Consider the following 56586-nt stretch of genomic DNA (forward strand, 5'->3'; position numbering starts at 1 on the left):
GAGGCCGGCGGCAGCGACTACCAGCGCGAGCGCACCCAGTGGGACAGCGGCGCCAACCTGGTCTGTGCATCGCCGGGCGTGGTTTATGCATACGATCGCAACACCTACACCAACACGCTGCTGCGCAAGCAGGGCATCGAGGTGGTGACGATCGTCGGGGCCGAACTGGGCCGCGGACGCGGAGGCGGCCATTGCATGACCTGCCCGATCATTCGCGATCCAGTCGACTTCTGACGCAAGATCAAAGAGGAAGCCAGCTCGTGCACGTGAAATCCGCTGCCCATCGATTCGGAAACTGGTCCTGGACGACGACGCTGCTGGCGGTCGCGGCCCTGGTGTCGCTGTCGGCCTGCAGGCGGGCCGAAGAGGCGCCGGCGCCCGAGGTCCGTCCCGTCCGCGTCATGACGATCGAGCAGCGCACGGTCGGCGACACCGTGTCGTTGACCGGGCGCATACAAGCCCAGAGCGAAGTCAACCAGTCCTTCCGCATCGACGGCCGGCTGATCGAGCGCAACGTCGACATCGGCGACCGGGTCAGGCCCGGCCAGCTGCTGGCGCGCCTCGACCAGATGAACGAGGACAGCAGCCTGCAGTCCGCGCGGGCCCAATTGGCGGCCGCGCAGGCTCAGGGCATCGAGGCCCGCAATACCTTCAACCGGATGCGCGACCTGCTGGCCGAGAACGCGGTCTCGCGGGCCTCGTTCGAGCAGGCCGAGGCGATGCTCAAGGTCACGCAGTCGCAGGTCAATTCGGCCCAGTCGCTGGTCGACATCGCGCAGAACCGCCTGAGCTACACCCGGCTGCTGTCCGACGTGGCCGGGGTGGTCACGGCGCGCGGCGCCGAGCCCGGCGAGGTGGTGCCGGCCGGCCGCATGATCGTGCAGGTGGCACGCGAAGGCGCCATCGACGCGGTCTTCGACGTCCCGGCCCAGATCAAGGACATCGCGCCGACCAATCCCGACATCCTGGTCTCGCTCGGCGGCGACCCGAAGGTCACGGCGGTGGGCAAGGTGCGCGAAGTCTCGCCGCGCGCCGATCCGGTCACCGGCACCTTCGCGGTCCGGGTCCGGCTGATCAATCCGCCCGCGGCGATGCGCCTGGGCAGCACCGTCACCGGGCGCATGAAGCTCAACACCGAGCCCGCGCTCGACATCCCGGCCAGCGCGCTGCTCCGCGCCAACGGCCAGACCTCGGTCTGGGTGGTCGACACCAAGGCCGGCACGGTTTCGGCTCGCAACGTGCAGGTGCGCGCCTATGACGCGGCCCGCGTTCAAGTCTCCCAGGGGCTGGCGCCCGGCGATGTGATCGTCACCGCCGGTGTCCAGGCGCTGCGGCCGGGACAGAAGGTCCGCTGGCTCGAGGCCGCGAAGTGATCGGCCCGAACCTGTCGGAGTGGGCGCTCTCCAAGCGCTCGCTGGTGGTGTTCCTGATGATCATCGCGGTCGTCGCGGGCACCTTGTCGTTCCTGAAGCTCGGGCGCGCCGAAGACCCGGCCTTCACCTTCCGCACCATGATCGTCGCCGCCGGCTGGCCCGGCGCCACGGTCGACGAGACGCTGTCGCAGGTCACCGAGCGGCTCGAGCGCACCCTGCAGGAAACGCGGCACCTCGACCGGGTGCGCAGCTACACGACGGCGGGCCAGACCACGATCTTCGTCGACCTCAAGCAGTCGACGCCGCCGGCCGAGGTGGCCGACATCTGGTACCAGGTGCGCAAGAACATCGGCGACATGCGCCAGACGCTGCCGACCGGCGTCGTCGGCCCTTTCTTCAACGACGACTTCGGCGACACCTTCGGCATCATCTATGCCTTCACCGCCGACGGCTACACCTTCCGCGAACTGCGCGACAAGGTCGAAGACGCGCGCTCGCGCCTGCTGCAGGTCCCCGACGTCTCGAAGATCGAGGTGCTGGGCGCGCAGGACGAGCAGATCTTCATCGAGTTCTCGACCGAGCGCCTGGCCGGCCTGCGCCTGGACTACGGCGCGATCGTGGCGGCGCTGCAGGCGCAGAACGTGATCCGCCCGGCCGGCGTGCTGCACACCGAGCAGGAGCGCGTCTTCATGCGCGTCACCGGCTCCTTCGACAACGAGCGCGACATCGAGTCGGTCAACCTGGTGCTGGGCGGGCGCAACATCCGCCTGGGCGACATCGCCACCGTGCGGCGCGGCTTCACCGACCCGCCGCAGCCGATGTTCAGGGTCAACGGCAAGCCGGCGATCGGCCTCGCGATCGCGATGCGCGACGCCGGCGACATCCTCGCGCTCGGCAAGAACATCAAGGCCGTGATGGCCGACATCACGGCCAACCTGCCGCACGGCATCGAGCCGACGCTGGTGGCCGACCAGGCGGTCACGGTCGATGTCGCGATCAGCGACTTCATGGCCTCGCTGTGGCAGGCGATCGCGATCATCCTGGTGTGCAGCTTCGTGAGCCTGGGGGTGCGGCCCGGCGCGGTGGTGGCGCTGTCGATCCCGCTCACGCTGGCGATCGTCTTCGCGATCATGGACTTCGTGAACATCGACCTGCATCGGGTCTCGCTGGGGGCGCTGATCATCGCGCTGACCCTGCTGGTCGACGACGCGATGACCACGGTCGACGCGATGCTCAACCGCCTCGCGGCCGGCGACACCAAGGACCAGGCCGCGACCTTCGCCTACCGCACGCTGGCGGCGCCGATGCTGATCGGCACGCTGGTGTCGATCTCCAGCTTCGTGCCGATCGGCTTCGCGCGCAGCTCGGCGGGCGAATACACCTTCTCGATCTTCGCCGTGGTGGCGATCGCGCTGCTCGTCTCCTGGCTCGGCGCCGTGATCTTCGCGCCGCTGGTGGGCAAGGCGCTGCTCAAGTCGCCCAAGGCCGATGCGGTGGTCAAGCCCAGCAAGTTCCTGAATGCCTACGGCGGTTTCCTCAAGGGCGCGATCCGCGCCAAGTGGCTGACCATCGGGCTCACGCTGGCGGCCTTCGTGGGGTCGATGTTCCTGGTGCGTTTCGTGCCCCAGCAGTTCTTCCCGGCCTCCGACCGGCCCGAGCTGACGGTCGACCTGACCCTGCGCCAGAACGCATCGATCTACGCCACCGAGGAAGAGGTCAAGAAGCTCGAGGAGATCCTCAAGGCCGACCCCGATGTCGACCACTTCAGCAGCTATGTCGGCCGCGGCGCGGTGCGCTTCATCCTGACGCTCAACGTGCAGCTGGCGAATCCGTTCTTCTCGCAGCTGGTCGTGGTCGCCAAGGACCTCGAGTCCCGCGACCGTCTGCAGATCAAGCTCGAGAAGGTGCTGGCCGAGCAGTTCCCGGACATGGTGGCGCGGGTGTCGCCGCTCGAACTCGGGCCGCCCGTGGGCTGGCCGCTGCAGTACCGCGTGATGGGGCCCGACAAGGACGAGGTGCGCAAGATATCGCTCGACCTGGCGGGCATCCTGGGCTCGCATCCGCAGGCCCGGCACGTGAACTTCGACTGGATGGAGCCGGCGCGGCAGATCCAGATCCGGGTCAACCAGGACGAGGCGCGCCAGCTCGGCATCAGCACCGGCGCGCTGGCCGGCATCATGAACGCGACCGTGACCGGCACCGCGGTCACGCAGGTGCGCGACGACATCTACCTGATCAACGTGGTGGCCCGCTCGAGCGCCGAGCAGCGGCTGTCGCTGCAGACGCTGAGCACCCTGCAGGTGCCCACCGCCAGCGGCCGCATGGTGCCGCTGAACCAGTTCGCCACCTTCTCCGAAGAGCAGGAGTCGCCGCTGGTGTGGCGCCGCAACCGGGTTCCGACGCTCACGGTGCGCGCCGACGTGGTCCACGGCGCGCTGCCCGACACCATCGTCGAGGCGCTGGCACCGAAGATCAAGGAGTTCAACGCCAAGCTGCCGAAGGGCTACAAGATCGAGACCGGCGGTCTCTCCGAAGAAAGCGCCGAGTCGAGCGCCTCGGTGTTCGCGGTGGTGCCGCTCATGATCGTGCTGATGCTGCTGAGCATGATGGTGCTGCTGGTGAGCTTCCGCCGGCTCGCGATGGTGGTCTGCGTGATGCCGCTGGGCTTGATCGGCGTGGTGATCACGCTGCTGGTGTTCAACCGGCCGCTGGGCTTCGTCGCCATCCTCGGCATCCTGGCGCTGATCGGCATGATCGCCAAGAACGGCGTGATCCTGATCGTCCAGATCGAGACCTACCGGGCCGAGGGCATGAGCGTGCTCGACGCCGTGGTGGCCTCGGGCACCTCGCGGATGCGGCCGATGATGCTGACCTCGATCTCGACCGTGCTCGGCCTGATCCCGATCGCGCCGACCGTGTTCTGGGGCTCGATGGCCTTCGCGATCATGGGCGGCCTGCTGGTGGCCACGCTGCTGACGCTGGTCTTCCTGCCGACCCTGTACGTGATGGTGTTCGGCAAGGAGAAGCCGACGCCGCCGGCAGGCGAGGCCGAGCCGGCGTGAACGACCGGCTGGCTGACGGGGCAAGGCACATGCAGGCATCCGCAACACCGACCGGGACCGCGGTGCTCGACCTGCACGTGGCCGAACTCCGTCAGCTGTTCAACTCGATGGACCCGGCGCCTTTCCGCGAGCGCGACCTCGATGCCAAGGCGCAGGCCTACATCGTCGACTGGGCCCAGGAGGTGCCGGCCGGCCGGCCGCTGGAACTGGTCGTGCACGTCGGCGCCGATGCCGTCGCGCCGTCCGATGCCGCGATGCTGAAGGATGCGGTCGACGAGTACTTCCGCCAGCGCGCGCTGGCCACCTGGCGCGGCTTGCGCAAGCTGTTCCGCATCGGCCGCATCAGCCTGCTGATCGGCGTGCTGTTCGTCGGCGCCGCCGCGGTGGTCGGCGAGTCGATCGCCAGCTTCGTCGGCCAGGGGCGCTACGCGACCCTGATCCACGACAGCCTCGTGATCGGCGCCTGGGTGGCGCTGTGGCGGCCGATGGAGATCTTCCTCTACGACTGGTGGCCGGTGCGCACCGAGGCCCGCCTGTTCGAGCGACTGAGCAGGATCGATGTCCGGCTGACCAGTGCCGGCGGCACGGAGGCGAGCGCATGAAGCCCGCCGCCGCCGATCCCGCCACCCCGGCCGCACCGTCGCGGCGCATCACGGCCGTGGTCCGCGGATTGATGCTGCTGGTGCTCTGGCTGCTGCTGATGCCCAGCCTCAAGCCCGCCGACCTCGGGGTGGGCCTGGTCGCCGTGGCCGCCGGAACCTTCGCCAGCCTGCGCCTGCTGCCGCCCGAGGCGGGGCATCTGCGCCTGGGCGCGCTGTTCGGCTTCCTGCCGCATTTCCTCTGGCAGTCGGTGCTGGCCGGCGTCGACGTCGCGCGCCGGGCGCTGTCGCCGCGGATGCCGCTGAAGCCCGGCTTCATCGTCTACAAGGTCGGCTTCCGTCCCGGCCTGGCGCGCAACGAGTTCAGCTCGATCACCAGCCTGCTGCCGGGCTCGGTGCCGGTGGCCGAATCGGAGCACGACATCACCTACCACTGCCTGGACCTCGACGCGCCGGTCGCCGAGCAGCTGGCGGCCGAGGAACGGCGCCTGCGCCGCGCGCTGGTCGCCGGGGAGCGCCACCATGACTGAGTTCCTGCTCGGCGCTTCGGCCTTCGTGCTGCTGACGGTCGCGGTGGGCCTGATCTGCATCCTGCGCGGCCCGGACGACGTCGATCGCATGATGTCGGTGCAGCTGTTCGGCACCGCCGGCATCGCGGCCCTGCTGCTGCTGGGGGCCGCGATCGGCGCCGCGGCCGTGGTCGACCTGGCCCTGATCCTGGCCGTGCTGGCGGCCTTCGCCGCGCTGGCCTTCGTCAAGGCCGGCTCGCGCCCCGGCGCCGCGCACACAGAACCGGAGGACCGCGCATGAGGGCCATCCTGGACATCTTCACGATCGTCGCCGTGGTCGCTGGCGCCTTCTTCTTCCTCGCCGGCACCGTGGGCCTTCTGCGCTTCCCCGACACCTTCACGCGGGCACACGCGCTGACCAAGGCCGACAACCTCGGGCTTGGCCTGGTGGTGATCGGCCTGCTGCCGCAGATGGACGGCGTGATGGCCGGGCTCAAGCTGGTCCTGGTCTGGCTGATGGTGCTGCTGGCCTCGGCCACGGTGTCGCAGCTCATCGCGCGCGCGGCGCGGCGCGGCGGGTCCGACGGAGGCAAGTCATGACCCTGGCGCTGACCCTGGCCCTGGTGGGCCTGCTCATGGCGCTGGCCATCTGGACCGTGGTGGCGCGCGACACCTTCGCCGCCGTGACCGGCTTCGTCCCCTACGGGCTGCTGCTCACGCTGGCCTGGCTGCAGCTGCGCGCGGTCGACGTCGCGATGACCGAGGCGGCGATCGGCGCCGGCCTGACCGGCGTGCTGCTGATCGCCGCCGCCGCCCGGCTGCGCGCGACCGAGGCCCCGGCCTGGGCCGAGCGGCCCGGCCTCGCGACGCGGGTGCTGGCCGCGATCGTCTCCGCCGCCGTGGCCGCCGGCATCGGCGCCTGCGTGCTGCTGCTGCCCGATCCGGCGCCGAGCCTGGCGCCGGCGGTGGTCGAGAACATCGCCGCCACCGGCGTCGGCAATCCGATCACCGCGGTGCTGATGTCCTTCCGCGCCATGGACACGCTGCTCGAGGCCATCGTGCTGCTGCTGGGCCTGGTCGGCGTCTGGTCGCTGGCGCCCGACCGCTTCTGGGGCGGGCGGCCGGGGCCGGCGCCGACCGAAGACCCGAACAGCATCCTCGGCTACCTCGCGCGGGTGCTGCCGCCGATCGGGATCGTCGTCGGCGTCTACATCCTCTGGGTCGGCGCCGACCATCCGGGCGGCAAGTTCCAGGGCGCCACGGTGCTGGCCGCGATGTGGCTGCTGGTCATGATGGCCGGCCTGTCGGACGCGCCCGCGGTCGACCGGCGCTGGGTCCGGATCGCGCTGGCCGGCGGCCCGGCCGCATTCATCGCGGTCGGCCTGCTCGGCAGCGTCATCGCGGGCGCCTTCCTCGGCTATCCGGAGGCGTTCGCCAAGCCCCTGATCGTGGTCATCGAGGCGGCGCTGCTGCCGTCGCTGGCGGTCACGCTGGCGCTGCTCCTGACCGGGCCGCCGAGCAGGAAGGACAGCAGCGAATGAACACGCCCACCCTGCTCGGACTGTGCGCCGCGGTGCTGATCGGCCTGGGTCTCTACGGCCTCATCGTGAACCCGCATCCGCTGCGCAAGATCATGGCCTTCAACGTGATGGGCAACGGCATCTTCCTGGTCGCCGCCGTGATCGCGCGCCGCGGCGCCGGCGCCGGAATGGGCGGCGACCCGGTGCCGCAGGCCCTGCTGATCACCGCGCTGGTGGTGGCGTTTGCCGCCTCGGCCCTGGGGGTGGCTCTGGTGCTGCGGCTGTTCGAGGAAACCGGCTCGGCCTCGCTGACCGCGCCGGACGCCGCGCCGCGGACCCCTCCTTCCGAGAGCGAGGTCTAGGTGCCGCTCTCGATGCCCGCAGTGGATCCGACGACGCCGGGCGGCCTGCTGCTGGTGCTGGCCGTGCTGCTGCCTTTCGTCGGCATGATGCTCGGCTTCGTGCTCGGCGGCCGGCGCGCGCAGCAGGTGGCCTGGGCGACGATCGTGCTCGGCATCGTGCTGATGGCCGCGATCGCGCACCGGCTGTGGGTGTCGGGCGACGCGCTGGTCTACCTGCTCGGCGGCTGGGCGCCGCCGCTCGGCGTCAGCCTGCGCGCCGATGGCCTGGCGGTCTGCATGATGGTGGCCGTGATGGTGGTGGTGGTCGGCATCGGCGTCTACGCCAATGGCGATTTCGGCACCCCGGCCGGGGTGCGCGAGAAGCGCTCCGCGCTGACCTTCTGGCTGCTGCTGCTCGCGGTCTGGGGCTCGCTCAACCTCGTGTTCGTGAGCGGCGACGTCTTCACGCTGTACGTCGCGCTCGAGCTGCTCACCTTCGCCGGCGTGCCGCTGGTCAGCCTCGACGGCCGCGGCGAGACCTTGCAGGCCGCGCTGCGCTACCTGATCTATGCGCTGGTCGGCTCGATGTTCTACCTGCTCGGCGGCTTCCTGCTGTATGGCGCCTATGGCACCCTGGACATCGCGCTGCTGGGCCAGCGCATCGGCGCCGAGCCCGTGACCTGGATCGCCGCCGCGTCGATGACGGTCGGCCTGCTGGCCAAGACCGCGCTGTTCCCGCTCCACCTGTGGCTGCCCCCGGCGCATGCCGGCGCGCCGGCCGCCGCCAGTGCGCTGTTGTCGGCGCTGGTGATCAAGGGCGCCTGGTTCCTGGTCGTGCGGCTGTGGGTCGATGTCTTCGCCGGCGTCATCACGCTGCCCTCGGCCCAGCTGCTCGCGGCCCTCGGCGCCTCGGCGATCCTGGTCGGCAATGTCGTCGCCCTGCGGCAGGCGCGCCTGAAGCTGCTGATCGCCTACTCGACCGTGGCCCAGATCGGCTACCTGTTCCTGATGTTTCCGCTGGCCGCCGGGCTCGATGCCGCGCAGCTGGACAGCAGCTTCGCGGTCACCGGCGGGCTGCTGCAGGCGATCTCGCATGCGACCGCCAAGGCCGCGATGTTCATGGCGGCCGGGCTCATCTACACCACGCTCGGCCACGACCGCGTGGCCGACCTGCGCGGCGCCGGGCGGGCCCTGCCGATGACGATGACTGCCTTTGCGCTGGCCGGCGCCTCGCTGATCGGGCTGCCGCCCTCGGGCGGCTTCCTCGCCAAGTGGATGCTGCTGTCGGCGGCCATCGCCACCGCCCAGTGGTGGTGGGTGCTGGTGATGATGGCCGGCGGCCTCTTGACCAGCGCCTACGTCTTCATGGTGATGGTGCGCGCGATGGCGCCGGCCGCCCTCGGCTGGGTGCCGAAGGCGCGCGTGCCGGGCTACCAGCAGGGGGCCGTGCTGGCGCTCGCGCTGTGTTCGTTCCTGCTCGGCGCGGTGGTGCTGCTGCCGGTCGACGTCGCCCAGATCGGCCGCACCGGCCTGCTCGCGATGGGGGTCCGATGATCGGTTCCGTCACACTCGCCGCGATCGTGTTCGAAGTGCCGGTGCTGCTGCCGCTGGCGCTCGGCGTGCCGCTGCTGCTGCTGCTGGCCTGCGCGTTTCCCGGCCCGCGCCGGCGCCTGCCGGGGCTGTTCGCACTGGCCCCGGTGCCGGCACTGGCAGCGGCCCTGCTGGCCGGCGCCGAGCCGGACCTGGTGCTGGGCAATGCTTATTTTTCGCTGACGTTCGCGCTCGATGCGCCGGGCGCGATGCTGCTCGGCGTCGCCGCGGTGCTGTGGATCTTCGCCGGTGCCTACGCGGCGCGCTGGCTGCGCGGGCGGCCCGACCGCGACGGCTTCATCGTCTGCTGGCTGATGACGCTGACCGGCTCGGTCGGCGTGTTCCTGGCGGCAGACCTGATCGGCTTCTACTTCCTGCTGGCCGTGCTCAGCGTCGGTGCCAGCGGCCTGGTGCTGCAGGGCGAGGGGCCGGATGCGTTCCGTGCCAGCGCGCTCTACCTCGGGCTGGCGCTCCTGGCCGAGGCCTTCCTGCTCGCCGGCCTGCTGCTGCTGGCCCTGGCCACGCCGGACGGCAGCCTGCTGATCGCCGATGCCGTGGCGGCGCTGCCGGGCTCGCCGTGGCGCGATCTCACGCTGCTGCTGCTCGTCGTGGGCCTCGGCATGAAGGCCGGCCTGCTGCCGCTGCACTTCTGGATGCCGATCGCCTACGGCGCGGCGCCGATCCCGGCCGCGGCGGTGATGAGCGGTGCCGTGGTCAAGGCCAGCATCATCGGGCTGGTCCGCTTCCTGCCCTTCGACGCCGCGCTGCCGTCCTTCGGCCTGCCGCTGGCCGCGCTCGGGCTCCTCGGCGCGCTCTACGGCGTGGCGATCGGCATCACGCAGACCCAGCCCAAGCTGGTCCTGGCCTACTCGAGCGTCAGCCAGATGGGATTCCTGGCGGCCGTGATCGGCATGGGCCTGGCCGCCGGCGACCCCGGCACCGCGCTGGCCGCGGCCTTCTACGCGGCCCACCACCTGCTCGTGAAGGGCGGCCTGTTCCTGGCCGTCGGCGTGGTCATGCTCACCGGCCGCCGTCACCTGTGGCCGATGCTGCTGCCGGCCGCGGTCATCGCGCTGGGGCTCGGCGGCCTGCCGCTGACCGGCGGCGCTCTGGCCAAGTACGCGGCCAAGGACTTCATGGGCAGCGGCCTGGCGGCCACCGTGGCCGTGGTGTCCTCGATCGCCACCACGCTCCTGATGGTCCATTTTCTGCGGCGGCTGGCCGCCGACACGGCGGTCGATCCGGGCGCCCGCGCGCCGTCGGTGCTGGTGGTCTGCTGGCTGGCGATGGCGCTGGCCTCGGTGGCGCTGCCGTGGGCGCTGTGCCTGCTGCTTCCGCTCGGCGCGCTGCCCGAGGCCCTGTCGCCCGCGGCGCTGTGGGCCGCACTCTGGCCGGTGCTGATCGGTGCCGCCATCGCGGTCGGGCTGGACAGCCTCGGGCGGGCGCTGCCGCAGATCCCGGCCGGCGATCTCGGCGCGGCGCTGGGCCGGCTCGGCGGCCTGGTCGCCGCGGCCGGACGAGGATTCGAGACGATCGACACTTTCGCGCGGCGCTGGGCCGTTGCGAGCATTGCATTGCTGGTAGTGTCCCTGCTGTTCGGCTACGCGCTGATGGCACAGGGCTGAAGGAGAACGAGATGAGGAAGTCAACGCTCGCGGCGGTGTCCGCCGCGGTCCTGGTGGCCCTGGCGGGCTGCACGGTCGGGCCCGACTTCGTGCGGCCCGCGGTGCAGTCCCCGGCGGCCTGGCGGATCGACTACCCCATGGCGGCCGAAGTGGCCAACACCAAGTGGTGGGAGCAGTTCGGCGACCCGGTCCTGAACCAGCTGATCGAGACCGCGCTGCGCGACAACCTCGACGTCCGGATCGCGGCGGCCCGCATCGACCAGTTCCTCGGGGCCCTGACGACCACCGATTCGCAGGCCTATCCGCAGTTCGGCTACGGCGCCGGGGCGGCCCGCACGCGCGCCAGCCGCGAGGGCCAGCCGCCGATCCCCGAGCCCGCGAGCAATTACTTCTCGCTCTACCAGGCCAGCCTCAACGCCGGCTGGCAGGTCGACCTGTTCGGCCGCGTCCGGCGCCTGAGCGAGGCCGCGCAGGCGCAGGTCTACGCCAGCCAGGAGGGCCAGCGCGGCGTAGTTCTGACGCTCGTGACCGGCGTGGCGACCAGCTACATCGCGCTGCGGGCACTCGACCGGCAGCTCGAGATCGCCAAGTCCACCGCCGCCAACTTCGGCGAGACCGCGCGCATCTTCGACCTGCGCTTCAAGCGCGGACTGGTCTCGCAGACCGAGGTGACGCAGGTGCGCTCCCAGTACCAGCAGGCGCTCACCGCGATCCCGACCTTCGAGCAGCAGATCGCGGCGCTCGAGAACCAGATCTCGATCTTGCTGGGCCGCGACCCGGCGCCGATCCCGCGCGGCAAGACCATCGACGAGCTGGCCGCGCCGCTGATCCCGGCCGGCCTGCCTTCCGACCTGCTGCAGCGGCGCCCCGACATCCTGGCGGCCGAGCAGAACCTGGTGGCCGCCAACGCCAGCATCGGCGTCGCCCGCTCCCTCTACTACCCGAGCCTGTCGCTGACCGGCGCGCTGGGTTCCACCAGCACCGCCTTCGGCAACTTCCTGACCGGGCCGGCGACCACCTGGTCGGTGGTCGCGGGCCTCACCGGCCCGATCTTCACCTTCGGCGCCATCGAGGGCCAGGTCCGATCGGCCGAGGCCCAGAAGGCACAGGCCGAGCTGGTCTACCGGCAGACCGTGCTGGGCGCCTTCCGCGACACCAACAGCGCGCTGATCGGCACCCAGAAGAGCATCGAGGGGGTCGAGTACCAGCGCGGACGGGTCAAGGCGCTGCGCGAGTTCGCTCGCCTGTCCAGGCTCAAGTTCGAGGCCGGCCTGATCGGCTACCTCGAGGTGCTGGTGGCCGACAACGAACTGTTCGCGGCCGAGCTGTCTTTCGTGAACCTGCAGGCCAACCGCTACTCGCAGGCGATCAACGTCTACCAGGCGATGGGCGGCGGCTGGGTCGACCTCGCGGATGCGCAGACGCCGCGTCCGGTCGGCATGGCCGGCGGCCCGCGCACGCCTTGATCCCGCGCGGCATGAACGAGCGCTTCCAGACCCTGGTCTACGGCACGGCGATCGCGCTGATGATCGGCTGGGTCTTCTACATCGGGCGCAATGTCTTCGTGCCGATCATGTTCAGCGTCTTCGTGGTCTACGTGATCCTCGGTCTGGCGCGCCTGATCGGCAAGGTGCCGCTGCTGGGGCCGGCGCTGCCGCAGCTGGTGATCTCGATCCTCTCGGTGCTGATCATCGCGCTCGGGCTCGCCATGGTGGTCTACACGATCCTGGCCAACAAGGACAGCGTGATCGCGATGGCGCCGCGCTACCAGGAGTCGCTGCTGGCGGCGGTGCAGCGGGTCGCGGTGCTGATGCGGGTCGAGGCCGAGCCGACCTGGACCACGCTGCGGCGCGACCTGCTTTCCCAGGTGAGCCTGCAGCGGGTGGCGGCGTCGGCGCTGGCTTCGGTGTCGTCGCTGTTCGCCACCGTGATCGTGGTCGCGCTGTACGCCTGCTTCCTGCTGGTCGAGCGGACCCACCTCGACGTCAAGATCCTGGCCATCGCACGCAGCCCCGAGCAGGCACGGCGCATCAAGCAGGTCATCGCCGACATCAACGCCCGGGTCGGCGCCTACCTGGCGCTCAAGACCTTCCTCGGGGTGCTGCTCGGCGCGCTCAGCTACGTGATCATGCGTTTCGCCGGCCTCGAGTTCGCCGGCTTCTGGGCCGTGATGATCGCGCTGCTCAACTACGTGCCCTACATCGGCTCGTTCCTGAGCGTCGTGCTGCCGGGCCTGATGGCCGTGGCCCAGTTCGGCAGTGCCGGCGAGGCGATCCAGATCATGATGTCGCTGGCGGTGGTCCAGTTCGTGATCGGCAACTTCCTGGACCCCTACGTCATGGGGAATTCGCTCAACCTGAGCCCGTTCGCGATCCTCGTGAGCCTGGCGGTCTGGGTCGCCCTCTGGGGCGTGCCGGGCGCCTTCCTGGCGGTGCCGATCACCGCGATGATGACCATCATCTTCTCGGAGTTCCCCGGCACCCGGCCCATCGCCGTCCTGCTGTCGCAGAACGGCAAGCCCTGACGCCCTCAAGTTTCGGCGCGGCTGGCCGATATACGGTCAGCGCATGCCCTCGCCGCGTCGGGCGGGTGGCGTGCCGCGACGAGGAGCCAGCGTGAAACTGAGGTCGATGCAGGGTCGCTGCAGTCCGGGCCCGAGGGGGCGGGGATGAGCTTGGCCGTCTATGGCTACGATGCCTTCAAGGTGCTGGCCTTCGCCGCGCCGGTGGCCGGCTTCGCCGCCGTCGCCCATGTGCGCGCGACGCGGCGCCGGGAACTGGCGCGGCGGGTCGAAAGCGCGAGCCGCAGCTGCCGGCAGGTCTTCGTCGAAGTGCCGGGAGTGCCCGGCGCGCCCCCCGATTCGGTCTCCTTCGAGCTGACGCCGCAATTGCTGGGCTGGCTCGCCGCCGCCCAGAGCGGTTCCCTGAAAGGCATCGACACGCCCGACGCCGTGATGCTGGCCTTCGACGTCGAGGCGGCTTGGAAGGGCGTGCGGCCTGCCGGGGCCGGCGACGACCCGGACACCCGCAGCCAGCTGGTCGCGACCCGCGAGCGCTTCTTCGTGCGATCGGTCGATGCCCGCCGCAACAGCGCCCCGGTGTCGTTGCGCGCGATGCTCGATGCGCATCGCAGCCTCGCGGAGGGCGAGCCGCTCCATTGCTCGGTCGATGGCCTGATCGGCGTCAGGCCGGTGCGGCGCTTGCGGGTCGAGGCGGCGGCGGTGGTGGCCAAGCAGTTCTACTGGGTGCGGGCGAACGGGGCGGGGCCGCCACGCTCTCCGCCGAGTTAGGTAGGATTGCGGGCTGTCCGCTGCGCCTGCGGGCAATCTCGCAATTCAAGGACTCCGCATGACCACCCCCAGCTACCCCGACACCCGCCTGCTGATCGATGGCGAATGGTGTGACGCCCTGAGCGGCAAGACCCAGGACGTGATCAACCCGGCCACCGGCCAGCCGATCGGCAAGGTCGCCTTCGCCGCGACCGCCGACCTCGACCGTGCGCTCGATGCGGCCCAGCGCGGCTTCGAAGCCTGGCGCCGGATCCCGGCCAACGAGCGCGCCGCCACCATGCGCAAGGCCGCCGGCCTGCTGCGCGAGCGCGCCGCCGACATCGCCCGCATCCTCACGCTGGAGCAGGGCAAGCCATTCGCCGAGGCCCGCGGCGAGGTGCTCGCCGGCGCCGACATCATCGAATGGTTCGCCGACGAAGGCCGCCGTGTCTATGGTCGCATCGTGCCGTCGCGCAACCTGGCGGCGCAGCAACTGGTGCTGAAGGAACCCCTGGGCCCGGTCGCCGCCTTCACGCCCTGGAACTTCCCGATCAACCAGATCGTCCGCAAGCTCGGCGCGGCGCTGGCCAGCGGCTGCTCCTTCCTGTGCAAGGCGCCCGAAGAAACGCCGGCTTCGCCCGCCGCGCTGCTGCAGACCTTCGTCGATGCCGGCGTGCCGCGCGGGACGGTCGGCCTGGTGTTCGGCGATCCGGCCCAGATCTCGAACTACCTGATTCCGCATCCGATCATCCGCAAGGTGACCTTCACCGGCTCGACGCCGGTGGGCAAGCAGCTCGCGGCCCTGGCCGGCCAGCACATGAAGCGCGCGACCATGGAGCTCGGCGGCCATGCCCCGGTGATCGTCGCGGCCGACGCCGACGTCGAGCTGGCAGTCAAGGCCTCGGGCGGCGCCAAGTTCCGCAATGCCGGGCAGGTCTGCATCTCGCCGACCCGCTTCCTGGTGCACAACAGCATCCGCGACGCCTTCGCCCAGGCGATGGTCAAGCATGCCGAGAGCCTCAAGCTCGGCGACGGCCTGGCCGAAGGCACGACGCTCGGCCCGCTGGCCAACGCCCGCCGCCTCGGCGCCATGGCCAAGGTGCTCGAGGACGCCCGCGCCACCGGCGCCAAGGTCGCGACCGGCGGCGAGCGCGTCGGCAGCAGCGGCAACTTCTTCGCGCCCACGGTGCTGACCGACGTCTCGCTCGAGGCCGACGTCTTCAACAACGAGCCCTTCGGCCCGATCGCGGCGATCCGCGGCTTCGACTCGCTCGACGAGGCGATCACCGAGGCCAACCGGCTGCCCTTCGGCCTGGCCGGCTATGCCTTCACCCAGTCGATCAAGAACGCCCACCTGCTGTCGCAGCGCATGGAAGTCGGCATGCTGTGGATCAACCAGCCGGCCGCGCCGTCGCCCGAGATGCCTTTCGGCGGCATCAAGGATTCGGGCTATGGCTCGGAAGGCGGTCCGGAGGCGATGGAGAACTACCTCAACACCAAGGCCGTCTCGATCATGGCCATCTGACGCACCGCAGGCGCGGGGGCCGCTGGATGAGCGGCCCTTGCGTCGGCGGCGCAGCGGACCACAATGGCGGGCATGCAAAACACGTTGCTCCGCCGGTTCCTGGTCTGTGTCTGCCTGCTGCTGCCGGCGCTGGTCTGGGCGCAGACCCAGCTCGGCAGCGCCGCCGCACTGCAGGCGAAATTCGAGGCGGTCAAGTCGCAGTTCGACAAGAACGCCTTCGGCCGGCCGCTGGTGCTCGAATCGACCGAGGCCTCGGGCCAGCTGAGCGGCAACATCTTCGCGCTGGTCGACCATCCCTTCGACCAGGTCAGCGCCGCGCTGGTCAAGCCGGCGGTCTGGTGCGACGTCCTGATGCTGCACCTCAACACCAAGTACTGCGCCGTGCGAGGCGGCGGGGCGGCGACCACGCTGGCGGTGTCGGTGGGCCGCAAGTTCGACCAGCCGCTGTCGGACGCGCAGCGCATCGATTTCGTCTGGCAGCCTCCGGTCTCGACGGCCGACTACATGAGCGCCCGGCTGAGCGCCGACAAGGGGCCGCTGTCGACGCGCGACTACCGCATCGAGGTCGAGGCCACGCCGCTGCCCAATGGCAAGACCTTCCTCCACATGGCCTACGCCTATGCCTACGGCACCGCGGCCCGGATTGCGATGCAGGGCTACCTCTCGACCCTGGGCAGCGACAAGGTGGGCTTCAGCGCCAAGGACAAGGACGCATCCGGCCAGCCCAGCCTGGTCGGCGGCGTGCTCGGGGTGGTGGAGCGCAACACGATGCGCTACTACCTCGCGATCGACGCCTACCTCGATTCGCCGGCCGAGGCCGAATTGCCCAAGCGCCTGGCCCAGTGGTTCGACAGCACCGAGCGCTATGCGCGCCAACTGCACGAGGTGGACCGCAACGACTACCTCGAGATGAAGCGCAATGAATACAAACGGCTGAAGACCCAATAAGCCGAGCGTTCGCACCCGGTAAAAGCGCCCTTGCATCCGCGCCAGATGCACATGTATCCTTGTGTATCTGAAAGGGCTGCCCATGTCCATGGAACTGGATTTCCACCTCCACAAGATTCAGTCGCTGAGTCCCAAGGCGGCCAAGATCGCGCTGCGGATGCTGGACCGCGATCCGCGCGTCCCGACCGAATGGGTGATGGCCTTGCGTCCGGCGCTGGTCGACCGCAGCAGCGACGCGGAATCCTTTGGCGGCACCGACTGGATGACCATCGCGGCCATCGAGCGGCCCGGCATCCGGCGCTTCACCGAGCACTTCGAGAGCCGCGAGCAGCGACATGCGCGGCTGTGGGTGCTGAGCCTCCGGACCGCGACCAAGCGCCATGACCGCGCCGAGCCTGGCGAGAGCCTCTACGGCGCGCTCTAGCGCGTGTGCGACGCCGGGCCGGCGTCTTCGCGGCCGTTCATTTCTTGCGTCCCGCTCCGCCCCTGAGCAGTTCGCTCCGGTGCTTCTGAACCTCGGCCAGCCGCTTGAGTTCAGCCGCGCAGTCGGCCTGGGTCGCGACCAGCACGATCGGGCTGCGGCGCAGCGACGTGATGGTCTTCTCGACCTGCACCGGGTCCCGGTTCTTGATGACCAGTCCGGCCGCCACCGCGGCCCTGGATTGCTTGTAGAAGGCCTTCTCGAAGCCCGGCGTACCGCAGCGGGCGGCGATCACCCGCAGGTCGGCCTCCTGCTGTTCACCCGAAATCGGCGCTTCGCCCCCGGCCTGCTGGGCGCCGGCCATCATGGGCATGCCGATGACCGCTGCGGTCACCACGGCTGCGATGTCGAACCTCGTTGTTGTCATCTGTCCCCCTGCTTCCTGGAAATGCGCTGTCGCAGGTGCCATCGTACGACCTCGGAGGCCCGATGCGCCATCGCCGGCGCGCCCGGCCCGATTGCCCGAAAGGGCAATGGCGCCTGCCCGTTGGTCCAATTTGCAGCGCTTGCACGGTCACCCAAGATGCTCTCGTGGCCAGAGGTTGCGAATCGAACAGGAGTGGTCCGGAACGCTCCCCTTCACCAGGAGACCGCATGACGATCGCGAAGCGCCCGCTCCGGCTGGCCATGGCGGCGGCATCGTTCGCGGCCTGCGGCGCCTGGGCCCAGGACGACGCCGACCTGCAGAAGAAATTGGCGAACCCGATCGCCGACATCGTCACCTTGCCATTCCAGTGGACCACCAACTACAACGCCGGGCCCTTCGAGAAGCCGCAATACACGCTCAACATCCAGCCGGTCTATCCGATCAAGATCGGCGGCGGCTGGTCGCTGATCAACCGTGCCATCGTTCCGCTGCTGTCGAACCCCGCGGTGCTGCCGGGCCAGGACCGCAAGAACGGTCTCGGCGACATCACCTACGAAGGTTTCTTCGCGCCGCCGGCGGGCGAAGGCGGATGGATCTGGGGCTTCGGTCCCGCGATGGTCCTGCGCACCGCCACCGACGACCGGCTGGGCGCGGGCAAGTGGTCGCTCGGCCCGGCGGTGGTCGGGCTCAAGGAGTCCGGCCCCTGGACCATGGGCGCGCTGGCGACCCAGGTCTGGTCCGTCGCCGGCGACGACAACCAGCCGAACGTGAGTGCCTTCACGTTCCAGCCCATCGTCAGCTACCGGCTGGATTCGACGCAGTCGCTCGGCTACATCGGGATCGTCACGGCCGACTGGGAGCAGAAGCGTTCGAGCCAGCGCTGGACGGTGCCGCTCGGCGTGTCGTATTCGCTGCTGGTGCGGCCCGAGGGCTTCGTGCCGATGAATTTCGTCGTCGGTGCGGGCTACAACGTGATCCGGCCCGACAATGCGTCCGACTGGTTCGTCCGGTTCCAGGTCAATTTCGTTCTTCCCAAATGAGGAGCCAGGCATGCGTGCGAGCGACACACTGAAGGGGCTGGCCATCGTGCTGGCGATGGCCGGAGCGGCAACCGCGGCCGCCACCCCGTTGACCTTTTACAACGGGATACGCGAAACGCCGATCACCAAGTTCAACAAGGCCGACATGGCCCTGATGAACAAGACGGTCTACGGGGCGCTGGACTCGGGCGCCGACGGCGTCAAGGTCAGCTGGGAGAACCCGGACACCTCCAGCAGCGGCAGCGTCACGCCGGCCAAGGACCCGAAGGGCCGGGCGTCGTGCCGGCTGGCGCAGATCGAGAACCGCCACAAGAACCTGCTCGGCTCGGGCAGCTACATCTTCTGCAAGAACACCAAGTCCAAGACGCCGCCGTGGGAGCTGATTGCGCCCTGGAACGGCGGCTGATCCGAGGCGCGCCCATGCCCGCCCTGCGCATCCTCCTTCTGCTTCGCGGCGCGGTCAGCGTGCTGTTCGCGCTGTCCAAGCTGGCGCCGGCAACGATTCCGGCGGCGATGTCGCTGAACCGCAACGGCACTTTCTCGATGATCGACGGCTTGCTCGGGCTGGCCCTGGCCTTCGCGGTGTCGAAGTCGCCGCGCTACAAGTGGCTGTTCGGGCTGGTGCTGGCCGACGCGCTGGTGCGCCTGCTGATCGGCATCGTGGCGATCGCCGCCCCGGACATCGAGGGCCGCATCCTGGGGTCGATCGCCTTCTTCGGCGCCATCATCACGGCCTGCGTCGCACTCGGCGTGTTCGGGCTTTTCTTCGCGCTGAGGGGCGGTCGCGAGGGGCCGGCCGACTCGCGCGGCGGGGTCGTGCCGGTGCTGGTTGTCAGCGCCTGCACCCTGGTGCTGGGCGTGGGCCTGCTGTTCGGCTTCGGATCGGTCGATGCGCGCCGGCTGCTGATCGGCGGTGTCGCGCTGGGGATCGGCCTGTGCCTGCTTCTGAGCGGCTTTCTCTCGAAGGACCCACGGTCCATTCGCTGAGCTCAGGCGCCGACGTGGCTGGCGCCGTCCGGCGTCACGCCCAGCTGTCCCACGGCGCGCACCAGGTCGGCCAGGGAGCTCACCTCCATCTTCTCCATGACGTGCGCGCGATGGGCCTTCACGGTCCGTTCGGCGGCGCCGAGCTGGGCGCTGATCTGCTTGTTGAGCGCGCCGTTGACGACCATTTCCATGACCTGCCTTTCGCGCGGGCTGAGCCGCGAATAGCGGGTCTGCAGGGCGCACAGCCGGCGTCGCGCCTGGCGCCGCACGGCGTCGTCCTCGATCGCCTTGCGGACCACGGTCAGCAGCGTCTCGCTGTCCACCGGCTTGAACAGGAAATCCGAGGCGCCGGCCTTCATGGCCCGCAGCGTCTCGTGCACCGTGGCCTCCGCGGTCACGAAGATCACGGGCAGGGGTTCGGGCTGGCTGGCGACCATCTCCTGCAGGTCGAGGCCGCTGGGACCGGGCATGTGGATGTCCAGCACCAGGCAACCCGGTGCGCCGCCGATGCCTTCGAGCAGCATCTCGCCGACCGATCCGTACTCCATCACCTGGTGCCCCGCGCCTTTGAGAAGCCGCTGCAGGGCGCGCCGGAAGGCGATGTCGTCATCGATCAGCCGGACGACGGGGGATTCCCCGTCCGCGGCAGCACTGATTTGCTTTCCCATGCCAATCCTCCAGGCGCCCGCAGGCGAAGGTGAATTGAACACGCGCCCTGGGGGCATGACAAGCTGCCCTTTGGTGTAAGTGAAGCCCATTCAGCTATTTATGTAGMTATTTAGTTTTCTTAATTGGGCTGTCATTTTTTGCAGGCGCAAAAAAACCGGCCTCGCTCGTGGCGTGGGCCGGTTGATTCGGGAGCCGCTGGTTTACAGGGCGGCCTGGCGCGTCGTGCCGTTGGTGCGCGGGCCGGTGAATTGCGGCGGGATCACGCTGTTGGCGAAGGATTCGATCCGCACGTTCTGGTTCGGCCGGTGGGCGGCGGCGACGGCTTCGCTACGCACCAACGAACGATCGCGCGCGCTGGCGATGGTGGTCACGCCGTTGTTGTAGCCTTCCGCGTAGGGGTTCGCGCTGTGGGCCGCGACTGCGGCCTGGGCGCTCACTTCGGCGCGGCTGTTGGCGGAAGTGAGCGCATGCACGCCGTCATAGGTTTCGGCTTGGGCGCCAGCGGCGGCAAGCAGCGACAGGGTGGCGGCGGCGATGATTTGCGAGGTCTTCATTTCAGTTGTCCTTGTTGGTTTGAACGGGCGGAGGGCGCTTCGGCGATCCGTCCACGCAAGTCTAAGGCTGAAGACTAAGTAAAAACCCTAATGAAATCGAACCGCGGTGTTGCTGGAAACGAAACAATCGGCCGACGACCTGCCGGCATAACCGATCCGCGCCGATGTTGCGACGCGGCATCGCGAAATTGCAATGGCACGCTCAGTCGGGGTCGAGGCGCCGGCCGTAGGCGCTGAAGCTCGCCGCCTTCAGTGCCTTCATCATCACCTTGGCGGCCGGCGACAGCAGCCGGTCGGTCCGCGTGATGATGCCGAAGGCATCCATGTGGCAGGGCATCTCGACCGGCAGCAGCGCCACGATGCCGTGGCTCGCGTAGTAGCGCGCCACGTCGGTGGCCAGCACCGCGACCATGTCGCTCTGCTGCAACATGCGGGTGATGAAGAGCAGCGCCGCGGTCTCGATCACGTTGATCGGCGGTGCCAGCCCTTCTTCCTGGAACATCAGTTCGAAGCGGTGCCGCAGCACGCTGCCGGCGGGCGGCACGATCCAGCCGGCCGACACCAGGTCGCGCAGGCTCAGGCCGCTGACACCGAGCAGCGGATGGCCCGGGCGCACCAATGCGCACACCGGTTCCTCGGTCAGGGCCTCGTAGCGCAGGTTGGTCTTGTCGTGCTCGGCGAACAGCCGTGCCACCAGCAGGTCGAGCTTGCCCTGCTCGAGGCGTTCGAGCAGCACCGGGCTGGTCTCGATCTCGACCGACACCCGCAGGTTGGGCTGCTCGCGCTTCACCTCGGCCACCGCCGGCGGCAGCAGCACCAGGCCCGGTGCGGTGATGACGCCGATATTGACCTGGCCGGCGCGGCCGGCCTTGAGCGCGCTGAGTTCGTCGTGCGCCTGGTTCAGGCTCGCCAGCGCGACCCGGGCGTGGCGGATCATGATCTCGCCATACCAGGTGGGCCGCATGCCGCGCGGCAGGCGGTCGAACAGCGACACCTCGAGCACATCCTCGAGGTCCTTCAGGAGCTTGGAGGCCGCCGGCTGCGTCATGTTGAGCACCTGGGCCGCGCGATGGATGTTGCCCTCCTCGGCCAGGGCCACCAGCAACAGCAGCTGCCGGGTCTTGAGTCGCGCACGGATGAACCAGTGCGTGTAGTTGGTCATGGGGTTTACCTGAATGCTTCTTCGGGTATGCATTCGATCCAAATCTTGATTGGAAAGATATGGGTGTGATTCCTAGACTCGCGTCACCGTGAAACGCAGCGAACTCCAACAGAAAGCCCGCCAGTACATCAATGGCCGTTGGGAAAGCGGTGTCACGACGGGCCTGAGCGAGAACCCGTCCGATACCCGCGAAGTGGTGGCCGAATACGCGCGGGCCGACCGCAGCCAGACCGAGGTGGCGGTCCGCGCCGCGGCCGATGCTTTTCCGCACTGGAGCCAGAGCACGCCGCAGCGGCGCGCCGATGCGCTCGACCAGATCGGCAGCGAGCTGCTGGCCCGGCGCGAGGAACTCGGCCTGCTGCTGGCGCGCGAGGAGGGCAAGACCCTGGCCGAGGCCGTCGGCGAGGCCGCGCGGGCCGGCCACATCTTCAAGTTCTTCGCCGGCGAGGCGCTGCGCGCGAGCGGTGGCGAGATGCTGGCTTCGGTGCGGCCGGGGGTGCAGGTCGACGTGACGCGCGAACCGCTCGGCGTGGTCGGGCTGATCACGCCCTGGAACTTCCCGCTCGCGATCCCGGCTTGGAAGATCGCGCCGGCGCTGGCCCATGGCAACAGCGTGGTGTTCAAGCCGTCCGAACTGGTGCCGGCCTGCGGCTGGGCGTTGGCCGAGATCATCAGCCGGGCCGCGCTGCCGGCGGGCACCTTCAACCTCGTGATGGGCAGCGGCCGCGAGGTCGGCCAGGCGATGGTCGACAGTGCGGGCGTGGACGCGATCAGCTTCACCGGCTCGGTCGCCACCGGCGAGCAGATCCTGCACGCCGCGACGCGGCGGCGGGCCAAGGTGCAGCTCGAGATGGGCGGCAAGAATCCGCTGCTGGTGCTGGCCGACGCCGATCTCGATCGGGCGGTCGACTGCGCCGTGCAGGGCGCCTACTTCTCGACCGGCCAGCGCTGCACCGCATCCAGCCGGCTGATCGTCGAGGGCGCCGTGCACGACGCCTTCGTGGCGCGGCTGCGCCACCGGCTGGCGGCGCTCAAGGTCGGGCATGCGCTGGAGCGCGGCACCGACATCGGCCCGGTGGTCGACCGCGCGCAACTGGCACAGAACCTGGCCGCCGTCGGCGCCGCGCGCGAGGAGGGCGCCGAGCACGTCTGGGGCGGTGAAGCGCTGCAGCGCGCGACGGTCGGCCATTACATGAGCCCGGCGCTGTTCCTGGCGCGGCCCGAGCACCGCATCGCGCGCGACGAGATCTTCGGTCCGGTGGCCTGCGTGCTGCGTGCCGACGACTACGACCATGCGCTGCAGATCGCCAACGACACGCCCTTCGGGCTCTGCGCCGGCATCTGCACCACTTCGCTCGCGCGTGCCATGCATTTCAAGCGGCATGCGAAGGTCGGCATGACGATGGTCAACCTGCCGACCGCCGGCGTCGACTACCACGTGCCTTTCGGCGGCCGCAAGGCTTCGAGCTATGGGCCGCGAGAACAAGGCCGGCATGCGGCGGAGTTCTACACCAGCGTAAAGACAGGCTACGTGCTTTCCTGAGACCTTGCGGGACAGATCAAGAAACTGCGCAGCAGTTTTTGCTCTGTCCTCAACCAATAACAAACAAGAGAACCAACAAGAGCCTTTTCACCACGCCAACCAGGAGACATCATGAAACTGAACCGTCGCACGCTCAATATCGCGCTCGCATCCGCCACGTTGTCCTCGCTGCTGCCGGCCACGGCCCTGGCGCAGAAGAAGCCGGTGCTCGGCTTCGCCCAGGTCGGCGCCGAAAGCGAATGGCGCACCGCCAACACCGAGTCGATCAAGTCGGCCGCGGCCGACGCCGGGGTCGAGCTCAAGTTCTCGGATGCGCAGCAGAAGCAGGAGAACCAGATCAAGGCGATCCGCTCGTACATCGCGCAGAAGGTCGACGTCATCGCCTTCTCGCCGGTGGTCGAGTCGGGCTGGGACACGGTGCTGCTCGAGGCCAAGGCGGCCAAGATCCCGGTGGTGCTGACCGACCGCTCGGTCAACACCAAGGACGACTCGCTCTATGTCACCTTCATGGGCTCGGACTTCGTCGAGGAAGGCCGCAAGGCCGGCCGCTGGCTGGTCGAGAAGGAAAAGGGCAACCCCGGCCCGATCAACATCGTCGAGCTGCAGGGCACGGTGGGCTCGGCGCCGGCGATCGACCGCAAGAAGGGCTTCGAGGAGATCATCAAGGCCGACCCGAAGTTCAAGATCATCCGCTCGCAGACCGGCGACTTCACGCGCGCCAAGGGCAAGGAGGTGATGGAAGCCTTCCTGAAGGCCGAGGGCAAGAAGATCAACGTGCTGTTCGCGCACAACGACGACATGGCGATCGGCGCGATCCAGGCCATCGAGGAAGCCGGAATGAAGCCGGCGCAGGACATCATCATCATCTCGATCGACGCCGTGAAGGGCGCCTTCGAGGCCATGATGGCCGGCAAGCTCAATGTCTCGGTCGAGTGCAGCCCGCTGCTGGGCCCGCAGCTGATGGCCGCGGTGGCCGACATCAAGGCCGGCAAGCCGCTGCCCAAGCGCATCCTGACCAAGGAAGGGATCTTCCCGATGGAAGTCGCCAAAGCCGAATTCCCGAACCGCAAGTACTGAGACCGCGCGCGGCGCCGTGCGACAGCGCAGCGCCGCGCGTCCGCAAATACAACTAGGAGACCTTCTCATGAAACGCACTTTCATCAAGACCCTGCTGGCCGGCGCCGCCCTGGGACTGTTCGGCCTGGCGCCGCTGGCACAGGCCCAGGACAAGGGCCTGGTCGCGATCTCGATGCCGACCAAGTCGTCGGCGCGCTGGATCGCCGACGGTTCGAACATGGTCAAGTACTTCAACGAGAAGGGCTACAAGACCGACCTGCAGTACGCCGACGACGACATCCCGAACCAGCTGGCGCAGGTCGAGAACATGGTGACCAAGGGCGCCAAGGTGCTGGTGATCGCGGCCATCGACGGCACGACGCTGTCGGACGTGCTGCAGAAGGCGGCCGACAAGGGCGTCAAGGTGATCGCCTACGACCGGCTCATCAAGGGCTCGAAGAACGTCGACTACTACGCCACCTTCGACAACTACCAGGTCGGGGTGCTGCAGGCCAGCTACATCGAGAACGCGCTCAAGCTCAAGGAGGGCAAGGGCCCCTACAACATCGAGCTGTTCGGCGGCTCGCCCGACGACAACAACGCCTTCTTCTTCTACAACGGCGCGATGTCGGTGCTCAAGCCCTATATCGACAGCGGCAAGCTGGTGGTGCGCAGCAAGCAGATGGGCATGGACAAGGTCTCGACCCTGCGCTGGGACGGCGCGGTGGCGCAGGCCCGGATGGACAACCTGCTGTCGGCCTACTACACCAAGGACCGGGTCGACGCGGTGCTGTCTCCGTACGACGGCCTGTCGATCGGCATCATCTCGTCGCTCAAGGGCGTGGGCTATGGCTCGGCGCAGCAGCCGATGCCGGTGGTGACCGGCCAGGACGCCGAGGTGCCGTCGGTCAAGTCGATCCTGAAGAAGGAGCAGACCTCGACCGTGTTCAAGGACACGCGCGAACTGGCGAAGGTGACGGTGGGCATGGTGGACGCGATGCTGGCCGGCAAGACGCCCGAGGTGAACGACACCAAGACCTACAACAACGGCGTCAAGGTCGTGCCGTCGTACCTGCTGAAGCCGGTCAGCGTCGATGCCTCGAACTGGAAGCAGACGCTGGTCGACAGCGGCTACTACAAGGAGAGCCAGATCAAGTAGGCCGGTGAACGGCGTGCGGGTGGAAGGAGCCACGGTGAACGATGTGATCCTGGAGATGCGCGGCATCACCAAGACCTTTCCGGGCGTGAACGCGCTGGACAACGTCAATCTCGCGGTGCGCGCGGGCGAGATCCATGCCGTGGTCGGCGAGAACGGCGCGGGCAAGTCGACGCTGATGAAGGTCCTGAGCGGCGTGTATCCCTGCGACTCGTACCAGGGCGAGATCCACTTCGAGGGCCAGCTGCGCCGCTTCAAGGACATCTCCGACAGCGAGAAGCTCGGCATCATCATCATCCACCAGGAGCTGGCGCTGGTGCCGCTGCTGTCGATCGCGGAGAACATCTTCCTCGGGAACGAGACGGCGCGCGGGGGCGTGATCGACTGGTTCGAGGCCTATGCCCGCACCCGCGCCCTGCTGGCCAAGGTCGGGCTCAAGGAGCCGCCGACGGCGCTGATCACCAACCTGGGCGTCGGCAAGCAGCAGCTGGTCGAGATCGCGAAGGCGCTCTCGAAAGAGGTCAAGCTGCTGATCCTCGACGAGCCGACCGCGAGCCTGAACGAGAGCGACAGCGATGCCCTGCTGCGCCTGCTGCTGGAGCTGAAGGCGCAGGGCATCGCGTCGATCCTCATCTCGCACAAGCTCAACGAGATCGCCAAGGTGGCCGATTCGATCACCGTGCTGCGCGACGGCGCGACCGTCGAGACCATGGACTGCCGCGGCGCGCCGATCAGCGAGGACCGCATCATCCGCGGCATGGTCGGGCGCGACATGGCGCACCGCTACCCGGAGCGCAGGCCGGACATCGGCGAGACCATCTTCGAAGTGCGCGACTGGCACGTGCACCACGCGCTGCACGCCGATCGCGAGCAGATCAAGGGCGTCGACCTGCACGTGCGGCGCGGCGAGATCGTCGGCATCGCAGGGCTGATGGGCGCGGGCCGCACCGAGTTCGCGATGAGCGTGTTCGGGCGCTCCTACGGACAGCGCATCAGCGGCTCGGTGCACATGCACGGCAAGGAAGTCGATGTGAGCACCATCCGCAAGGCGATCGACCACGGCATCGCCTACGTCACCGAGGACCGCAAGAGCGCCGGGCTGGTGCTGGAGGAGGACATCCGCAAGAACGTGAGCCTCGCCAACCTGGCTGCCGTCTCCGAGCGCGGGGTGATCGACGACGGCCGGGAGTTCAAGGTCGCGAACGACTACCGGCGCGCGCTCAACATCCGCTGTGCCGGCGTGGACCAGCGCGTGGTCAACCTCTCGGGCGGCAACCAGCAGAAGGTGGTGCTGAGCAAATGGCTGTTCGCCCAGCCCGAGCTGCTGATCCTCGACGAGCCCACGCGCGGCATCGACGTCGGCGCCAAGTACGAGATCTACACCATCATCGAACGGCTTGCGAGCGAAGGGAAAGGCATCCTCATGATTTCGTCGGAACTGCCCGAGCTGCTCGGCATGTGCGACCGCATCTACGTGATGAACGAGGGGCGCTTCGTCGCCGAGTTTCCGGCCGCAGAGGCCTCGCAGGAGAAGATCATGCGCGTCATAGTCGCTTCCGGGAGCAGCGTCCATGCCGCCTGAAGTCGAGGCCGTGAAGGCCGCCACCCACCTGGCGCCGGCGGCGCCCGGCGCCCACGCCGGCTTCCTCAAGAACAACCTGCGCGAGTACGGCATGCTGATGTCGCTGGTCGCGATCATGGTGCTGTTCCAGGTGCTGACCGACGGCACCCTGATGCGGCCGCTGAACCTCACCAACCTGCTGCTGCAGAACAGCTACATCGTGATCATGGCGCTGGGCATGCTGCTGGTGATCGTGGCCGGCCACATCGACCTGTCGGTGGGCTCGGTGTGCGGCTTCATCGGCGCGCTGGCGGCGGTGCTGATGGTCGAGTATGAATGGCACTTCGTGCCGACCTTCATCGTCTGCCTCATCGCCGGCGGCGCGATCGGCGCGGCGCAGGGCTGGTTCGTGGCCTTCTTCCGGATCCCGTCGTTCATCGTCACGCTGGCCGGCATGCTGGTGTTCAAGGGCCTGACCCTGGCGCTGCTCGCGGGCCAGTCGGTGGGCCCTTTCCCGGAGGCCTTCCAGAAGCTCAGCTCGGGCTTCGTGCCCGACCCGCTGGGCGGCGAGAGCCTGCGCTCCACCTCGCTGCTGCTCGGCGCGCTCGCCGCCGCGGCGCTGGTCTTCTTCAAGCTGCGCGGCCGGGCCAAGCTGGCCAAGCACGGCATGGAGACCGAACCCTACGTCTTCTTCCTCGGCAAGAACCTGTTCTTCGCCGCCGTCATCCTGCTGCTGAGCTACCTGCTGGCGACCTACAAGGGCCTGCCGAACGTGCTGATCGTGATGTCGGTACTGATCGTCGCCTACGACTTCGTCACCAACCGCACCACCGTGGGCCGGCGCATCTACGCGCTGGGCGGCAACGAGAAGGCGGCCCGGCTGTCGGGCGTCAAGACCCAGCGGCTGGCCTTCCTGACCTTCGTCAACATGGGCGTGCTGGCGGCGCTCGCCGGCCTGGTGTTCGCGGCCCGGCTCAACACGGCGACGCCGAAGGCCGGCCTCGGCTTCGAACTCGACGTGATCGCGGCCTGTTTCATCGGCGGGGCGTCGGCCTCGGGCGGCGTCGGCCGCGTGATGGGCGCGGTCATCGGCGCCTTCATCATGGGCGTGATGAACAACGGCATGTCGATCCTCGGCATCGGCATCGACTACCAGCAGGTGATCAAGGGGCTGGTGCTGCTGGCGGCGGTGTTCGTCGATGTCTACAACAAGAACAAATAGCATGGACATTTCAACCGGCGCGCCCGTGCTGCTGCTCACGGGCATCGACAAACGCTTCAACGGCGTGCCGGCACTGTCGGGCGTCTCGCTGCGCCTGCGTGCCGGCGAGATCCATGCCCTGCTGGGGCAGAACGGGGCCGGCAAGTCGACCTTGATCAAGGTGCTCACGGGGGTCTATGCGGCCGATGCCGGCGAGATGGCGCTGGCCGGCCAGCCGATCCGGCCGGACTCGCCGCTCGACGCCCAGCACCTGGGCATCAGCACGGTCTACCAGGAGGTCAATCTCTGCCCCAACCTGTCGGTGGCCGAGAACATCTTCGCCGGCCGCTATCCGCGTCGCGGCCCGGCCCAGGGCTGGCGCATCGACTGGGCCGCGGTGCACCGCGAAGCACGGGCGCTGCTGGCGCGGCTCGACATCGACATCGATGTCACGCAGCTGCTGTCGAGCTACTCGGTGGCGGTGCAGCAGATGGTGGCGATCGCGCGTGCGCTGGGCCTCTCGTCGAAGGTGCTGATCCTCGACGAGCCGACCTCGAGCCTGGACGACGAGGAAGTCAAGAGCCTGTTCGCGGTGCTGCGCCGGCTGCGGGGGCAGGGCCTCGCGATCCTGTTCGTCACCCACTTCCTGAACCAGGTCTATGCGGTGTCGGACCGCATCACGGTGCTGCGCAACGGCGGCTGGGTGGGCGAGTGGCCGACCGCCGATCTGGGACCGCAGGCCCTGATCTCGGCGATGGTCGGCCGCGAGTTCGCGGCCCAGGCGAGCGGCCATGCCGAACTGCCGGCGATCGAGGCCACGGCGCCGGCCCTGCTGGAGGCCGAGGGCCTGGGCCAGCGCGGGCAGCTGCAGCCGGTCGACTTGCAAGTGCGCGCCGGCGAGGTGGTGGGCCTGGCCGGCTTGCTCGGCGCCGGCCGCACCGAACTGGCCCGGCTGCTGTTCGGGCTGGCCAGGCCCGACCAGGGGCGCCTGCGCGTCGATGGCGTCGCGGTCGAGCTGGCGAGCCCGGCCGATGCCGTGAGGCACGGCATCGCGCTGTGCCCCGAGGAGCGCAAGACCGACGGCATCGTGGCCGAGCTGTCGGTGCGGGAGAACATCGCGCTGGCGCTGCAGGCGCGGCGCGGCGTGCGCAACACGCTGTCGCGCGCCGAGCAGGCCGCCTTGGCCGAGCGCTTCGTGAAGGCGCTCGGCATCAAGACCGCCAGCATCGAGACGCCGATCGGCCTGCTGTCGGGTGGCAACCAGCAGAAGGCGGTGCTGGCGCGCTGGCTGGCGATCGAGCCGCGGCTGCTGATCCTCGACGAGCCGACCCGGGGCATCGACGTCGCGGCCAAGCAGGAGATCATGGACGAGATCCTGCGGCTCGCACGCGGCGGCATGGCGGTGCTGTTCATCTCGTCCGAAATGAACGAGGTGGTGCGGGTGTCGCACCGCATCGCGGTGCTGCGCGAGCGGCGCAAGGTCGGCGAACTGCCGGGCGGCAGCAGCGAGGACGCGGTCTACGAACTGATCGCGGCGGAGACATGACGCAATCGTTCAAACACCGCCTCGCCTGGCCGCTGGTCACGCTGCTGCTGCTGCTGGCGATCAACGCGGCCTTCAACCCGAGCTTCCTGCATCTCGAATGGCGCAGCGGCCATCTCTACGGCAGCCTGATCGACATCCTGAACCGTGCCGCGCCGCTGGTGCTGGTGTCGCTCGGCATGACGCTGGTGATCGCCACCCGCGGCATCGACATCTCGGTCGGCGCGGTGGTGGCGATCGCGGCGGCCATCGCGGCCTGGATGATCGGCGGCTCGCTGGTGGTCAGCAATGGCGCGGCGGCGCAGGTGAGCCGCTTCCCGATGTGGCTGGCGATCGTGGGCGCGCTCGGCGCCGCGCTGGCCTGCGGTCTCTGGAATGGCCTGCTGGTCGCTCGCGTCGGCATGCAGCCGATCATCGCGACCCTGATCCTGATGGTGGCCGGGCGCGGCATCGCGCAACTGATCACCGGCGGGCAGATCATCACCATCTACTACGCGCCCTTCTTCTTCATCGGCAGCGGCTATCTGTTCGGGCTGCCGTTCTCGGTCTACGTCGCGGCCATCGTCTTCGCGCTGCTGTACCTCGCGATCACGCGCAGCGCGCTCGGCCTCTTCATCCAGGCGGTGGGCATCAATCCGGGCGCGGCCCGGGTCGCCGGCGTGCGGGCGCGCCGCATCGTGGTCGGCGCCTACATGTTCTGCGGCTTCTGCGCCGGCGTCGCGGGCCTGCTGATCAGCTCCAACGTCAAGAGCGCGGACGGCAACAACGCCGGCCAATTGCTCGAACTCGACGCCATCCTGGCCGTGACGCTCGGCGGCACCGCGCTCACGGGCGGGCGCTTCAGCCTGGTCGGCAGCGTGATCGGCGCGCTGATCATCCAGACCCTGACTTACGCGATCTATTCGCTCGGTGTGCCGCCCGAGATCAACCTGGTGGTCAAGGCGGTGGTGGTGTTCGTGGTGATGCTGCTGCAGTCGGCGGAGTTCCGGGCCTGTCTGCGGCAGCTGGCGGTGCGGCCGGCGCATGGGGGGGCGACGCGATGAGCGCGCTGGTGTCGAACGAAGCCGCGGCGGCCGATGGCGCGAACGCGGCGTCGCGCGGCCGGCCGGCCGGCGCGCGCTTCAATCCCAAATACCTGCCGCTGGCGGCGACGATCTCGCTGTTCATGCTGATGGCGACCCTGGGGTCGGTCTTCTACGACGGCTTCTTCTCGCCGCAGGTGTTCCTGAACCTGCTGATCGACAACGCCTTCGTGTGCATCGTCGCGGTCGGCATGACCTTCGTGATCCTGTCGGGCGGCATCGACCTGTCGGTCGGCTCGGTGATCGCGCTGACCACCATGGTCTCGGCCTCGCTGGTCGAGAAGCACGGCTGGAGCCCGGCGCTGGTGATTCCGCTGGTGCTGGCGATGGGCACGGCCTTCGGCGCCTTCATGGGCCTGCTGATCGAGCGCTTCCGGCTGCAGCCCTTCATCGTGACCCTGGCCGGCATGTTCCTCGCGCGCGGCCTGTGCTACTTGATCAGCATCGACTCGATCAGCATCACCAACGAGTTCTATGCCAAGGTCTCGCAGTGGCGGCTGCCGGTGTGGGGCGATGCCTCGCTGTCGGTGTCGGCGCTGATCGCGCTGGCGGTGGTGGCGCTGGCGGTGTTCATCGCCCACTTCACGCCCTTCGGCCGCGCGGTGTACGCCATCGGCGGCAGCGAGCAGTCGGCGCTGCTGATGGGCCTGCCGGTGCGCTCGACCGTGGTCGGCGTCTACACGCTGTCGGGCTTCTGCTCGGCGCTGGGCGGCGTGGTCTTCACCTTCTACATGTTGTCGGGCTACGGCCTGCATGCGATCGGCCTCGAGCTCGACGCCATCGCCGCGGTGGTGATCGGCGGCACCCTGCTCACCGGCGGGGTCGGCTACGTGGTGGGCACGCTGTTCGGCGTGCTCATGCTGGGCATCATCCAGACCCTGATCTCCTTCGACGGCACGCTGAGCTCGTGGTGGACCCGCATCGTGGTGGGCGTGCTGCTGTTCGTCTTCTGCCTGCTGCAGCGCCTGTTCACGGCGCGCGGCACCGGTACCCACTGAGGCCACGGCATGCCTGACACCCCGACCCGGAAGCTGCGCTCCGCCGAATGGTTCGGCCCGGCCGACAAGAACGGCTTCATGTACCGCAGCTGGATGAAGAACCAGGGCATTCCGGACCACGAGTTCGACGGCCGGCCGATCATCGGCATCTGCAACACCTGGTCCGAGCTGACGCCCTGCAATGCGCACTTCCGCAAGATTGCCGAGCACGTCAAGCGCGGTATATCAGAAGCAAACGGCTTTCCGGTCGAGTTCCCGGTGTTCTCCAACGGGGAGTCCAACCTGCGTCCGACCGCGATGCTGACGCGCAACCTCGCCAGCATGGACGTCGAGGAGGCGATCCGCGGCAACCCGATCGATGCCGTGGTGCTGCTCACCGGCTGCGACAAGACCACGCCGGCGCTGCTGATGGGGGCCGCCAGCTGCGACATCCCGGCGATCGTCGTCACCGGCGGACCGATGCTCAACGGCAAGCTCGAGGGCCGCGACATCGGCTCCGGCACCGCCGTCTGGCAGCTGCACGAGTCGATGAAGGCCGGCGAGATCGACCTGCACCAGTTTCTGTCGGCCGAGGCCGGCATGTCGCGTTCGGCGGGCACTTGCAACACCATGGGCACGGCCTCGACCATGGCCTGCATGGCCGAGGCGCTGGGCGCCTCGCTGCCGCACAACGCGGCGATCCCGGCGGTCGATGCGCGGCGCTACGTGCTGGCGCAGATGTCGGGCATGCGCGCGGTCGAGATGGCGCGCGAGGGGCTCACGCTGTCGAAGATCCTGACCCGCGAGGCCTTCGAGAATGCGATCCGCGTCAACGCGGCGATCGGCGGCTCGACCAATGCGGTGATCCACCTGAAGGCGATCGCGGGCCGGATCGGCGTCGCGCTCGAACTCGAGGACTGGACCCGCTTCGGCCGCGGCACGCCGACCCTGGTCGACCTGATGCCCTCGGGCCGCTTCCTGATGGAGGAGTTCTACTACGCCGGCGGCCTGCCGGCCGTGCTGCGACGCCTGGGCGAGCATGGCCTGCTGCCGCATCCCGGCGCGCTGACCGTCAACGGCCGTTCGCTTTGGGACAACGTGCGCGAGGCGCCGAGCTTCAACGACGAGGTGATCCGGCCGCTGGACAGGCCGCTGGTCGCCGATGGCGGCATGTGCATCCTGCGCGGCAACCTGGCGTCGCGCGGCGCGGTGCTCAAGCCCTCGGCCGCTTCGCCCGAACTGCTCAGGCACCGGGGCCGGGCGGTGGTGTTCGAGAATCTCGAGCACTACAAGGCGCGCATCGTCGACGACTCACTCGAGATCGACGCCAGCTCGGTGATGGTCTTGAAGAACTGCGGGCCGAAGGGCTACCCGGGCATGGCCGAGGTCGGCAACATGGGCCTGCCGCCCAAGCTGCTGCGCCAGGGCGTCAAGGACATGGTGCGGATCTCCGACGCCCGCATGAGCGGCACCGCCTACGGCACGGTCGTGCTGCATGTGGCCCCTGAAGCGGCCGACGGCGGCCCGCTGGCGGCGGTGCAGGACGGCGACTGGATCGAGCTCGACTGCGAGGCTGGACGGCTGCATCTCGACATCGACGACGCCGAACTGGCCGAGCGCCTGCAGGCGATCGCCGGCCGCGCCGCACCCGCGACCGGCGGCGGCTACCAGCGACTGTATGTCGACCATGTGCTGCAGGCCGACGAGGGCTGCGACTTCGATTTCCTGGTCGGCTGCCGTGGTGCGGCCGTGCCGCGGCACTCCCATTGAGCCGCGCGGCCTGGACGGACCGCTTCAGGACTTCCAGAACGGCGTGAGTTCGGCCACCTTGGCGAGCGCCTTGCGGCACTGCTTGGCGCTGGCCGGATGGTTGGCCGCCAGCCAGCCGACCGCGAACCATGCCGCACCGTCCGTTGCGGCAAGCGCGCGGTAGGCGGCCATGGCGGTCGCGGCATCGTTGTGGGCGCCGAGGGCATCCTGCGCCGGCTCCAGCTGCGCCAGGAAGCGCTCCGCGGTGCGCCGCCCGAACAGCGGTGCCACGAACTCGCCCAGGTAGCGAAGGCGCTTGAGACGCTTGCGCACGCGATGCTGCTCGACCGCTCCGAGGCTTTCGAAGCGCTTGCCGTCGCGCAGCACCTGTCGATGCAGCTTCGAGAGCCGGGCCCGCAGCGCCTTGCGGGCCGAGGGGGCCTTGGCAGCCGGGTCGGTCGCGGCGGCGGCGGGCAAGGAGGCGGCGATCAGGTTCATCAGCGCCGCCTGGAAGGCCGGGCTCCGCACCGTCTCCGCGGCCGAAGGGGTGGCGTCCGAGTCCGCGGCGATGCTGCAGGGCGGTGCGCCATGGGCCTCCAGCTGCGGTTGCACGCTGCCCATCACGTGCTCGCGATCGCGCTGGCGGCCCAGCGCGCCGAAGGTCTCGGCCAGCGCCGGCTCCCAGGCCGGATCGATGGCCGGCGCGAACTCGGCCATCTCCCGCAGCGCGGTGCGCAGGCGCCGGATGCCGACGCGCAGCTGGTGCACGTGCTCGGGGTCGGTGCTTTCGGCCGCGACCTCGCTGGCGTTCGGAAGAATCTGGCTCAGGCAGCTGTCGAGCACCGCACGAAATACCTGCGGACCGCTCGCATCGGCCTCCAGCCGCGGCGCCGTGGCCTTGACCGGCGGGCCGTGCTCGGCGCCGCGGGCCAGCCGCTCTCCGCGCTCTGCCTTGGAGACGGTGTCGAGCCAGAGCCCGTAGCGCGCGCGCCAGCGGCCGGCGAGTTCGAGCAGCGACGACGGACTCCCGTGCTTGAGCTCGATCTCGAGTTCGCGCAGCGGATGGGTGCGGTCGCCGGCGCGCACCGACCCGAGGTCGAAGGCCAGTTCGACCAGCGCGTCGCCGCTGCGCATCTCACGCGTGGTGCGCCAGACGTCGGTGCCGTACAGCGGCACCAGCGCGACTTCGGCGGGGTCGTGCCCGGCCTGGCGCAGGGCCTCGGCGATCCGTTCGCCGACCGGCGTCCCGTGATGCCGGCCGACCAGGGGCAACGGCGTGTCGCTGGCCCGGCCAGGCGGGAGTTCGACGTTGTGCTCGAGGCGCTCAACCAGCCGCTCGCCCGGGGCCTTGGCGGTTTGCACCCAGGCACCGTCTTCCTTGCGCACCCGGAGCACGATATGTTGCGCTGCCAGCGCGCCATCGGCGGTGTCGTAGTAGCGGGCGCGCAGATGCGCGCGGTGCGAGCGCCCGCGCGCCACCGCCGCTTCGACCGCCGCCTGATGCGCGGCATCGACCTGGAACTTGAGTTCGAATTCGACCACGGGGCCACGCGGGGACCCGACTGCATCGGGCGCCGCCTTCACTCCTTGAGTTCGCTGACCTGCACCGACAGATCGTACAGCTTGGACTTGCTCGCGTAGTAGCGGTCGAGACGCCATTCCTTCAGGATGTCCATGGCCAACTGGAAGCTCTTGTAGTCGAGGTCGTAGAGCGTGACGAGCTCGAAACTTGCCTCTGATTCGAGCGCCAGCACCAGTCGGGCGAGGATTTTTGCAGACGCGTCGGCCGGGTCCGTTTCGATGAATCGGCGGGCGACCTTGATGGCGTTCATGGGAAAGGCTTCCTCGTTAGTACATTCCCATGACTATAGCCAGCCGACACATGCGAATTGTGACAGTCGCATGACAAACCTGGGGTTTCCCCCGCTTGTCACACGATTCAGCGCACGGGCGTTTCGGCCTGCCGGATCACGCCGCCGCCCAGCACGCTTCCGGTGACGGTGCCATCCATGACCCGGGCTTCGCAGGCCTCGCGGTCGCCGGCCGGCTGGCGGGCGCAACGGGCCAGCGCGTTCTGCTGCAGGGTGGCCGCGTCCGGGGCGGGGAAGCCGCCGCGGCGCGCCGTGTCGGCGGCCGCGCCTCGCTCGCGCAGGCAGGCTGCGCGGTCCTGCATCATGCCGTCGCAGGGCAGGCTGCCGAGGGGGGCGCCGGCGGCGAAGGCGGCCGAGGCGCCGAACAGGCTGCCGGCGGCCAGAAGGGCAGCGGAACAGGAACGCAGTGTGTTTCTCATGGTCACTCCTTGAGTCATGGCGGCGCGGACTCGCGCCACCCCAGGCCGCCACTGTGGGGGCCGGGGCTCAGGAAGCGTGTGGGACGAGGGGGCCGCGCGCGGCGTCCTGCAGGCGCGCTTTTCTGTCGGACAGACGCTCGCGTCAGAGGGAGCGTGGGAGCGCTCAGGCCGGCGCCGGGCCGCCCCAAGGCGGCCTGCGGCCCCCTCGGGGGGCAGCGACCCACACGCAGTGGGGGAGCGTGGGGGCCAACTCAGCCGGCGGCGATGCGCTTGGCGAGGTGGGCCAGCGCTTCCTCGACCTGGTCGACCAGGATCAGCGACAGGTCGCCGGGCTGCAGCCGGGCCAGGGCACTGTCGATGGCGATGAACTCGCCACGGATCTCGTCGATGAAGCGGGTCCGCTCGGCGCCTTCCAGGCCTTGGCGCAGCAGCGCCATGACCTCGCCGTCGGCTCGGCCGCGCTGGGCGGCGTCCTGGTAGAGGATCACGTCGTCGAAGGCCTGGCCGAGGATCGCGGTCTGGTCGCGAATGTCGCAGTCGCGGCGATCGCCGGCGCCGCTGATCACCACCGAGCGCTTCTTCGCCGGCATGGTGTCGACCGCGGCCACCAGCGCGCGCATGGCGTCGGTGTTGTGGCCGTAGTCGGCGATCACGGTTGCGCCGCGGTAGTCCATCACGTTGAAGCGGCCGGGCACGCCGGCGGCGTCGTTCTTGAAGCTCGCGAGGCCGCTGCGGATGGTGTCCCAGTCCAGGCCCACGGCCCAGGCCGCGGCCACCGAGGCCATCACGTTGTCGACCTGGAAGCCGATGGTGCCGTTGCGCGTGATCTGCACGTCGCGCAGCGGGATCCGTTCGCGCCACGAGCCTTCGGCCGCGACCACCGCGTCCTGGTCGACGTAGACGGTGCGCTTGCCCTGCGCACGGTGGGTGGCCATCACCGGATGGGTCCGGTCGGCGCTGAAGAAGATCACGCTGCCGGGGCAGCTGGTGGCCATTGCCGCGACGTTGGGGTCGGCCGCGTTCAGCACCGCGTAGCCGCCGGGCGCCACGTTGCGCACGATCACGCGCTTGAGCACCGCCAGGTCCTCGACGGTGGTGATGTAGTTGAGGCCGAGGTGGTCGCCGCTGCCGATGTTGGTCACCACCGCCACCTGGCAGCGGTCGAAGCCCAGGCCCTCGCGCAGCACGCCGCCGCGCGCCACCTCGAACACGGCGGCATCGACGTCGGGATGCAGCAGCACGTTGCGCGCGCTCTTCGGGCCGCTGCAGTCGCCGCTGTCGGTCTGGCGGCCATCGACGTAGACGCCGTCGGTGTTGGTCATGCCGGTGCGCAGTCCGCTGCCGGCCAGCAGGTGGTTGATAAGCCGCGCGGTGGTGGTCTTGCCGTTGGTGCCGGTGACGGCGACCACCGGGATGCGGCCGTCGTCGCCGTGGGCGAAGAGGGTGTCCATCACCGCTTCGCCGACCGCGCGGCCGCGGCCGAACGAGGGCGAGATGTGCATCCGCAGGCCTGGCGCGGCATTGACCTCGACCACGCCGCCATGCTGCTCCTCGAGCGGGCGCAGCACGTTCTCGCAGACCATGTCGACGCCGCAGATGTGCAGTCCGACCATCTGGGCCGCGTCGACCGCGCGGGCCGCGACTTCGGGGTGCACCGTGTCCGTCACGTCGGTGGCGGTGCCGCCGGTCGACAGGTTGGCGTTGTTGCGCAGCACCACGCGCTGGCCGAGCGCCGGCACGCTGTCGGGCTTGAGGCCCTGCGATTCGAGCCGGCCGATGGCGATGTCGTCGAGGCGGATCTTGGTCAGCGAGGTGGCGTGGCCCTCGCCGCGGCGCGGGTCCTGGTTGACCAGCTCGACCAGTTCGCGCACCGACTTGACGCCGTCGCCGATCACCTGCGGCGGGTCGCGGCGGGCGGCGGCCACCAGCCGGTCGCCGACCACCAGCAGGCGGAAGTCGAAGCCGGGCAGGAATTTCTCAACCATCACTTCGCCGTAGGCGGCGGCCGAGTCATAGGCGGCCAGCAGTTGCTCGCGGCTGGTGATGTTGACCGTGACGCCCTTGCCCTGATTGCCGTCCTGCGGCTTGACCACCACCGGCAGGCCGATCTCCTGGGCCGCGGCCCAGCCGTCGTCGGCGTCGCTCACCGGCCGGCCCAGCGGCACCGGCACGCCGGCGGCGTTGAGCAGTTGCTTGGTGAGTTCCTTGTCCTGCGCGATGGCCTCGGCGACGCCGCTGGTGCTGTCGACTTCGGCGGCCTGGATCCGGCGCTGCTTGGAGCCCCAGCCGAACTGCACCAGGCTGCCGCTGGTGAGTCGCCGGTAGGGGATGCCGCGCGCGACCGCCGCGTCGACGATCGAGCCGGTGCTCGGTCCGAGGCGCTCGGATTCGTCGAGGTCGCGCAGCTCGGTGATCGCCGCGGTGGCGTCGAATTCGGTGCCGCCCTGGGCGGCGTCGATCAGGGCCTGGGCCAGTTCCAGCGCACGGCGGCCGACGGCTTCCTCGCTGTACTGGAAGGTGACCTGGTAGATGCCTTCGTCGATGGTGCGCGAGGTGTGGCCGAAGTTGACCGGGCAGCCGGCCTGGGCCTGCAGCGCGACGGCGGCGTTCTCGAGCACGTGCGCGACCGCCAGCGGCTGGCCGAGCACGACCGGGTGCAGTTCGCCGATGGTCGGGAACAGCGCACGCAGCCGGTCTTCGAAGCCCGGCAGGCGCTCCATCGCGGATTCTTCGGGGCTGCACGAGACGATCGCCTCGATGCAGGTGTGGCGGCTCCACAGGTTCGGGCCCCGGAGGGCGCGGATGCGAGTGACTTCCATGGCGTTCAGGCGCCGGCGGACCCGCAGGCCCGGCCGGTCAGGCAAATTGTTGTTCGGTGGGGATCAGGGTCTGCGACAGCTGCAGCGAGGCCAGCGCCGCCTGCAGGTCGGCTTCGAAGGCTTCGACGCCGGCACCGATCAGGTTCAGCGGAATGCCCAGCGCCCAGCCGGCGGCGACCGCGGCGAGCAGGCTTTCGAGGGTGACACCCGCGTGGGTGGCGCGCCAGACTGTCAGCCGGCCGAGGCCGGGCAGGAAAGATTCGCTGCTGCCGTTGGCCAGCACGACGCGGTCCTGGCGCACCAGCACGGCCTTGCCGCCGGCTTCGCAGTGCTTGGCCAGCGCCTCGGCCTGCGGGTCGGCGGCATAGAGGATCACATCGCCGTCGCACAGCGGCGCCAGGCCCGCGACCCGCGGGTCGCCGGCGTTGAGCACGGCGGTGCCTTCGGGCAGCACGACGTCGACCTGGGTGCGCAGCACCCGGACCATCTGGTCGCTCTCGGTGATGTCGAACTCGCCCAGCGCCTGGGCGCCTTCGAGGTCGGTCACGATGCCGACCTCGCAGCGGTCGTAGGCCAGGCCGTCGCGCAGGATGGTTTCGGCGCCGTTCTCGATCACCACCGCCTGCACGGCGCGGTTCACGAGCAGGCGGCGCCCGGCTTCCCAGTGGGCGCTGTCGCGGGCGTCGACCCGGCGCCGTTCGAGGAACAACCCGTCGCGGCAGGCCAGCCCCGTGTGGCGGCCGCCGAGGCCGATCAGCCAGGCCACCAGGCGCGACAGCACGGCCGTGTCCTGCGAGCCGGCGACGCCGACCACGGGGATGCGGCCCGGCGCGTCGTCCGGAAAGAGGTGGTCGCAGATGGCGCGGCCGACCGGGCGCGGCGAGCCGACGGCCGGCTTCAGGTGCATCAGCAGCCCGGGGCCGGCGTTGACTTCGACGATCGCGCCGCCCTGCGGGGCCAGCGGACGCGAGATGTCCTCGGCCACCAGGTCGACGCCGGCGATGTCCAGGCCGACCACGCGGGCGGCCAGCACGGCCGCATGGGCCACGTCCGGATGCACCTGGTCGGTGCAGTCGATCGCCATGTTGCCGTTGCGCTGGATCGTCACGATCCGGCCTGCCGCGGGCACGGCATCGCCGTCGAGGTCCTGGCGCTTGAGTTCGAGCTGCAGCTTGGCGTCGGTGTCGAGGACGATCACGTCGAGCGGATATTCCTCCTCGGCGCCGCGCCGGGGATCGCTGTTGAGCTGGCTGTCGATCAGCTGGGCCACGGTCGCGCTGCCGTCGCCGGTCACGGTGATGATCTCGCCGCGCGCGGCCGCGACCACCTGGCCGCCGACCACCAGCAGGCGGTGTTCGGAACCGCGCACGAAGCGCTCGACCATCACGTCGCTGCCTTCGGGCTCGGCGACCGCGAACGCGGCCATGACTTCGTCGCGGGTGTGGAGCTCGAGCGAGACGCCGCGGCCATGGTTGGCGTCCGAGGGCTTGACCGCCACCGGCAGGCCGATGTCCTCGGCGGCTTCCCAGGCTTCCTCGGCATTAGCCACCACCTGGCCTTCGGGCACCGGCACGCCGCAGCTGGCGAGCAGCGACTTGGTGAGTTCCTTGTCGCTGGCGATCGATTCGCCGATGGCGCTGGTGTAGTCGGTCTCGGCGGTCCAGATGCGCTGCTGGTTGGCGCCATAGCCCAACTGCACCAGGTTGCCGCTGTTGAGCCGCAGGTGCGGGATGCCGCGGTCGGTGGCGGCGCCCACGATGCAGGCGGTGCTCGGGCCGAGGTAGCAGTCCTCGACCTTGGCCTTGACCGCATCGACCGCGCGCTGGACGTCGGCGGCGCCGAAGGGCTGGTCGTTGATCGCCGACATCAGCAGGCGGTGGCCTTCGGCCAGCGCGACCCGGGCGACCTGCTCGTCGCGGGCCCGGAACACCATCCGGTAGACGCCGTGCTGCGAGGTGCTGCGGGTCTGGCCGAAGCCGGTCGGCATGCCGGCCAGGTTGAGCAGCTCGATGACGACGTGTTCCAGCACGTGGCCGGCCCAGGTGCCTTCGGTCAGGCGCTGGATGAAACCGCCGCGCTCGCCGACGCCGCAATGGTGCTCGATCAGCGCCGGCAGCAGGGTGGTCAGGCGGTCCGTGAAGCCGGGAATGGTGTTGGACGGGTGGTCCTCGAGCGCGCCGAGGTCGAGCCAGACTTCCAGCACCGGCCGGTAGGTCCAGAGGTTCGGGCCGCGCAAATAGTTGATGCGCAGCAGTTGTATGTCGTCGAAACGGGTCATGAAAACGTTCGTTGTGCTTTGGCCGAGCACGGATGCGCCCTCAAGCGCGCCCATGGCCATCGGTCAAAATCGGCGCGCCGGGAGCGCCATGAAGGGTCCGTCGGCGGGCCAGAGATACAGAAACACAATGCAACATCACGATCCAGTCGGAACCCCGGGGGGCGAAGGGGAGGCGGCTTCAGACGCTCTGAAAAGTCGGCTCTCTGTCGCGGAAAACGTTTTGGCGACGCTGGCGGTTGACCTCGACGGGCAACTTCGATTCAAGACGGGCCTGCTCGCCCTGACCGACCAGCGCCTGCTGGCCCGCGCGCCGGACGGCCAATGGTCCGAATGGCCGGTCCCGGCCCAGGGCCTGGAAATCCACCTCGGCGACCATGCCGGCATCGGCACGCTCGACCTGCTGGGGGCCGAAGGCCGGCTCGGCCGCTGGCGCTTCACGCTGGCCCAGCAGGCGGCGGCGCTGCGGCTGCAGAAGCTGTTCGACGTCCGCACCGAGGGTGTCGCGCAGGCGACAGCGGCGGGCGGCGAGCTCGACGAGGCGCCGTTCGTCGAACCGGAACTGCAGGCGCCGCCTTCGACCTGGGTGCTGCTGCGCCTCGGCCGCTTCGCCAAGCCCTACCGCAAGCAGCTGATCGCCGGTTTCCTGCTGACCCTGGCCTCGACCGCCGCCACGCTGGTGCCGCCCTACCTGACCATCCCGCTGATGGACGACATCCTGATCCCGTTCCAGAACGGGCAGCAGATCGCAGTCGCCAAGGTCGTGATGTTCCTCAGCGCGCTGCTGGCCGCGGCGCTGGTCGGCTGGGCCCTGGGCTGGGCCCGCACCTACCTGCTGGCACTGGTCTCGGAGCGCATCGGCGCCGACCTGCGGACCACCACTTACGAACACTTGCTGACCTTGCCGCTCGATTACTTCGGCGGCAAGCGCACCGGCGACCTGATGGCGCGGATCGGTTCCGAAACCGACCGCATCAACGTCTTCCTTTCACTGCATGCGCTCGATTTCCTGACCGACGTGCTGATGATCGCCATGACGGCGGTGATCCTGTTCTCGATCAATCCGCTGCTGGCGGTGGTGACGCTGGTGCCGCTGCCCTTCATCGCCTGGATGATCCACGTGGTGCGCGACCGCCTGCGCACCGGCTTCGAGAAGATCGACCGGGTCTGGAGCGAGGTCACCAACGTACTTGCCGACACCATTCCAGGCATCCGGGTGGTCAAGGCCTTCGCGCAGGAGCAGCGCGAGGCGAAGCGCTTCCATGCCGCCAACGTCTACAACCTGCAGGTCAACGACAAGCTCAACAAGACCTGGTCGCTGTTCACGCCCAGCGTCTCGCTGCTGACCGAGATCGGCCTGCTGGTGGTCTGGGGCTTCGGCATCTGGCAGGTGGCGCGCGGGCGCATCACGGTCGGTGTGCTGACCGCCTTCATCGCCTACATCGGGCGCTTCTACACCCGGCTCGACTCGATGAGCCGGATCGTCTCGGTGACGCAGAAGGCCGCGGCCGGCGCCAAGCGCATCTTCGACATCCTCGACCACGTGAGCAACGTGCCCGAGCCGGCCAATCCGGTCAAGGTCGAGCGCGTGCAGGGCCGCATCGAGATGGCCGACGTCGGCTTCCGCTACGGCAGCCGGGCGGTGATCCGCGACCTCGACCTGGTGATCGAGCCGGGCGAGATGATCGGCCTGGTCGGCCATAGCGGCTCGGGCAAGAGCACGCTGGTGAACCTGATCTGCCGCTTCTACGACGTCACCGACGGCGCGATCAAGGTCGACGGCACCGACATCCGGCGCTTCGCGGTGGCCGACTACCGGCGCCACGTCGGGCTGGTGCTGCAGGAGCCCTTCCTGTTCTTCGGCACCATCGCCCAGAACATCGCCTACGGCAAGCCCGAGGCGACGCGCGAGGAGATCGTCGCGGCGGCCCGCGCCGCCCATGCGCACGACTTCATCCTGCGGCTCGCGCACGGCTACGACTCGCTGGTGGGCGAGCGGGGGCAGGGCCTGTCGGGCGGCGAGCGCCAGCGCATCAGCATCGCCCGCGCGCTCTTGATCGACCCGCGCATCCTGATCCTCGACGAGGCCACCTCGGCGGTCGACACCGAGACCGAGAAAGAGATCCAGAAAGCGCTCGACAACCTCGTGAAGGGCCGCACCACGATCGCCATCGCGCACCGGCTGTCGACCTTGCGCAAGGCCGACCGGCTGGTGGTCATGGACCGCGGCGAGGTCGTCGAGGTCGGTCCGCACGACACGCTGATGGAAAAGCAGGGCGCCTATTGGCGGCTCTACCAGGCGCAGCTGCGCCAGGCCGACGACGAGAGCGCGGGGGCGCTGGCCGAGCGCACCTCGGTGGCCTTGGCGCTGGGCAGCCATGCCGCGCATCCGGCGGGGGACGCATGATGAACATCGAACTCGAGCGCGATGGCTTCGGCCGGCTGGTGCTGACCGATGCCGAAGGCCAGCGTCACGCGGGCGTGGTGCCGGTGCGGGCCTTTCCGTTGACGGCGCCGGACGACGGGCTCTCGCTGGTCGGGCTCGACGGCCGCGAACTGCTCTGGATCGACCGCCTTGACCAGCTGCCCGAAAGCGCCCGCGCGCTGCTCGGCCAGGAGCTCGCGCCGCGCGACTTCGCGCCCACGCTGCAGCGGCTGCACAAGGTCTCGAGCTTCGGCGTGCCCAGCACCTGGACCGTCAGCACCGACCGCGGCGAGACCAGCTTCGTGCTGAAGGCCGAGGAGGACATCCGCCGGCTCGAAGGCGGCGCGCTGCTGATCGCCAGCGCGCACGGGGTGCAGTTCCGGATTCCCGACGTGAAGGCATTGGACCGCGGGTCGAGGAAGCTGCTGGAGCGGTTCCTGTAGGGTCATCGGCAGGCTGTCCGGGGTGCATCAAATAGAATGAAGTGCATCAACCCCATGAAAGTGCATCAGCCATGCGCACCACTGTCACTCTGGAAGACGACGCCTTCGAAGTGGCCCAGGCCTATGCGCAGGCGCGCGCGCTGAAGCTCGGGCAAGCCATCTCCGAACTGATCCGGCGCGGCGGCAGCGAGCGCTTGCCGGTGCGCAAGAAGGGGGGCGTCTGGGTGTTCGAGCTGCCGGCCGATGCGCCCCGCGTCACCAGCCGCCAGGTCAGGGACCTGCTGGAAGACGCGCCTTGAGCTGGCTGCTGGACGCCAATGCGCTGATCGCATTGGGTTGGCCGGCGCACGAGCACCACGAGCGCATGCTTCGCTGGTTCGGCCGCCATGCGCGCGAGGGCTGGGCCACCAGCGCGCTGACCCAGTCGGCTTTCGTGCGCGTGATCTCGCAGCCGGCCTTCTCGGGCCGGGCCATGTCGATCGGCGAGATCGCCGAAGTGCTGCTGCGCAACACCGCGCATCCCAAGCATCGCTTCCTGGCGCTGGATTTCGGCATCGAGCAGGTGCTGGGCTGCTGCACCGGCGGCCTGCGCGGCCATCGGCAGATCACCGACGCCTGGCTCCTGACCCTGGCCATGCGCCACGGCGCCAGGCTGCTCACCTTCGATGGCGGCATCGCGCAACTGCTCGCCACCGCGCCCGAACGCCAGCGCCACATCAAGATTCCGGACTGAACACCATGCACACCACCGCCCTCGTCCTCTTCTCCGGTGGCCAGGACTCCACCACCTGCCTGGCCGATGCCCTCGCGAAATACGAACGGGTCGAGACCATCGGCTTCGACTACGGCCAGCGCCACCGGGTCGAGCTCGATGCGCGGCTCACCGTGCTGGCCCGCCTGCGCGAGCGCTTCCCTCAATGGGCGCCCCGGCTCGGCGACGACCACCTGCTGTCGGTCGACGTGCTGGGGCAGGTCAGCGCGTCGTCGCTGACCCAGGACATCGCCTTCGAGATGCAGGCCAACGGCCTGCCCAACACCTTCGTGCCAGGCCGCAACCTGCTGTTCCTCACGCTGGCCGGCGCGCTGGCCTACCGGCGCGGCCTCGAGGTCATCGTCACCGGTGTCTGCGAGACCGACTTCTCGGGCTACCCCGATTGCCGCGACGACACGATGAAGGCGCTGCAGGTCGCGCTCACGCTCGGCATGGACCGGCGTTTCGTCATCGAGACCCCATTGATGTGGATCGACAAGGCCCAGACCTGGGCCATGGCGCATCGCCTCGGCGGCGATGCGTTGGTCGGGCTGATCGTCGAGGACACCCACACCTGCTACCTCGGCGACCGCACGCAGCGCCACGACTGGGGCTACGGCTGCGGCAGCTGCCCGGCCTGCGAGCTGCGGGCCCGGGGCTGGGCCGGCTACGTCGCCTCGACCCTGTAGCGCACGCCGCTGCCTTCGGGCTGCGGCACCAGCGTCCAGCGGCGCTGGTGGTGGTCGCCGACCGAGGCCCGGTGGGCGATCGACACCATGGCGCCGCCGGCGGCGTGCACCATCGCCGTCAACCGCTTGTAGAGCGTCGCCTCGCTGTCGGCGTCAAGCGCACTCGTTGCTTCATCGGCGAACAGCCAGGCCGGCTTTCGCAGCAGCACGCGGGCGATCGCCAGGCGCTGCTGTTCGCCGCCCGAGAGCTTCTGGCTCCAGGCATCGCGGTCGTCGAGCCGGCCGGCCAGGTCGGGCAGCAGCGCGTCGTTCAGGGCCTGCACCAGCTGCGCGTCGCTGAACTGGCTGGCAGGTTGGGGATAGGCCAGCGCGTCGCGCAGCCGGCCGTCCGGCACATAGGGCCGCTGCGGGATGAACATGGTGTTGTCGGGCATCGAGACCCGGCCCTTGGCGAACGGCCAGATGCCGGCGAAGGCCCGGAACAGCGTCGACTTGCCGCTGCCCGAAGGGCCTTGCAGCATCACGGTGTCGCCCGGCTGGACGGCCAGCGCGGCACCTTCGATCAGCCGTGCGCCGTCAGGCAGGGTGACGCCGAAGCCGTCGGCGCGCAGGCCCCTGGCGTTGTCCGCCGGGGTGCGCTCGAGCGCGCTGGCCGCGCCGGCGTTGGCACGCATCGCGGCTTCGAAGGAGCTCAGCCGGTCTGCGGTGGCGCGCCAGACGGCCACCCGGTCGTAGTTGTCGACGAACCAGCTGAGCGAATCCTGGACCCGGCCGAAGGCCGAGTTGACCTGCATCAGCTGGCCGAGCTGGATCGCGCCGCTGAAGAAGCGCGGCGCCTGCACGATGAAGGCGAAGATCACCGAGGCCTGGCCGAACGAGGCCGTGAAGGCCACCAGGTTCTTCTGCTTCTTGATCAGCTGCAGGTAGTTCTTCAGCACGGACCCGAAACGCAGCTCGAGCTGGCCGTGCTCGACCTGCTCGCCGCGGTCGAGCGCAATCGCCTCGCTGTATTCGCGCACCCGCACCAGGTGGTGGCGGAAGTCCGCCTCGTAGCGCTGCTGCTGGTAGTTCAGCCCGATCAGGGGCCGGCCGATGTAGTGCGTGATGACGGTGCCGGCGGCGCAATAGAGCAGGGCGATCCAGACCATCGACCCGGGCACCGAGAAGCTGTGGCCCAGGAGCGTGAAGTTGGCCACGCCGCTCAGGCCCCACAGGATGCCGATGAAGCTCACCAGTGTGACCACCGCGTTGAGCAGGCCCATCGAGAGCGTCATCGTGTAGTCGGTGAACAGCTGCATGTCCTCCTGGATCCGCTGGTCGGGGTTGTCAGGCGACCGGCCGTCCTGCTGGCCGTAGCGTGCCAGTTCGAGCCGGTAAAAGGTGCGGTCGGCCATCCAGCGCTGCAGGTAGCTGCGGGTCATCCATGCCCGCCAGCGCAGCTGCAGCAGCTGGGTCAGGTAGAACTTGAGGATCGCGATCGCGATGAAGCCGGCCGCGATCCAGCAGAAATAAACGATCTCGCGCCAGAAGACCGCCTGGTCCTTGTTCTGCAGCGCATCGTAGAAGCGCGCGTACCACTGGTTGTTGAGCACCAGCATGTAGACCACGCCGAGGTTGAGCGCCACGATCGCCGCCAGCAGGCCGCGGGCCCGCCATTTCTCCTCGGAGTTGAAATAGGGCGCCGCCAGCGCGCCGATGCGGCGCAGGGTGGTCAGCATGCTCTTGGAACCGGTGCTTGCAGTCATGGCGTGGGAGTAGGTTCGCGCCTGGGGGCGGCGCGTTGCTTTCATCCTAAACCCGTGCGGGCGCGCTTTCTTAAACGGCGCTGAAAACCGGGCCCGGCTGACAAACGCCTGTCACATCCGCTGCCGATGATCGGGGGCTTCGCGTGCCGTTGCGCGCTGTTCTCCCGTGTCCCGATAGGAATCCCCATGCTGCGTCGTACCTTCCAATCCCTCCTGCCTGCCGTCCTGCTCGGCCTCGGCGCCGGCGCCATCGCGCAAGGCCGCACCGAACTCCTGGTCTACACCGCGCTCGAGGCCGACCAGGTGCAGGCCTACAAGGCGGCCTTCGAGAAGGACAACCCCTCGATCGAGCTCAAGTTCGTGCGCGACTCCACCGGGATCGTGACCGCCAAGCTGCTGGCCGAGAAGGCGAATCCGCAGGCCGACGTGGTCTGGGGCCTGGCCGCCACCTCGCTGATGCTGCTCGACAAGGAAGGCATGCTGCAGCCCTACGCGCCGAAGGGCCTCGAGGCCATCAAGCCGACCATGCGCGACAGCGCCAACCCGCCCAAGTGGGTCGGCATGGACGTCTGGTCGTCGGCGATCTGCTTCAACACCACCGAGGCGCAGAAGAAGAACCTGCCCAAGCCCGCCAGCTGGGCCGACCTGACCAACCCGGTCTACAAGGGCCAGATCACGATGCCGAACCCGGCCGCCTCGGGCACCGGCTACCTGATGGTGTCGGGCTGGATCCAGATGATGGGCGAAGACAAGGCGTGGAAGTACATGGACGCGCTGCACCAGAACATCGGCATCTACAGCCAGTCCGGCAGCAAGCCCTGCCGCCAGGCCGGCGCCGGCGAGTTCGCGCTCGGCATGTCCTTCGAGTACCGCGCCAACAAGACCAAGCGCGACGGCGCGCCGATCGACATCGTGCTGCCGAAGGAGGGGCTGGGCTGGGACATGGAGGCCACCGGCGTCATGAAGACGACCAAGAAGCCGGAGGCCGCGAAGGCGCTGGCCGACTGGGCCGTCACGAAGCAGGCCAACGAGCTCTATGCGAAGAACTTCGCGGTGCTGGCGCTGCCGGGCATCCAGGAGAAGCTGGAATTCGTGCCGGGCGACGTCGAGAAGCTGTTGGCCAGGAACGACTTCGACTGGGCCGCCGCCAACCGCGACCGCATCCTGACCGAATGGTCGAAGCGCTACGAATCGAAGTCCGAAAAGAAGGCGCCGCCGCAGTAAGACCCGGCGCATGGCGTCCTATCTTTCCCTGCGCGGCGTCGGCAAGTCCTTCGGTGCCAGCCGCGTGCTGGACGGCATCGACCTCGATGTCGAGCCCGGCGAGTTCGTCTGCCTGCTCGGGCCCTCGGGCTGCGGCAAGACCACGCTGCTGCGCATCGTCTGCGGCATCGAGCGCGCCGACCACGGGCAGCTGCTGCTGAACGGCCAGGACATCGCGGGCCTGCCGCCCGCGGCGCGCGGCTTCGGCGTGGTGTTCCAGTCCTATGCCCTGTTCCCGAACCTCACGGCGGCGCAGAACATCGCCTATGGCCTGCATCCGACCGGCGCGCTGGCGCGCGAGATGGCCAAGCGCTCGCGCGAGATGCTCGACCTGGTCGGCCTCGCCGCCCATGCCGACAAGTACCCGGTGCAGTTGTCGGGCGGGCAGCAGCAGCGGGTGGCCCTGGCCCGTGCGCTGGCGCCCAATCCGCGGCTGCTGCTGCTGGACGAGCCCCTGTCCGCGCTCGACGCGCAGGTGCGTGCCAGCCTGCGCGGCGAGATCCGCGCGCTGCAGAAGCGCCTGGGCATCGTCACGATCATGGTCACGCACGACCAGGAGGAGGCGCTGTCGATGGCCGACCGCGTGGTGCTGATGCACGACGGCCGCATCGAGCAGGCCGGCACGCCCGGCGAGCTCTACCACCGCCCGCGCACCCGCTTCGTCGCCGGCTTCGTCGGCCGCATGAACATGCTGCCCGCCACCGTGCTGGCCGGTGACCGCGTGCGGGTGCGCGACAGCGAGCTGCACTGCGCGCCCGTCGCGCTGCAGGTGGGCGCGCATGCCACCGTCGGCATCCGGCCCGAGCAGGTCGTGGTCCGCCGCTTCGGCGACGGCCTGGGCGCCAACAGCTTCGCGGCCCGGCTGCTCGACACCGAGTTCCTCGGCAACCGGACCGCCGCCCGGCTGGCCTGCGAGCCGCTGGGCATCGAGATCGAGGCCGAGCTGCCGGCCGACCACCGGGTCGGCGAGGCGCTGGTGCCCAGCAGCATGGTGCACATCGAGCTGCCGCAGCACGCGCTGTCGGTGCTGGCGCGTTGAAGGCGCTCGACCGCGAACGCTGGCTCACCGGGGCCGGCCTCGGGCTCGCGCTCGCCACCCTGGTGGTGATCGTCGCGCTGCCGGTGGCCGCGCTGGTGGGCCAGAGCTTCTTCGACCGCGCCGGTGCCTTCGTCGGGCTGGCCAACTTCGCCCGCTACCTCGACAACCCGGCGCTGGTGCAGTCGGCCTTCAACAGCGTCTGGCTTGCCGCGCTGAGTGCCGTGCTGTGCACCGCGATCGCCTACGTCTACGCCTATGCGCTCACGCTGTCCTGCATGCGCGGCAAGGGCCCGCTGCGCGCGGTCGCGCTGCTGCCGCTGCTGGCGCCCTCGCTGCTGCCGGCGATCAGCCTGATCTACCTGTTCGGCAACCAGGGCATCTTCAAGGACTGGCTGGGCGGCCTGTCGATCTACGGGCCGCTGGGCATCGTGCTCGGCTCGGTGTTCTGGACCTTGCCGCATGCGCTGCTGATCCTGACCACCGCGATGGCGACCTCCGACGGCCGGCTCTACGAGGCCGCGCAGACCCTCGGCGCCTCGCGCTGGCGGATCTTCCGCACGGTCACCCTGCCGGCTTCGCGCTATGGGCTGATCGTGGCCTGCATGGTGGTCTTCGTGCTGGTCATCACCGACTTCGGCGTGCCCAAGGTGGTGGGCGGCCAGACCGGCGTGCTGGCGACCGACATCTACAAGCAGGTGGTCGGGCAGCAGAACTTCCAGATGGGTGCGGTGGTCGGGTTCGTGCTGCTGATCCCGGCCGTGCTGTCGTTCGCGGTCGAGCGTCGGGTGCGGCGGCGCCAGGCGGCGGCGATGTCGGCCCGCGCGACGCCGCACCGGCCCGAGCCCGTTGCGCTGCGCGATCGGGTGCTGTTCGGCGTCTGCCTGCTGATCGCCGCGGCCATCCTGGTGATGATCGGGATGGCGGTGTTCGCATCGCTCGCCACCTACTGGCCCTACAAGCTCGCGCCGTCGCTCAAGAACTACGACTTCAGCAACATGGATGGCGGCGGCTGGGGCAGCTATGTCAACTCGCTCAAGCTCGGGCTGGGCGCCGCGGCGGCCGGGGCGGTCGCCACCTTCCTGTCGGCCTACCTGGTCGAGAAGCCGCGCCACTTCGGCCTCTTGCGCGAAGCGCTGAACCTGCTGGCCAACCTGCCGCTGGCGGTGCCCGGCCTGGTGCTGGGCGTGGGCTACATCTTCTTCTTCAACGCACCCGCGAATCCGCTCAACGGACTCTACGGCGGCATGGCGATCCTCATCGTCTGCACCGTGGCGCACTTCTTCTCGGTCGCCCACCTGACCTCGCTCACCGCGCTGCGCCAACTCGACCGCGAGTACGAGCTGGTCGCGGAGTCGATGGGCGTTCCGTTCTGGCGCACGCTGTGGCGCGTGCACCTGCCGGTGGCGCTGCCCACGGTGCTGCAGGTCGGCGGCTACTTCTTCGTCAACGCGATGACGACCGTCTCGGCGGTGGTGTTCCTGTATTCGCCGCAGACCACGCTGGCCGCGATCGCGGTGCTGAACATGGACGACGCCGGCGACGTGGCGCCGGCGGCGGCGATGGCGTCGCTGATCATGCTCACGGCGGCCATCGGCCGCGGACTGTTCGCGCTGGCCGGGCAGGTCGTGCTGGCGCGCACCCAGGGCTGGCGCAGCCGCTAGGGCCTGTTCACACTACTTCCGGGGATCGCGTTGTCGAGCAAAGGGGCTGGATGCAAGGCGCCCGCGCGCAGCAAGGCTTGCGCCTTGCAAGCGCGGGCAACGCCGCAGACGGCCCCTTTGCTCGGCAACCCGAAGGGAAGGTATGCCAGGGCGGGCCACTCGGCGTTGCGCTCCTTGCATGTGCCAACGCACATGCGGCGTCGCGCGCCTTGATTGGCCCGCCCTGGCATACCTTCGCGACCCCGGAAGCAGTGTGAACAGGCCCTACCGCGGATTGCTGATGCCGCTGGCCACGTGCCCCGAGGGCACATGGCGCGCCGCGGCGTCGACGTGGCCGGTCTGGTCGTCGAAGAAGAAGTCGGGCTCGAACTCGCGCAGGAACTCGCCCTTGGGCAGGCCGCCGAGGAACATGGCCTCGTCGACCTTGATGTTCCAGTTCATCAGCGTGCGGATCGCGCGCTCGTGGGCCGGCGCGCTGCGCGCCGTGACCAGCGCGGTGCGGATGCGCATCTCGGGGCTGCCGGCCTGCTGCAGGCGGTGCAGCGCCGCCAGCAGCGGCTTGAACGGGCCTTCGGGCAGCGGCAGCCCGGCCTTGGAGGACTCGTGCAACTGGAAGGCGTCCAGGCCCTCGGCCTGGAACACGCGCTCGGCTTCGTCGCTGAACAGCACCGCATCGCCGTCGAAGGCGATGCGCACCTCGTTCGGGTAGGCGTCGCTCGCCCGCACCGACTCGACCAGCACGCGGGCCGCGGGAAAGCCCGCCACCAGCGCCTCGCGCACGTCCTCGGCATTGACCGACAGGAACAGGTGGGCGCGCAGCGGCCGCAGGTAGCCGAAGGGCGGCCGGCCCTGCGTGAAGACGCCGCGCTGCAGCGAGATGCCGTTGGCCACGCCCGAGCGGAACACCCGCATGCCCGACACCGGGTCATTGCGCGACAGGATCACGACCTCGACCCGCTGCTGGCCGCCTTCGTTGAAGCGCAGCAGCTTGCGCACCAGCGAATAGGCGATGCCCGGCTGGGCCGGCACGTCGAGCCGCTCGAGCTGCAGCTTCATGTAGCCGGCGTCGTCGCCCGATTCGAAGATGCGGTTTTCTTCCTCGAGGTTGAACAGGGCGCGCGAGGAAATCGCCACCACCAGTTTGTCGTCGAGGGAGGCCGCCATGGCTACTTGACGAATTGATTCAGTTGAATGATCGGCATCAACACCGCCAGCACGATCAGCATCACGACCCCGCCCATCGCCACGATCAGCAGCGGCTCGAGGATGGTCGCCAGGTGCATCGCGCGGCGCTGCACTTCGGCGCCCAGCTGGTTGGCCGCGCGCTGCAGCATCAGCGGCAGCGTGCCGGTCTGTTCGCCGAGGCGCGCGAACATCGAGACGATGCCCGGAAAGCGCTTCTTCTGCGCCAGCGCCGAGGCCAGCGGCGCCCCTTCGCGCACCAGCACCAGCGCATCGAGCGCATCGGCGCGCATGGCGCTGTTGCTGAGTGTCTCGGAAGCCGCCTGCAGTGCGCGCAGGATCGGCACGCCGGCGGTCGCCAGCATCGCCAGCGTGCTGGCGAAGCGCGCCGCGTTGTAGCCGCGCGCCAGCTTGCCGACCAGCGGCAGGTTGAGCCAGGCGGCGTCGAAGCGCTCGCGGATGGCGGCGCGCGCCAGCGCCATCCGGGCAGCGACGGCCGCGACCACGACGGCGATCAGCATCAGCCAGCCGTAGTTGCGGACGAAGGCGCTCAGCGCCAGCATCGCCACCGTGAGGATCGGCAGCGCGCGCTTGGTGCCGGCGAAGACGTTCGCGACCTGCGGCACCACGTAGCTGACCAGGAAGACCACGATGACGATCGCCACCAAGGTCACGATCGCCGGGTAGAGGGCGGCGCCGACCAGCTTCTGCTGCAGCGCCTGGCGCTGCTCCAGGTCGTCGGCCAGCCGTTCGAGCACCAGGCCCAGGTTGCCGCTCTGCTCGCCGGCGCCGATCACGGCGACGTAGATCGGCGAGAACTCGCGCGGGTGCTGCGACAGCGCGCGGCCGAAGGGCGCGCCGGCATTGACCTCGGCCCGCAGCGAGGCGACCAGGTTGCGCTGGGCCTCGGTCTCGGCCTCGTCGGTCAGCGCGGTGAGCGCCCGTTCGAGCGACAGGCCGGAGGACACCAGGCCGGCGATCTGCCGGGTCCAGACCGCCAGCGTGGTCGAGTTGAAGATGCGGCCGCCGCCGAACATGCGACGCCAGTTGCGGGTCTGCGGCACGCCGCTCTCGACGCTGCCGACCGCCGTCACCGACAGCGGGATCAGCGCCTGGGCCCGCAGCATCCCGCGCGCGCTGCGGGCCGTGTCGGCCTCGAGCACGCCCTTGCGCGCCACGCCCTGGGCGTCGATCGCTTCGAAGGAATAGGCGGGCATCGGGCGTCAGTCGCGGGTCACGCGAAGCAATTCGGCGCGCGAGCTGATGCCGGCCTGGACCAGCCGTTCGCCGTCCTCGCGCATCGAACGCAGGCCGCCGCGCTCGGCCGCCACGAAGAGCTGGCTTTCGGGCGCTCGGTTGTGGATCAGCGACTGCACGGTTTCGTCGGCCACCAGCAGCTCGAAGATGCCGGTGCGCCCCTGGTAGCCCGTGTGGCCGCAGGCCTCGCAGCCCACGGGCTGGGCCTCGTGGCCGGCGGCCGGCGAACACACCGGGCACAGCTTGCGGACCAGCCGCTGGGCCAGCACGCCCAGCAGCGAGGAGCTCAGCAGGAAGGGCTCCACGCCCATGTCGGTCAGGCGCGTGACGGCGCTGACCGAATCGTTGGTGTGCAGCGTGGCCAGCACCAGGTGGCCGGTGAGCGAGGCCTGGATCGCGATCTGGGCGGTCTCGAAGTCGCGGATCTCGCCGATCATGATGACGTCCGGGTCCTGGCGCAGGATGGCCCGCAGCGCCTTGGCGAAGGTCAGGTCGATCTTGGCGTTGACCTGGGTCTGGCCGACGCCGTGCAGCTCGTACTCGATCGGGTCCTCGACCGTCATGATGTTGCTGCTGCTGGCGTCGAGCCGGCTCAGCGCGGCGTACAGCGTGGTGGTCTTGCCGGAGCCGGTCGGGCCGGTCACCAGGATGATGCCGTGCGGCTGGCCGATCAGGTGTTCGAAGCGCGCCAGCGTGTCGCCCTGCATGCCCACCGATTCGAGCGTGAGCTTGCTCTCGGACTTGTCGAGCAGGCGCAGCACGGCGCGTTCGCCGTGCGCCGAGGGCAGGGTCGAGACCCGGACGTCGACCGCGCGGGTGCCGATGCGCAAGGAGATGCGGCCGTCCTGCGGCAGGCGCTTCTCGGCGATGTCGAGGTCGGCCATGATCTTCAGCCGCGAGATCAGCGCGGCATGCAGCGCGCGATTCGGCTGCACCACCTCGCGCAGCGAACCGTCGATGCGAAAGCGCACCGACGAGGTCCGCTCGTAGGGCTCGATGTGGATGTCGCTCGCGCCGTCGCGCGCGGCCTGCGTGAGCAGGGCATTGAGCATCCGGATGATCGGCGCGTCGCCGGCCGATTCGAGCAAGTCCTCGACCGCCGGCAGCTCCTGCATCATGCGCGAGAGGTCGGCATCGCCCTGCACCTCGCTGACCACCGCGGCGGCATTCGACTCGCCCTTGGCGTACGCCGCGCTGATCCGCTGGGCGAGCTGCTCGGGCGCCAGCGGCTCGAAGGTCTTCACCGGATACTTGCGCAGCACCTCGCCCAGCGCGCTGCGCGGCGGCACCTTCGGCATCCAGAGCGTGAGGGCGCCGTCGTCGGCCTCTTCCAGCAGCAGCTGCTGGCCGCGGGCGAAGGCGTAGGGGAGGGGATAGCGCATCGGATCGGTGTCCTGCGGCTAGGGCAGTTCGCGCCTGCTCGACGGGTCCGCCGTCGGCGGCAATGCGCCCTTCAGCGGAGAGGGGGCAAGCCGCTGGGACGGCGGCGTCGGCAGCGGAATCAAGGTGGCGCCCTCCAGCCGGGTCGTGGGCTCCGTCCGGCCCTGTTGCTGGTCGGGCACCGGGGTCGTCGCCAGAGGCGGGAGAGGGGGGGCCGAGGTCACGTTGTTCAGCATCACGTTGTCGTCGGGCTGCACCCGCTGCTGCAGGACGCGCATCGCGTCGTAGCGGTCGTTGGCGACATTCGTGGTCGCCACCCCGTCGCGCATCACCATCGGCCGCAGGAACATCATCAGGTTGACCTTGGTGCGCGCCCTTTTTTCGCTCTTGAAGAGATTGCCCAGGATCGGAATGTCGCCGGCCAGCGGCACCTTGTCGACGTTGTTGCTGTAGTCGTCCGACAGCAGGCCGCCGAGCATCACCAGGCCGCCGTCCTCGACCAGCACGCTGGATTCGATCGAGCGCTTGTTGGTGGTCGGGCCGTTGGGGGCGTTCTCGGTGCCGGCCTGCACCGTGGAGGTCTCCTGGAACACCACCATCTTCACGGTGCCGTTCTCGTTGATCTGCGGGCGCACGCGCAAGGTCAGGCCGACGTCCTTGCGTTCGATGGTCGTGAACGGGTTCACCGAGCCGTTGGCCGCACCGGTGTTGGTGAACTGGCCGGTCACGAACGGGACGTTCTGGCCGATCACGATCTTGGCTTCCTCGTTGTCGAGGGTCAGCAGATTGGGCGTCGACAGCAGGTTGGCGTCGGCGTCGCTGGCGAAGAAGTTGGCGATCGCGTTCAGCACGTAGTCGCCGTTGTACTTGCGTCCGATGCCGATGTTGAGTCCGCTGCCGAGCGTGGTGAGGGCGGCCGGGGTTTTTGCCACCAGGGCGGCCGTCAGTGTCAGGATGTTGGCGCCGGAGAGGCTGGAGTTGGTGCCGATGACGCCATTGTTGCCGACCGCCGACTGCCACTGGACACCGAACTGCGCCGCCTTGTTGGCCGTGACCTCGACGATCAGCGCCTCGATCATGACCTGCGCACGCCGGCCATCGAGCTTGTCGATCACGGCGCGGATCTGCCGGTACTGCGGTTCCGAGGCCGTGATGATGAGCGAGTTGGTCGAGGGGTCGGCCTGGATCTGGCCGCCGGTCGACGGCTGGTTCGCGTTGTTGACCGGCGCCGTCGCCGCGTTGCTCGCGCCGGCGTTCTGCTGGTTGGCGCCCAGCTGCGGCGCCACCTGCGAAGGCCCGCCCTGGAGCGAGCCGCCGCTCGCGCCGGTGCCCGAGCCGCCGCGCGCTTCGGCCGAGATCGCCGCGCGCAGGGTCGCGGCCAGCCTCACGGCGTCGGCGTTCTTGAGGTAGACCACGTAGACATTCCCGGCGGCGCCGTTGCCGGTGTCGATCGCCGGGCGGTCGAGCTTGTCGATCAGCGTGCGCACCAGCTGGGCGCGCGCCGGATTGGCCGCCCGCAGAATGATCGCGTTGCCACGGGGTTCGGCCAGCAGCGTGGTGCGGAACGATGAGTCGGCCTGGCCCGGCGCGCCGGCGGCGCCGGGGCCCGTGCTGCCGCCTTCGATGAGCCGCGTTACCAGCGGAACCATGTCGGTCGCCACCGAGTTCTTCAGCTGGATCACCTCGATGTCGGCGGCGTTCGGGACGTCGAGCGCGGCCACGATGCGTGCCAGCCGGCGCATGTTCTCGGCGTAGTCGGTGATCACCAGCGAGTTGTTGCCCGGGTTGACGTTGATCGTGTTGTTCGGCGCGATCAGCGGGCGCAGCACCGGCAGCAGATTGTTGGCCGACTCGTAGTTGAGCTTGAAGACCTGCGTGA

General features: G+C 69.3%; 51 protein-coding genes (1 of these 51 only partly in view). 37 read left to right on the forward strand and 14 right to left on the reverse strand.

The genetic code is table 11. From position 1 onward, the window contains the following. The 17 genes from AC1DF3_RS06000 to AC1DF3_RS06080 all read left to right on the forward strand — a co-directional run. Window positions 1–234: arginine deiminase family protein (locus AC1DF3_RS06000; RefSeq protein ID WP_478139127.1), on the forward strand; the 234-nt coding region annotated here is incomplete at its 5' end. A gap of 32 nt (window positions 235–266) precedes the next feature. Beyond that, window positions 267–1373: an efflux RND transporter periplasmic adaptor subunit gene (locus AC1DF3_RS06005; protein WP_478139128.1), complete on the forward strand. Its 1107-nt coding sequence runs from the start codon at window positions 267–269 to the stop codon at window positions 1371–1373. Beyond that, entirely contained in the window at window positions 1370–4435 is a 3066-nt protein-coding gene (locus tag AC1DF3_RS06010) for an efflux RND transporter permease subunit (RefSeq protein WP_286537997.1), read from the forward strand. Before AC1DF3_RS06005 ends, AC1DF3_RS06010 begins: the two co-directional genes overlap by 4 nt. 29 nt (window positions 4436–4464) lie before the next feature. Beyond that, window positions 4465–5037, forward strand: coding sequence for a hypothetical protein (locus AC1DF3_RS06015; RefSeq protein ID WP_478139129.1), 573 nt, complete (start codon window positions 4465–4467; stop codon window positions 5035–5037). Then, a complete protein-coding gene (locus tag AC1DF3_RS06020; RefSeq protein WP_478139130.1) occupies window positions 5034–5564 on the forward strand; it encodes a Na+/H+ antiporter subunit E in 531 nt (176 codons plus the stop codon). The genes AC1DF3_RS06015 and AC1DF3_RS06020 overlap by 4 nt, the downstream gene beginning before the upstream one ends. Beyond that, window positions 5557–5844 carry an MrpF/PhaF family protein gene (locus AC1DF3_RS06025; protein ID WP_286538002.1) on the forward strand — a complete coding sequence of 96 codons (288 nt, stop codon included), beginning with the start codon at window positions 5557–5559 and terminating at the stop codon, window positions 5842–5844. The genes AC1DF3_RS06020 and AC1DF3_RS06025 overlap by 8 nt, the downstream gene beginning before the upstream one ends. Beyond that, entirely contained in the window at window positions 5841–6143 is a 303-nt protein-coding gene (locus AC1DF3_RS06030) for a cation:proton antiporter (RefSeq protein ID WP_286538005.1), read from the forward strand. Before AC1DF3_RS06025 ends, AC1DF3_RS06030 begins: the two co-directional genes overlap by 4 nt. Next, a complete protein-coding gene (locus tag AC1DF3_RS06035; RefSeq protein ID WP_286538008.1) occupies window positions 6140–7084 on the forward strand; it encodes a hydrogenase subunit MbhD domain-containing protein in 945 nt (314 codons plus the stop codon). Before AC1DF3_RS06030 ends, AC1DF3_RS06035 begins: the two co-directional genes overlap by 4 nt. Continuing rightward, window positions 7081–7425 carry an NADH-quinone oxidoreductase subunit K gene (locus tag AC1DF3_RS06040; RefSeq protein WP_286538010.1) on the forward strand — a complete coding sequence of 115 codons (345 nt, stop codon included), beginning with the start codon at window positions 7081–7083 and terminating at the stop codon, window positions 7423–7425. Before AC1DF3_RS06035 ends, AC1DF3_RS06040 begins: the two co-directional genes overlap by 4 nt. 12 nt (window positions 7426–7437) lie before the next feature. After that, a complete protein-coding gene (locus tag AC1DF3_RS06045) occupies window positions 7438–8958 on the forward strand; it encodes a complex I subunit 5 family protein (protein ID WP_478139131.1) in 1521 nt (506 codons plus the stop codon). Further along, window positions 8955–10619: a proton-conducting transporter transmembrane domain-containing protein gene (locus AC1DF3_RS06050; protein WP_478139132.1), complete on the forward strand. Its 1665-nt coding sequence runs from the start codon at window positions 8955–8957 to the stop codon at window positions 10617–10619. Before AC1DF3_RS06045 ends, AC1DF3_RS06050 begins: the two co-directional genes overlap by 4 nt. 11 nt (window positions 10620–10630) lie before the next feature. Beyond that, window positions 10631–12085 (forward strand): efflux transporter outer membrane subunit, encoded by a 1455-nt coding sequence (locus AC1DF3_RS06055; protein WP_478139133.1) that lies wholly within the window; start codon window positions 10631–10633, stop codon window positions 12083–12085. Between the two features lie 11 nt (window positions 12086–12096). Further along, a complete protein-coding gene (locus AC1DF3_RS06060) occupies window positions 12097–13143 on the forward strand; it encodes an AI-2E family transporter (protein WP_286538018.1) in 1047 nt (348 codons plus the stop codon). A 144-nt stretch (window positions 13144–13287) separates the two neighbouring features. Further along, window positions 13288–13908: a hypothetical protein gene (locus AC1DF3_RS06065; RefSeq protein WP_478139134.1), complete on the forward strand. Its 621-nt coding sequence runs from the start codon at window positions 13288–13290 to the stop codon at window positions 13906–13908. Window positions 13909–13966: 58 nt separating this feature from the next. After that, entirely contained in the window at window positions 13967–15412 is a 1446-nt protein-coding gene (locus AC1DF3_RS06070; protein WP_286538023.1) for an NAD-dependent succinate-semialdehyde dehydrogenase, read from the forward strand. A 72-nt stretch (window positions 15413–15484) separates the two neighbouring features. Continuing rightward, window positions 15485–16360 carry a hypothetical protein gene (locus AC1DF3_RS06075; protein ID WP_478139135.1) on the forward strand — a complete coding sequence of 292 codons (876 nt, stop codon included), beginning with the start codon at window positions 15485–15487 and terminating at the stop codon, window positions 16358–16360. Window positions 16361–16442: 82 nt separating this feature from the next. Next, window positions 16443–16784: a hypothetical protein gene (locus tag AC1DF3_RS06080; protein ID WP_286523644.1), complete on the forward strand. Its 342-nt coding sequence runs from the start codon at window positions 16443–16445 to the stop codon at window positions 16782–16784. A gap of 37 nt (window positions 16785–16821) precedes the next feature. On the opposite strand, the gene AC1DF3_RS06085 is transcribed toward AC1DF3_RS06080, so the two are convergent. Beyond that, entirely contained in the window at window positions 16822–17208 is a 387-nt protein-coding gene (locus tag AC1DF3_RS06085) for a hypothetical protein (protein WP_478139136.1), read from the reverse strand. 227 nt (window positions 17209–17435) lie between these two features. Here AC1DF3_RS06085 and AC1DF3_RS06090 point away from each other — a divergent pair, with 227 nt between their 5' ends. Genes AC1DF3_RS06090 through AC1DF3_RS06100 form a run of 3 tightly spaced genes read left to right on the forward strand, consistent with a single transcriptional unit; the run spans window position 17436 to window position 19235 of the window. Beyond that, window positions 17436–18248, forward strand: a complete 813-nt coding sequence (locus AC1DF3_RS06090) for a hypothetical protein (RefSeq protein WP_478139137.1) — start codon at window positions 17436–17438, stop codon at window positions 18246–18248. 10 nt (window positions 18249–18258) lie between these two features. Continuing rightward, on the forward strand, window positions 18259–18654 hold the full coding sequence (locus tag AC1DF3_RS06095) for a hypothetical protein (RefSeq protein WP_286538028.1): 396 nt from the start codon (window positions 18259–18261) through the stop codon (window positions 18652–18654). A gap of 14 nt (window positions 18655–18668) precedes the next feature. Then, on the forward strand, window positions 18669–19235 hold the full coding sequence (locus tag AC1DF3_RS06100; protein ID WP_478139138.1) for a hypothetical protein: 567 nt from the start codon (window positions 18669–18671) through the stop codon (window positions 19233–19235). Between the two features lie 2 nt (window positions 19236–19237). Here AC1DF3_RS06100 and AC1DF3_RS06105 read toward each other — a convergent pair whose 3' ends face one another. The 3 genes from AC1DF3_RS06105 to AC1DF3_RS06115 form a co-directional block, all read right to left on the reverse strand. Further along, the gene (locus tag AC1DF3_RS06105; RefSeq protein WP_478139139.1) at window positions 19238–19903 is read right to left on the reverse strand and encodes a response regulator transcription factor; all 666 of its coding nucleotides are present in this window, start codon (window positions 19901–19903) and stop codon (window positions 19238–19240) included. 201 nt (window positions 19904–20104) lie between these two features. Next, window positions 20105–20458, reverse strand: coding sequence for an alpha/beta hydrolase (locus tag AC1DF3_RS06110; protein ID WP_478139140.1), 354 nt, complete (start codon window positions 20456–20458; stop codon window positions 20105–20107). 202 nt (window positions 20459–20660) lie between these two features. Further along, window positions 20661–21620, reverse strand: a complete 960-nt coding sequence (locus tag AC1DF3_RS06115) for a LysR family transcriptional regulator (protein ID WP_286523633.1) — start codon at window positions 21618–21620, stop codon at window positions 20661–20663. Window positions 21621–21708: 88 nt separating this feature from the next. On the opposite strand from AC1DF3_RS06115, the gene AC1DF3_RS06120 reads away from it, so the two are divergent. From AC1DF3_RS06120 to AC1DF3_RS06160, 9 genes are all read left to right on the forward strand, one after another. Further along, window positions 21709–23163, forward strand: coding sequence for an aldehyde dehydrogenase family protein (locus tag AC1DF3_RS06120; protein ID WP_478139141.1), 1455 nt, complete (start codon window positions 21709–21711; stop codon window positions 23161–23163). 111 nt (window positions 23164–23274) lie between these two features. Then, window positions 23275–24240 (forward strand): ABC transporter substrate-binding protein, encoded by a 966-nt coding sequence (locus tag AC1DF3_RS06125; RefSeq protein WP_478139142.1) that lies wholly within the window; start codon window positions 23275–23277, stop codon window positions 24238–24240. 67 nt (window positions 24241–24307) lie between these two features. Further along, on the forward strand, window positions 24308–25378 hold the full coding sequence (gene chvE, locus AC1DF3_RS06130; protein ID WP_286523629.1) for a multiple monosaccharide ABC transporter substrate-binding protein: 1071 nt from the start codon (window positions 24308–24310) through the stop codon (window positions 25376–25378). Window positions 25379–25433: 55 nt separating this feature from the next. Beyond that, the gene (gene mmsA / locus AC1DF3_RS06135; protein WP_286538059.1) at window positions 25434–26957 is read left to right on the forward strand and encodes a multiple monosaccharide ABC transporter ATP-binding protein; all 1524 of its coding nucleotides are present in this window, start codon (window positions 25434–25436) and stop codon (window positions 26955–26957) included. Continuing rightward, window positions 26947–28158, forward strand: coding sequence for a multiple monosaccharide ABC transporter permease (gene mmsB, locus AC1DF3_RS06140; RefSeq protein ID WP_286538036.1), 1212 nt, complete (start codon window positions 26947–26949; stop codon window positions 28156–28158). The genes mmsA and mmsB overlap by 11 nt, the downstream gene beginning before the upstream one ends. A 1-nt stretch (window position 28159) precedes the next feature. Further along, window positions 28160–29683 (forward strand): sugar ABC transporter ATP-binding protein, encoded by a 1524-nt coding sequence (locus AC1DF3_RS06145; protein WP_478139143.1) that lies wholly within the window; start codon window positions 28160–28162, stop codon window positions 29681–29683. Further along, window positions 29680–30723, forward strand: coding sequence for an ABC transporter permease (locus tag AC1DF3_RS06150; RefSeq protein WP_478139144.1), 1044 nt, complete (start codon window positions 29680–29682; stop codon window positions 30721–30723). Before AC1DF3_RS06145 ends, AC1DF3_RS06150 begins: the two co-directional genes overlap by 4 nt. Beyond that, window positions 30720–31760: a galactofuranose ABC transporter, permease protein YjfF gene (yjfF, locus tag AC1DF3_RS06155; protein ID WP_478139145.1), complete on the forward strand. Its 1041-nt coding sequence runs from the start codon at window positions 30720–30722 to the stop codon at window positions 31758–31760. The genes AC1DF3_RS06150 and yjfF overlap by 4 nt, the downstream gene beginning before the upstream one ends. Window positions 31761–31769: 9 nt before the next feature. Next, window positions 31770–33509, forward strand: coding sequence for an IlvD/Edd family dehydratase (locus AC1DF3_RS06160; protein WP_478139146.1), 1740 nt, complete (start codon window positions 31770–31772; stop codon window positions 33507–33509). Window positions 33510–33533: 24 nt separating this feature from the next. Here AC1DF3_RS06160 and AC1DF3_RS06165 read toward each other — a convergent pair whose 3' ends face one another. The 5 genes from AC1DF3_RS06165 to AC1DF3_RS06185 form a co-directional block, all read right to left on the reverse strand. Further along, a complete protein-coding gene (locus AC1DF3_RS06165; RefSeq protein ID WP_478139147.1) occupies window positions 33534–35030 on the reverse strand; it encodes a CYTH and CHAD domain-containing protein in 1497 nt (498 codons plus the stop codon). Between the two features lie 38 nt (window positions 35031–35068). Further along, window positions 35069–35320, reverse strand: a complete 252-nt coding sequence (locus AC1DF3_RS06170) for a hypothetical protein (protein ID WP_286504736.1) — start codon at window positions 35318–35320, stop codon at window positions 35069–35071. Window positions 35321–35427: 107 nt separating this feature from the next. Beyond that, the gene (locus tag AC1DF3_RS06175) at window positions 35428–35778 is read right to left on the reverse strand and encodes a hypothetical protein (protein ID WP_286523618.1); all 351 of its coding nucleotides are present in this window, start codon (window positions 35776–35778) and stop codon (window positions 35428–35430) included. Between the two features lie 251 nt (window positions 35779–36029). Then, window positions 36030–38597 carry a cyanophycin synthetase gene (gene cphA, locus AC1DF3_RS06180; protein WP_478139148.1) on the reverse strand — a complete coding sequence of 856 codons (2568 nt, stop codon included), beginning with the start codon at window positions 38595–38597 and terminating at the stop codon, window positions 36030–36032. A 37-nt stretch (window positions 38598–38634) separates the two neighbouring features. Then, the gene (locus AC1DF3_RS06185) at window positions 38635–40875 is read right to left on the reverse strand and encodes a cyanophycin synthetase (protein WP_478139149.1); all 2241 of its coding nucleotides are present in this window, start codon (window positions 40873–40875) and stop codon (window positions 38635–38637) included. Window positions 40876–41002: 127 nt separating this feature from the next. Here AC1DF3_RS06185 and AC1DF3_RS06190 point away from each other — a divergent pair, with 127 nt between their 5' ends. The 5 genes from AC1DF3_RS06190 (at window position 41003) to queC (ending at window position 45180) form a co-directional block, all read left to right on the forward strand. Further along, window positions 41003–43279, forward strand: a complete 2277-nt coding sequence (locus AC1DF3_RS06190) for a cyanophycin metabolism-associated ABC transporter (protein WP_478139150.1) — start codon at window positions 41003–41005, stop codon at window positions 43277–43279. Continuing rightward, window positions 43276–43740, forward strand: a complete 465-nt coding sequence (locus tag AC1DF3_RS06195; protein WP_478139151.1) for a cyanophycin metabolism-associated DUF1854 family protein — start codon at window positions 43276–43278, stop codon at window positions 43738–43740. Before AC1DF3_RS06190 ends, AC1DF3_RS06195 begins: the two co-directional genes overlap by 4 nt. Window positions 43741–43811: 71 nt before the next feature. Continuing rightward, window positions 43812–44039 (forward strand): hypothetical protein, encoded by a 228-nt coding sequence (locus tag AC1DF3_RS06200; protein WP_478139152.1) that lies wholly within the window; start codon window positions 43812–43814, stop codon window positions 44037–44039. Next, window positions 44036–44473, forward strand: coding sequence for a TA system VapC family ribonuclease toxin (locus tag AC1DF3_RS06205; protein WP_301802972.1), 438 nt, complete (start codon window positions 44036–44038; stop codon window positions 44471–44473). Before AC1DF3_RS06200 ends, AC1DF3_RS06205 begins: the two co-directional genes overlap by 4 nt. A 5-nt stretch (window positions 44474–44478) precedes the next feature. After that, window positions 44479–45180 carry a 7-cyano-7-deazaguanine synthase QueC gene (gene queC / locus AC1DF3_RS06210; protein ID WP_478139153.1) on the forward strand — a complete coding sequence of 234 codons (702 nt, stop codon included), beginning with the start codon at window positions 44479–44481 and terminating at the stop codon, window positions 45178–45180. On the opposite strand, the gene AC1DF3_RS06215 is transcribed toward queC, so the two are convergent. After that, window positions 45159–46925: an ABC transporter ATP-binding protein/permease gene (locus AC1DF3_RS06215; RefSeq protein ID WP_478139154.1), complete on the reverse strand. Its 1767-nt coding sequence runs from the start codon at window positions 46923–46925 to the stop codon at window positions 45159–45161. The genes queC and AC1DF3_RS06215 overlap by 22 nt on opposite strands. A 186-nt stretch (window positions 46926–47111) precedes the next feature. Between AC1DF3_RS06215 and AC1DF3_RS06220 the strand changes: the two genes are divergently transcribed. Genes AC1DF3_RS06220 through AC1DF3_RS06230 form a run of 3 tightly spaced genes read left to right on the forward strand, consistent with a single transcriptional unit; the run spans window position 47112 to window position 50888 of the window. After that, a complete protein-coding gene (locus AC1DF3_RS06220) occupies window positions 47112–48149 on the forward strand; it encodes a putative 2-aminoethylphosphonate ABC transporter substrate-binding protein (RefSeq protein WP_478139155.1) in 1038 nt (345 codons plus the stop codon). 10 nt (window positions 48150–48159) lie between these two features. After that, window positions 48160–49227, forward strand: coding sequence for an ABC transporter ATP-binding protein (locus AC1DF3_RS06225; RefSeq protein ID WP_478139156.1), 1068 nt, complete (start codon window positions 48160–48162; stop codon window positions 49225–49227). Beyond that, entirely contained in the window at window positions 49224–50888 is a 1665-nt protein-coding gene (locus tag AC1DF3_RS06230) for a putative 2-aminoethylphosphonate ABC transporter permease subunit (protein WP_478139157.1), read from the forward strand. The genes AC1DF3_RS06225 and AC1DF3_RS06230 overlap by 4 nt, the downstream gene beginning before the upstream one ends. Before the next feature lie 264 nt (window positions 50889–51152). Here the strand turns inward: AC1DF3_RS06230 and AC1DF3_RS06235 are convergent, their stop codons facing one another. The 4 genes in view from AC1DF3_RS06235 to gspD are tightly spaced (at most 18 nt apart) and all read right to left on the reverse strand, a layout consistent with a single transcriptional unit that may run on beyond the window. Beyond that, window positions 51153–52052, reverse strand: a complete 900-nt coding sequence (locus AC1DF3_RS06235) for a 5'-nucleotidase (RefSeq protein ID WP_286536375.1) — start codon at window positions 52050–52052, stop codon at window positions 51153–51155. Window positions 52053–52054: 2 nt separating this feature from the next. After that, window positions 52055–53287, reverse strand: coding sequence for a type II secretion system inner membrane protein GspF (gene gspF / locus AC1DF3_RS06240; RefSeq protein ID WP_286536374.1), 1233 nt, complete (start codon window positions 53285–53287; stop codon window positions 52055–52057). Window positions 53288–53293: 6 nt separating this feature from the next. Further along, window positions 53294–54709: a type II secretion system ATPase GspE gene (gene gspE, locus AC1DF3_RS06245; protein WP_286523600.1), complete on the reverse strand. Its 1416-nt coding sequence runs from the start codon at window positions 54707–54709 to the stop codon at window positions 53294–53296. An 18-nt stretch (window positions 54710–54727) separates the two neighbouring features. Next, window positions 54728–56586: the 3' portion of a type II secretion system secretin GspD gene (gene gspD / locus AC1DF3_RS06250; RefSeq protein WP_478139158.1), read on the reverse strand. It continues 424 nt past the right edge of the window; only the last 1859 of its 2283 coding nucleotides appear in the window; its start codon lies off the right edge, out of view; the stop codon is at window positions 54728–54730.

This window comes from Variovorax sp. 10N432 (assembly GCF_056394465.1).

Coding starts and splice junctions, on each gene's coding strand:
- AC1DF3_RS06235 (WP_286536375.1), bottom strand. CDS start 52,052: ATGGCGGCCTCCCTCGACGACAAACTGGTGGTGGCGATTTCCTCGCGC.
- cphA (WP_478139148.1), bottom strand. CDS start 38,597: ATGGAAGTCACTCGCATCCGCGCCCTCCGGGGCCCGAACCTGTGGAGC.
- AC1DF3_RS06015 (WP_478139129.1), top strand. CDS start 4,465: ATGCAGGCATCCGCAACACCGACCGGGACCGCGGTGCTCGACCTGCAC.
- AC1DF3_RS06040 (WP_286538010.1), top strand. CDS start 7,081: ATGAACACGCCCACCCTGCTCGGACTGTGCGCCGCGGTGCTGATCGGC.
- AC1DF3_RS06085 (WP_478139136.1), bottom strand. CDS start 17,208: ATGACAACAACGAGGTTCGACATCGCAGCCGTGGTGACCGCAGCGGTC.
- AC1DF3_RS06030 (WP_286538005.1), top strand. CDS start 5,841: ATGAGGGCCATCCTGGACATCTTCACGATCGTCGCCGTGGTCGCTGGC.
- AC1DF3_RS06160 (WP_478139146.1), top strand. CDS start 31,770: ATGCCTGACACCCCGACCCGGAAGCTGCGCTCCGCCGAATGGTTCGGC.
- AC1DF3_RS06035 (WP_286538008.1), top strand. CDS start 6,140: ATGACCCTGGCGCTGACCCTGGCCCTGGTGGGCCTGCTCATGGCGCTG.
- AC1DF3_RS06080 (WP_286523644.1), top strand. CDS start 16,443: ATGTCCATGGAACTGGATTTCCACCTCCACAAGATTCAGTCGCTGAGT.
- AC1DF3_RS06110 (WP_478139140.1), bottom strand. CDS start 20,458: ATGAAGACCTCGCAAATCATCGCCGCCGCCACCCTGTCGCTGCTTGCC.
- AC1DF3_RS06060 (WP_286538018.1), top strand. CDS start 12,097: ATGAACGAGCGCTTCCAGACCCTGGTCTACGGCACGGCGATCGCGCTG.
- AC1DF3_RS06215 (WP_478139154.1), bottom strand. CDS start 46,925: ATGACTGCAAGCACCGGTTCCAAGAGCATGCTGACCACCCTGCGCCGC.
- AC1DF3_RS06190 (WP_478139150.1), top strand. CDS start 41,003: ATGCAACATCACGATCCAGTCGGAACCCCGGGGGGCGAAGGGGAGGCG.
- AC1DF3_RS06075 (WP_478139135.1), top strand. CDS start 15,485: ATGCAAAACACGTTGCTCCGCCGGTTCCTGGTCTGTGTCTGCCTGCTG.
- AC1DF3_RS06145 (WP_478139143.1), top strand. CDS start 28,160: ATGGACATTTCAACCGGCGCGCCCGTGCTGCTGCTCACGGGCATCGAC.
- AC1DF3_RS06220 (WP_478139155.1), top strand. CDS start 47,112: ATGCTGCGTCGTACCTTCCAATCCCTCCTGCCTGCCGTCCTGCTCGGC.
- mmsA (WP_286538059.1), top strand. CDS start 25,434: ATGCGCGGCATCACCAAGACCTTTCCGGGCGTGAACGCGCTGGACAAC.
- AC1DF3_RS06185 (WP_478139149.1), bottom strand. CDS start 40,875: ATGACCCGTTTCGACGACATACAACTGCTGCGCATCAACTATTTGCGC.
- gspF (WP_286536374.1), bottom strand. CDS start 53,287: ATGCCCGCCTATTCCTTCGAAGCGATCGACGCCCAGGGCGTGGCGCGC.
- AC1DF3_RS06065 (WP_478139134.1), top strand. CDS start 13,288: ATGAGCTTGGCCGTCTATGGCTACGATGCCTTCAAGGTGCTGGCCTTC.
- AC1DF3_RS06125 (WP_478139142.1), top strand. CDS start 23,275: ATGAAACTGAACCGTCGCACGCTCAATATCGCGCTCGCATCCGCCACG.
- AC1DF3_RS06050 (WP_478139132.1), top strand. CDS start 8,955: ATGATCGGTTCCGTCACACTCGCCGCGATCGTGTTCGAAGTGCCGGTG.
- AC1DF3_RS06020 (WP_478139130.1), top strand. CDS start 5,034: ATGAAGCCCGCCGCCGCCGATCCCGCCACCCCGGCCGCACCGTCGCGG.
- chvE (WP_286523629.1), top strand. CDS start 24,308: ATGAAACGCACTTTCATCAAGACCCTGCTGGCCGGCGCCGCCCTGGGA.
- AC1DF3_RS06200 (WP_478139152.1), top strand. CDS start 43,812: ATGCGCACCACTGTCACTCTGGAAGACGACGCCTTCGAAGTGGCCCAG.
- AC1DF3_RS06150 (WP_478139144.1), top strand. CDS start 29,680: ATGACGCAATCGTTCAAACACCGCCTCGCCTGGCCGCTGGTCACGCTG.
- AC1DF3_RS06090 (WP_478139137.1), top strand. CDS start 17,436: ATGACGATCGCGAAGCGCCCGCTCCGGCTGGCCATGGCGGCGGCATCG.
- mmsB (WP_286538036.1), top strand. CDS start 26,947: ATGCCGCCTGAAGTCGAGGCCGTGAAGGCCGCCACCCACCTGGCGCCG.
- AC1DF3_RS06070 (WP_286538023.1), top strand. CDS start 13,967: ATGACCACCCCCAGCTACCCCGACACCCGCCTGCTGATCGATGGCGAA.
- queC (WP_478139153.1), top strand. CDS start 44,479: ATGCACACCACCGCCCTCGTCCTCTTCTCCGGTGGCCAGGACTCCACC.
- AC1DF3_RS06045 (WP_478139131.1), top strand. CDS start 7,438: ATGCCCGCAGTGGATCCGACGACGCCGGGCGGCCTGCTGCTGGTGCTG.
- yjfF (WP_478139145.1), top strand. CDS start 30,720: ATGAGCGCGCTGGTGTCGAACGAAGCCGCGGCGGCCGATGGCGCGAAC.
- AC1DF3_RS06105 (WP_478139139.1), bottom strand. CDS start 19,903: ATGGGAAAGCAAATCAGTGCTGCCGCGGACGGGGAATCCCCCGTCGTC.
- AC1DF3_RS06095 (WP_286538028.1), top strand. CDS start 18,259: ATGCGTGCGAGCGACACACTGAAGGGGCTGGCCATCGTGCTGGCGATG.
- gspE (WP_286523600.1), bottom strand. CDS start 54,709: ATGCGCTATCCCCTCCCCTACGCCTTCGCCCGCGGCCAGCAGCTGCTG.
- AC1DF3_RS06100 (WP_478139138.1), top strand. CDS start 18,669: ATGCCCGCCCTGCGCATCCTCCTTCTGCTTCGCGGCGCGGTCAGCGTG.
- AC1DF3_RS06225 (WP_478139156.1), top strand. CDS start 48,160: ATGGCGTCCTATCTTTCCCTGCGCGGCGTCGGCAAGTCCTTCGGTGCC.
- AC1DF3_RS06170 (WP_286504736.1), bottom strand. CDS start 35,320: ATGAACGCCATCAAGGTCGCCCGCCGATTCATCGAAACGGACCCGGCC.
- AC1DF3_RS06175 (WP_286523618.1), bottom strand. CDS start 35,778: ATGAGAAACACACTGCGTTCCTGTTCCGCTGCCCTTCTGGCCGCCGGC.
- AC1DF3_RS06115 (WP_286523633.1), bottom strand. CDS start 21,620: ATGACCAACTACACGCACTGGTTCATCCGTGCGCGACTCAAGACCCGG.
- AC1DF3_RS06055 (WP_478139133.1), top strand. CDS start 10,631: ATGAGGAAGTCAACGCTCGCGGCGGTGTCCGCCGCGGTCCTGGTGGCC.
- AC1DF3_RS06025 (WP_286538002.1), top strand. CDS start 5,557: ATGACTGAGTTCCTGCTCGGCGCTTCGGCCTTCGTGCTGCTGACGGTC.
- AC1DF3_RS06195 (WP_478139151.1), top strand. CDS start 43,276: ATGATGAACATCGAACTCGAGCGCGATGGCTTCGGCCGGCTGGTGCTG.